This is a genomic window from uncultured Paraglaciecola sp. (genome assembly GCF_937123705.1).
Lineage (GTDB): Bacteria > Pseudomonadota > Gammaproteobacteria > Enterobacterales > Alteromonadaceae > Paraglaciecola.
In genome coordinates this window covers 57672-115342 of the sequence record NZ_CAKZKO010000038.1, presented here as the reverse complement: position 1 = coordinate 115342, position 57671 = coordinate 57672, and the positions used below count along the sequence as shown (strand labels likewise).

Genomic DNA, 57671 nt, shown 5'->3' with positions numbered 1-57671 from the left:
GATTTCTATATCTTTGTTGAGCCAGTCTGAATGGGAAGTAATGACAAATTCTTTGACAGGATCGGGGATAATGAGATCTTCTAACTTTTGTCCTGACGCTTCTTCTTGGGTGTAGCCATAGAGTATTTCGCTACCTTCATTCCAATAGATGACTCTTCGCTCTTCATCGTACCCTTGTACCGAAATAGCCTTGATGGAATCAAATAGTTGGTGTAATGGGTCATTGAGAATATATTGATGCTTTAGCGTGTTCTCAGCCTTGTTTGAAGTCATATGCAGTGAGATCCAAAAATAAATACTCAAACTTGATAATAAGCTGAATCAAAAAAATTATCACCCTAAGCATTAATAATATAGGGGTTTTTAACTAGTTAATACTAAAAACCTGCTAGTTCACAGCGCAAAGGACTGATTACAATTCTACCCCCTTTAAAAAATTGTAACCCTACCCAATATCCTTTGTATGAAACAAAATAAACGGTTATCTCTAAGTATTTTTTATTCATCACTAGCAATAAGTTTGCTGTGGTGTATTAAATCTGCCGAAGTCCTATTTTCTTGGGATCTATCATTTATGGGCCTAGTGCCATTAGAATTAGGCGGAATGCTGGGAATTCTCACGGCACCACTGATTCATGGCTCATTTGAACATATTTTTAACAACACCTTTGCCATTCTAATTTTGGCGAGCTTTTTATATTACGGTTATCCCAAGTCTTGGTGGAAAGTAATCGGTTTTATTTGGGTATTATCAGGAATAGGCGTGTGGTTGTTTGCCAGACTTGCCAATCATATCGGTGCTAGTGGCCTCACCCATGGATTGTTCTTCTTTTTGTTTGTTGCCAGTATATTTCGCCGAGACAAGAGTTCTGTGGGTATTATGATGATTGCGTTTTTACTATATGGAGGTATGACTATGACGATTTTTCCTAGGGAAGAAGGGATCTCCTTTGAATACCACTTTTTTGGCGCAGTGGCAGGTATTATCGCCGCAGTTATATGGCGAGATAGCGATCCTAAACCAGTAGAGAAAACCTACGATTGGGAACAACCAGACGAGGACTTTGATCAGGGTATTGACTCCGACATAGGTGAACAATGGAAAATTAGTGAAGAATCAAAGCTCAATAATCAATCCAGACTAGATTAAGGTAAATCATGGCTCAAACAATATCGACGAACCAGACTCCGTTCACATTGCTATTGCGCGTGCGCTATGGTGAATGTGATGCGCAGCAAGTGGTGTTTAATGCAAGGTATGCTGACTATATTGACATTGCGATGACTGAATATTTCAGAGTGGCTGTCGGTGGTTTTCAAGGGTTACTCGAAAAAGAGTTAGACAATCAGGTGGTTAGTTTACATATCGATTGGTTTGCATCTGCTGTTTTTGATGATGTGCTAGCCATTAATGTTTCGACTCAAAGGGTGGGGAACACTTCTTATAGTTTTGATGTGTTAATTAGGGACGCAAAAACCCAAAAAGTTCTGGCTAAATGCGCCATAACTTATGTGATGGTTGACACTCAAAACTATCAAAAGACGCCCGTACCACTATGGTTACGAGAGAAATTGAACGCCGACACTCAATATCCGCTCATTGATCAAGCAGGAGTATCTGCCTAGTTGGTCTGCCAAGGGCTACTTTAATTAACTTAGCGGCCAATAAAAACCTTATCTTGAAATTTGATACTGGTATAATGCCGCGCTTTATTATTCAATAACTTTACCAAGAGGGTGCATTAATGGCCGAGACTGACAGTCGCCCGTCCAATTTTATTCGTCAAATTATCGATAAAGATATTAGCCAAGGTTTACACACTAATATTCAGACGCGTTTTCCCCCCGAGCCAAATGGTTATCTACATATAGGTCATGCTAAGTCGATTTGTCTTAATTTTGGTATAGCCGAAGATTATAACGGCCAATGTAACCTTAGATTTGATGACACTAACCCTGAAAAAGAAGATATTGATTACGTAAATGCCATTCAACAAGACGTGTCTTGGTTAGGCTTTGACTGGCATGGTGAGGTGCGCTATTCGTCAAACTATTTCGATCAACTCCATGGTTTTGCTGTTGAACTGATCAACAAAGGTTTAGCTTATGTGGATTTTTCAAGCCAAGAAAAAATGCGAGAATTACGGGGCACATTAACAGAGCCGGGTAAAAACAGTCCGTATCGAGATACTTCTGTCAGCGAGAACTTAGCCTTATTTGAAAAAATGCGTAACGGCGAGTTTAAAGAGGGTGAGTGCCTGCTAAGAGCAAAAATAGACATGAGCTCGGACTTTATGTGTATGCGCGATCCCGCTTTATACAGAGTACGATTTGCCCACCATCATCAAACAGGTGATAAGTGGTGTATTTATCCCATGTACGATTTTACTCACTGTATATCGGATGCCATTGAAGGCATTACCCATTCGTTGTGCACCTTGGAGTTCCAAGACAACAGACGTTTGTATGATTGGGTGCTGAGCCATATCACTATTGATACCACGCCCCATCAGTATGAATTTTCTCGATTAAATCTTGAATACACAGTTTTAAGTAAACGTAAATTAATTCAATTGGTAGAAGAAAACCATGTCAATGGTTGGGACGACCCGCGCATGCCAACTATTGCTGGTTTGCAGCGAAGAGGGTACACCTCGGCTTCGGTACGGGAGTTTTGTAAGCGTATTGGTGTAACCAAAATGGATAACATGGTTGAAATGTCAATGCTTGAGGCCTGTTTAAGAGAAGAACTAAACAGCAGTGCCCCAAGAGCCATGGCAGTACTCGAACCTTTAAAAATAGTGATTGAAAACTATGGCGATGAAGAGGTTGAAAATTTAACCGCAGCCAATCATCCCTCAGACGAAACCATGGGCTCCCGAAGCGTGCCTTTTAGCAAAGAAATCTATATCGAAGCAGAAGATTTCAAAGAGGAAGCCAATAAAAAGTTCAAACGCTTAGTGCTAGGCAAAGAAGTGCGTTTACGCAATGCCTATGTGATTAAAGCCGAGCGCGTTGAAAAAGACCAGCAAGGCAATATTACCACTGTATTTTGTAGCTACGACAAAGATACCTTAGGTAAAGATCCCGCCGATGGCCGTAAAGTCAAAGGGGTGATCCACTGGGTGTCGGCGTCTCGTGGCGTAAACGCTGAAATTCGTTTGTATGACAGACTATTTAGTGTACCTAATCCAGCTGGCGCCGAAGACTTTTTAGGGAGCATAAACCCTGATTCATTAGTGATTAAGCAAGGTGTGGTTGAGCCAAGCCTGATAGACGCAGAGCTGCAAGCGCCGATGCAATTTGAAAGAACGGGGTATTTTTGCAAAGACAAAGATAGCCAAGATAACAAATTAGTGTTTAATCGAGCGGTGGGATTGCGGGATACCTGGGCAAAAATGGATCAGGCGTAAAGCTGGCAATAAAGGCAACAATAAACCGGACTTAGCGTCCGGTTTATTGTTTTAAAGCTTTATTTGGGCTGAGCGTCGAAAGTTTGGCCGGTTTCTGTACTGGCTTCGTTGTCCATCAGATACAAATACAAAGGCATAATTTCTGCTGGGGTTTTTAGGTGGTCGGCATTTTCAGCCGGAAAAGCCTTAGCGCGCATGGCGGTTTTGGTGCCGCCAGGGTTAATACAATTAAACCTAATGCTGCTGTTATCAAACTCATCAGCCAACACCTGCATCATACCTTGGGTAGCAAATTTAGAGATAGAGTAAGGACCCCAATAGGCTCTTCCTTGTAACCCAACACTGGACGTAGTGAATATAACCGAAGCATAAGGGGCCTTTTTTAATATGGGCAATAAGGCTTGGGTCATTAAAAATTGACTGGTGACATTCACTTGCAACACATCTTGCCAATCTTTTTCACTGATCTGTGCAAAAGGGCCTAAGTGCCCTAATACACTGGCGTTATGCAACAGTCCATCTAAGCAACCAAATTGATCGCTAATGGTATTCGCCATATCCCGGTAATGCTGCGCAGTGGCCCCTTTTAAATCCAATGGCACTATGCCAGGTTCATTACCACCATTATTGACTATTTCGTCGTAAACACTTTCTAATTTGGCAACGGTTTTGCCCAATAAAATAACGGTTGCGCCGTGTTTGCCGTAGTGTAAGGCCGCTTGTTTGCCTATGCCGTCGCCAGCACCTGTAACCAGTATGGTTTTATTATCTAAATAACGTTTAGGGGGAATATAGTTTTGCATGGTAAACATCTAATGAAATCAATCACTAAATGGTAGCATTTTAGTCCTTAAGTAAGAAAGCCATAGATGCACAATCATCCACTATTATGATAAATTTGTGTAACTTATGGAGAGTCACTGAAAACGGCTTTAATTTAGGGTTTTTATCCCCATATCACTCGAAACAGATTTTAGGAGTAAACTCGATTGGAATTTTTATACGAATATGGATTATTTATCGCTAAAGCGGTGACAATAGTTGTGGCCATTCTTTTAGTCGTTGGTGGCATTATTGCTTTGGCTAGCAAACAAAAACCAGGTAAAGGTCACCTAGAAATAAGTTCTTTGACCGACAAGTTGGAGTCGGTTACGGAATTTGCTAGAGGTGAACTGTTAGACAAAGATGAACTCAAGCAATTTCATAAAGAGCAAAAGAAAGCACTAAAGGCCAAAAAGAAAGAACAAAAGAATAATGAAACCGATGAGTCCCAAAACGGCCAGCTTTTCGTGATCGACTTTTCAGGTTCGATGGATGCCCACGAAGTCGACTACCTACGTGAAGAAATCACCGCTATTTTATGCGTAGCTAAAAAAGAAGACGAAGTTTTAATTAGACTAGAAAGTGGCGGTGGTGTGGTACATGGGTATGGATTGGCGGCATCGCAATTACAACGTATCAAGGATAAAGGTATAAAACTCACCATTTCTGTGGATAAAGTTGCGGCAAGTGGCGGTTATATGATGGCCTGTGTGGCTGATCAGGTGTTAGCGGCCAAGTTTGCCATCATTGGTTCAATTGGGGTGATTGCGCAATTGCCAAACTTCAATAAATTGTTGAAGAAAAGTAATATCGATTTTGAACAACACACAGCCGGCGAATTTAAGCGTACTTTGACTATGTTTGGTGAGAACAGCGATCAAGGACGTGAGAAATTTAAAGCCGAATTGGAAGATGTACATCATATGTTCAAAGATTTCGTGCAATCCCAAAGGCCAGAGTTAGATATTGGCCAAGTTGCCACGGGTGAGTATTGGTATGGAATTAAAGCTAAAGATCTTGGATTGGTTGACACCATTCAAACCTCGGACGATTACATACTAGCTGCCAATGAAGACAAAAAAATCTTTACGGTTAAATATAGTATGAAAAAAAGCTTACCAGAAAGGTTAGGCTTAGCCGCAAGCATCTCAGTCGAGTCACTGCTGATGAAACTTTGGGGAAAAAGCGAAATGAACTTTCGCTAAAACCTGTGCTTGGAGAGGGTAGCGATTACCTTCTCTAGTTTTTTTCTTCCTCTTCTTCTTCCTCTTCCTCTTGTTATTCAAAATCAACTTAGTTCAGTTGCGGATATTAAAGCTGAATACGTATTAAATTAGCTTTTTAAATGTTAATAAAGTCGCCCAATTGTTAATAATTTGTTTGTTTTTAAGTCCTTGCGAGTATATAAATACTCTACGTCTTCAAATTGGTGGCGTGAATTAGGACACATATAGCACTTTATGGGGAAGTAGGATGTTATTTACTTTAACCATAATGCATCACAAAAATTAAATATTAAGCTGGGAAATAACAATGAAAACCTCAATCACTAAAATTGCGAAAAATATCCGCTATATTATTGCTGCCTCAGCGGCAGCCAGTGTGGTATCCGTTTCGCCTGTTTTTGCTCAAGAAGCAGATGCAAGCGCAGATGATGAATACGAAAAAATTGCCGTAGTTGGCTCACGCGCCGCGCCGCGGTCGGTCGCCGATTCGCCTGTACCAATTGATATTATCGGTGGTGATGAGCTATCTAAATCAGGTTCGGTTGATATGCTAGACATGTTAATCAGCGCCGTGCCTTCGTTTAACTCACGTTCACAACCTATTTCTGATGCGGCTACCTTAGTTAGACCTATTAATCTACGTGGCTTGTCATCAGACAGTACCTTGATTTTATTGAATGGAAAAAGGCGACATAAAGCAGCGGTTATTGCTTTCCAAGGTGGTGGTATCAATGACGGTGCCCAAGGCCCAGATATTTCGGTTATTCCAAGCTCTGCTTTAAAGCAAGTTGAAGTATTAAGAGATGGTGCGGCAGCTCAATACGGCTCTGACGCTATCGCCGGTGTTATGAACTTTGTTTTAAAAGACGATTCTGATGGTGGTTCGTTATCCATTAAACAAGGTGAGTATTTCGAAGGTGACGGTGACGCCACTATCATTGACGGCAATATTGGTTTGCCGGTCACAGATGACGGCTTTGTTAATCTAAGCTTTCAATTGAAAAACGCCGATGCCACTAGCCGTAGTGCACAACGTCCCGATGCCGCCGCTTTAATTGCTGCTGGAAACACTGCAGTGGGTGACCCCGCACAGATTTGGGGTAACCCAGAAATCAAAGATGATATTACTATTTTTGCTAATGCTGGCTTTGATTTAGGCGACGATAAAGAAGTCTATATGTTTGGTAACTATTCTGAACGTGATGCCATAGGTGGATTTTATTATCGTAACCCCCATAATCGTGGCAATGTGTATTCAATAGATGGCGGCGAAACATTATTAGTGGGCGATGTAGCTCAGTCTCAAGGCGCAGACCGTACTTGTGGAGTGGTTCCAGCAAATGTACCCAATGTGCTTGTAACCGATGCTTATCAAGCTATGGTGGCTGATCCAAACTGTTTCTCTATGAACCAAATAATGCCTGGAGGCTATACACCTGCATTTGGTGGCACCATTAACGATACGTCCTTCACTATTGGTTCTAAAGGCGAGTTTAAAGACGGGTTCTTAGAAGATGTGATGTATGATGTAAGTGGCTCTATCGGTAAAAGTGATGCGTCTTACAATCTTACCAATACACTTAATCCATCTCTAGGTTTAAGTACACCTACGGAATTTGATACCGGCTCTTATATTCAAACTGAAAAGACCTTTAACTTAGACCTAGTAAAAGGTGTTGATGCTGGCTTGTATGAGCCTATCAATGTGGCGGGTGGTTTTGAGTGGCGTGATGAGTCTTTTGAAATTATTGCAGGTGAAGAGAATTCTTGGTTAGCAGGCCCTTATGCTGATCAAGGCTTTAATATTGGCTCTCACGGGTTTAAAGGTTTTGGGCCTGAAGCAGAAGGTAAAAACAGCAGAAGCAATATTGCATTGTATATTGATGTTGAAGCCTATGTTACCGAAGACTTATTGTTGGGCGGTGCAATACGCTATGAAGATTTCTCTTCATTTGGTGATACCACTAACTATAAATTAACTGCGCAATACGCGGTTAACGATGAAATTTCTTTACGAGGCTCAACCAGTACTGGTTTCCGCGCCCCTACAGTAGGTCAGGCGAATGTAGTTAATACCGCTACTTCTATTGTGAACGGCGATCTTATTCAAAGTTTCACCGCACCTCCTACCGATCCATTAGCAGCCTTTTATGGTGGTAAAGAGCTCACGCCAGAAAATTCTACTAGCTTTGCATTAGGTGGCGTATATGAAAACGGCGACTTCTTTTTCACTATTGATTATTACAACATTGAAGTAGAAGACCGCATTACACAGTCAAGTCAAATTGATGTACTCCCAGAAGACTATGCTGAGCTTGAAGCTCTTGGGGTGCAAAATCCAGAATTAACATCTGCGGTGACCTACTTTGCTAACGATTTTGATACCACCACTGAAGGTGTGGATATAGTTGCTAATTATTCCATGGAATTATTTGATAGTGGTGATACTGATTTTGCCTTGGCCTTTAACTGGAATGAAACCACAGTTGATAAGCATAACCCAGAGACAACTGATGCGGGTAAAGTAAAACGTTTAGAAAAAGGTATGCCTAATTACCGTTCTACCTTTACTGTTTCGCAAAATTGGGATGCTGCAAGCATGTTCATTCGAGCGAATTATTTTGGTAGTTATTATGCAACCCATGCCGATGATACCAGTTTTGGATGGTCAGGTTTGGCAAGTGATGCAGTTACAATTGATTTAGAAGTAAATTACTTTGTGACCGATAGTATTACCATCACTGCTGGTGCTAATAATCTGCTTGATCAAAAAGCAGAAAAACTTAAACCTGATGCATATGCTGCAGTGGGTGGGGTTTACTACGAAAGTGGTCCGTTTGATTACAATGGTGGTTTCTACTACCTTAAAGCAACGTACAACTTCTAAGTGACATTAAAGTTACAAGCCTTGCCTTAATCGGCAAGGCTTTTTTTTATTCCTATTTTAGGTTAAAAACCGCAGCTTCTGCCTTGGTTTTGTTCATCTAACCATACTTTTAACGGTGCAAAATAGTCCAGTATGGCGCTGGCATCCATTTCACCTTTTCCGGTTAGCGTGGTTAACGCTTCTTGCCACGTTTTACTCTTACCCATTTCTAACATGTTATTTAAGGCTTCACCGGCTTTTTCGCTGCCGTAAATTGAGCAGCGGTGAATAGGATCGGTATTGCCAGATATCTCACATAAGGTTTTGTGAAATTGAAATTGCAAAATATGGGCTATGAAATAACGGGTATAAGGTGTATTTCCTGGTACATGGTACTTGGCACCAGGGTCAAAAGCGTCGGCATCGCGCTCGATTGGGGCCATTACTCCTTGGTATTTTTCTCTTAATTCCCACCATGCTTTATTATAATCGGCAGGTTTGACTTCGCCTGAAAACACTTTCCAGCGCCATTGATCAACCATTAAACCAAAGGGTACAAAAGCGATTTTATCCAATGCTAATTTTAATAACATTCCAATATCATTCGAAGCATCCGGGATACTGTCTACTAACCCAATTTCCTTGAGATATTTGGGAGTGATTGAAAGGGCTACGGTATCACCAATTGCTTCGTGGAAGCCATCGTTAGCTGACCCTCTATATAAAAGAGGTTGATCTTTGTAAGCGCGCTGATAGTAGTTATGCCCTAATTCATGATGAATTACCGCAAATTCTTCGCCGGTTTTTTGAATACACATTTTTATGCGTAAATCGTCTTTTTCATCAATATCCCAAGCGGAAGCGTGACAAACTACCTCACGATCATTAGGTTTACTAAACTGTGAGCGTTCCCAGAATGTTTCAGGTAACGGGGCAAATCCTAATGAAGAAAAGAACGATTCAGCCTGTTTTACCATCTTCACTTCATCATAATTATGCTCTGCTAAAGCCTCAGTTACATCAATGACATCTAACTCTTGTTTTGGTTTGACTAAGTCATAGACATTTCCCCAAGTTTGGGCCCACATGTTGCCAAGTAAATGGGCAGGTATAGGTTTGTCTTGTGGCACTTTGTCGATGCCATATTCATTACCTAATTCGGCGCGTACATGGCAGTGTAGCGCATCATAGAAAGGCTTGACTTGCCCCCATAATCTGTCTAGCTCAGTGGCAAACTCGGCGGCAGGCATATCATAGCCACCACGCCACAACTCGCTGATGTCGGCAAAGCCTAATTCTCTAGCGCCTTCATTGGCTAAGGTAACTTCTTCTTCATACAAAGCCTTCATGGGAGGGGATACTGTGCGCCAGCCTTGCCACATTTCAAGTAGTAATGCCTCATCTCGACTGGTTGACATAATGTTACTCATATCAGTTAAGCTCATGCAGTCATTATCGCTGCGGCAATATTTACCACTGCCATACATGCCTTCTAAATCTGAAGTAATTTGGGACAAGCGAGCAGATTTTTCAGGGGCCGCAGGAGCTGGCAAGACTAGGCTGTTACGCATTAAATCTAATTTACGGCGAGTATCTGCATCAACTTCTACCTTATTAAAATCTGCCGCTTGTTTGGCTAACAAGGAAGATAAACTGCCGTACTTTTCAGAGAAATAGGCTGACAGAGCTGCGGTATCTTGATTGATATGAGTTTGGTATACCCATGCCGCCTGCGCAGAGGGTAAACTCAGCTTGCCTAGTTTTTGTTGTGCTGTATCCACAAATTGTTTGGCATCATCGGCTGTGACCACTGGAGTTGACGCAGTAGGCTCAACAGAGGGAGTGTTTTGGTTACATGCTGTTAGACCAACAGATAGGGCTAACATTATGGCGCTTAACGGGTATGTTTTGGACATAGATTCCTCTTATTAATAGGGATAATTACGCAACTTAATTTACCGTAAAAAGAGCAAACTACAAAATAATGTATAAAAGCCCATCAGCTTTTCTGTAATAGGATATATATCATCTTTTTTTTATCAAAATAGTGCTTCTATTCTTTTATTGTTTGCTACCAATCTGAATTGGCAAGACCCAATTTTTAATATGCATCTACTATTAACAACATCATTACAATTAATAAACAAGCACTATTGTTGTGTTTGTGACAGTCATAGGTTGGTAAATGAAAGATAGAAATCATTTAGCTAATATTGGATTGGTTCATCAGGTAAGTATTATTGAAAACGGCCTGATTGATATTCCCATGCTACAAGTACTGCAACCAGATGGTACCTTGCATCCCGATGCAATATTGTCTGAAATGACCCAAGAAAAAGCCCATAAAATCCTGCAAACTATGGAATATATCAGGCTTTTAGATGAAAGAATGGTTGCTGCCCAGCGCCAAGGCAGGATCAGCTTTTATCTTGCCTGTACCGGAGAAGAAGCCTCGACCGTTGCCAGTGCTGCTGCACTTGAGCCACAAGATATGATCATGTCTCAATATCGCGAACAAGGCGCATTAGCATATCGAGGATTTAGCACCAAAGAATTTATGGATCAAATGTTCAGCAATCAAGACGAGTTGAACAAAGGTCGCCAAATGCCTATTCATTATGGCTCTAAAGCCTTGAATTTTATGACTATATCTTCACCTTTAGGCACTCAAATTCCTCAAGCAAGTGGTTATGCTTATGGTCAGAAAATGGCGGGACTAGACGCAATTACTATCTGTTACTTTGGTGAAGGTGCCGCATCTGAAGGCGACTTTCACGCAGGCCTTAATATGGCGGCAGTACTAAATTGCCCTGCTATTTTCTTCTGCCGTAATAACGGCTACGCAATCTCCACACCATCTGAAGAACAGTTTAAAGGTGATGGTATTGCTTCAAGAGGTTTAGGTTATGGTATTAGAACTATTCGCGTAGATGGTAACGATGTATTAGCCGTATACACCGCCACGCAAAAAGCTCGTGAGATTGCCGTGGCACAACAGTGCCCGGTGTTAATAGAAGCCATGACTTATAGATTAGCCGCTCATTCTACTTCAGACGACCCAACAAGCTACCGTTCAAAAGACGAAGAACAAGGTTGGCAATTAAAAGATCCAGTAATGCGCTTTAAGACTTGGATGCAGTCTAAAGGCTGGTTTGATGAGAAACAGAATCAGAGCTTTAAAGAGCAAAGCAGACAAGATATTCTACAAGCCTTAAAAGTAGCAGAACAAGTACCTATTTGCCCTGTAGATGAGATTATACAAGACGTTTACGATACGCCGCCTTGGCACTTGAAAGCGCAACTAGAAGAATTAAAGACACATATTGGCAAGTACCCAGATGCCTATCCAAAAACATCAGGGAGGCTGTAACATGGCTAAAATGAATATGCTACAGGCTGTAAATAATGCGCTTATAACAGCTATGAATGATGATGAGAAAGTCATGGTGTTTGGTGAAGACGTAGGGCATTTTGGTGGGGTGTTTAGAGCCACCAGTAACTTGCAGCAAACCTTTGGCAAAGGCCGTTGTTTTAATACGCCTTTAACCGAGCAAGGCATTATTGGTTTTGCTACTGGTCTTGCCTCACAAGGTTCTGTACCCGTTGCTGAAATTCAATTCGCCGATTATATATTTCCTGCTTTTGATCAAATTGTGAACGAAACGGCTAAATTTCGTTATCGTTCTGGCGGGCAGTTCTCTAGTGGAACGCTGACTATTCGCACCCCTTACGGCGGCGGCATTGCAGGTGGGCATTATCACTCTCAGTCGCCAGAAGCCTTTTTTGCCCATGTTCCCGGTTTGAAAGTGGTGATCCCGCGCAATCCTTATCAGGCTAAAGGTTTATTGTTGGAATCCATTCGTGATGATAATCCGGTGCTCTTTATGGAGCCTAAACGCCTTTATCGCTCTTCAGTAGGCGAGGTGCCAGAAGAAGATTACCAATTACCACTAGGTCAAGCTGATGTGGTGAAAGAAGGCACTGATATCACCTTATTGGCCTGGGGCGCCCAAGTAGAAATCATTGAAAAAGCCGCAGCTATGGCAGAAGAGCAAGGAATATCCTGTGAAATCATTGATTTACAAAGTATATTGCCTTGGGATGTAGAAACCGTTTGTCGTTCAGTTGAAAAAACTGGGCGCTTGTTGATCAATCACGAAGCGCCGCTTACCGCTGGTTTTGCTGGCGAAATTACTGCCACTGTTCAACAGAATTGTTTTCTGCACTTAGAGTCACCTATTTGCCGAGTATGTGGATTAGATACGCCGTATCCCTTGGCCCATGAGAAAGAATATATGCCAGATCATTTAAAAACCTTCGAAGCGATAAAACGCACAGTCAATTTTTAGGAGAAAAGTATGCAAGATTTTATTCTGCCTGATATTGGCGAAGGCATAGTGGAATGTGAAGTGGTTAAGTGGTTAGTCACCGAAGGCCAGAACATTCAAGAAGATCAACCTGTTGTAGAAGTCATGACCGATAAAGCCTTAGTCGAAATTCCGGCTAAGTATAGTGGTGTAGTGTCTAAGCTGTATTACGCAGAAGGGGATATCGCCAAGGTGCATTCTCCGTTATTTGCCATGGAGATCGCAGGAGAAACGCCAGCGGCGGCGGTAGCCACTCAAGAAGATACACCTGCACCTGAAACCAAGGCCCCTGAACCGGCAACAATGGCCTCTGACAATAGCGCCTCAGGCAAAGCGCTCGCCAGTCCTGCGGTTAGACGTTTAGCAAGAGAGCTAGACATAGACCTATCTCAGGTAGCCGGAAGTGGTGAAAAAGGCAGAGTACTAAAAGAAGATCTAACGGACAGTACCAGTGCAAGCAATCAAAGCGCTGCAGTGATTGCAACTAGATCAACGGCCCCTAAAGCAGGTGGAAAGCGCGTTGAACCTATTCGCGGCATTCAGGCAGCCATGGCGAAACACATGATGCATTCAGTTTTTACTGTGCCACATTTTAGTGTCAGTGAAGAAATTGAAATGGATAACCTGATTGCCGCTCGTGCGCAGCTTAAAGCCTCATTTGAAAAAGACGGCGTGAAACTCAGCTTTATGCCATTCTTTATCAAAGCCATGTCTTTGGCTTTGGAACAATTTCCAATCATCAATAGCCAAGTGAACGATGACTGCAGCGAAGTCACTTATTTCGATGACCACAATATTGGGGTCGCCGTAGATTCAAAAATTGGATTAGTGGTGCCTAATATTAAAGGGGTGCAGAACCTTTCGTTATTTGAAGTGGCCAAAAAGTCCAACGAGTTAGTAGACTTAGCCCGTCAAGGCAGATTAAGCAGTAATGACCTAAAAGGCGGGACCATTAGTATCTCTAATATTGGAGTATTAGGGGGAACCGTTGCCACACCTGTAATCAATGCCCCCGAGTCCGCTATTGTAGCATTAGGTAAGATGCAGCGTTTGCCAAGGTTTGATGAAAATGACCAAATTAAAGCCGTTAATATTATGCATGTGAGTTGGTCGGGCGATCATCGCATTATTGATGGGGCGACTATGGTAAGGTTTAACAACTTATGGAAATCCTATTTGGAAAATCCCATTACTATGTTGGCCGTAACCCGATAGTTTTTATAAAACCCGCTTACTGCGGGTTTATTTTTGCTTTAAGATCAGTGCTTATATCAATCCGTTTTATAAAGGAATGTACTCTTGTTAAGTTATCGACATAGCTTTCACGCTGGTAATCATGGTGATGTTTTAAAACATCTTTGTCAGATGTTGCTGATTGACAAACTCAAAAGCAAAGATAAAGGCTTTTGCTATTTTGATAGCCACAGTGGCGCCGGGCTGTATCAACTCGACTCGGCAGAATCCCTTAAAACCAATGAATTTATGCAAGGTATTAACCGTTTGTCAGGTCGTGCTGTGCAAAACACTGCACTAAACCAATATTTGGCCTTAGTGGCTGAATATCAAAAGTTTAAACAATATCCTGGCTCCCCAGAAATTGCCAAGTCTATGCTAAGGCCACAAGACAAAATGGTGTTAATGGAGTGGCATAATCAAGAAATTTTAAACCTCAAGAGCAATATAGGAGGTAAAAATATCGCTATTCATCACCGCGATGGATACGAAGGGCTGTTAGCTTTAACGCCACCTGCTATGCAACGTGGCATGGTTTTGATTGATCCCTCCTACGAAATGGCCAGTGAGTACCAGCAAGTGGTTGATACGGTATCGGCCACCTACAAAAAGTGGAGTTCGGCTATTTTTGCCATCTGGTATCCCCTTATTAGTGCGAGAAAAGATCCCAATAAGGATTTTGATAGCAGCGCCAGTAAAAAAGGTAAAAGTGAGGCCATGTTACAAAGCCTATCTCAGAGCGCATTCAAGAATATGCTTAATATAGAGTTATGCGTAACCGCTGCTGATGAAGCAGAGGGCATGTATGGCTCGGGGATGCTAGTGATCAACGCCCCTTGGCAGTTTGATATACGAGTCACTGAAAGTTTACAAGAGCTTAGCCCAATAATGGCGCAAAGTGCGAAGGCTTCTTACTCAGTTGATTGGTTAATCAAGGAATAAGTTAGTTTAATTATTATGTTGCAACCGGCCAATATTAAACATTTTTATATACCCGACGAACAGTCTATCTATTTGTTGTCTCATAAAGATGCCAAAAAACTTAAAGATTGGTTTAGTTTATGTACTGCGCAACTGCAAAAATTGGGGTATCAAGACATAGAGCTAATAGGCAAGGGCGCCTTTGGCTTTGCTTTTGCTGGTACTGTGTCAAAAACATCTACTGAGCAAGGGCCCAACAAAACCCAGAATCATCAGCAAGTTTTTAAATTTTCGCGAATAAATTTGCCTCAACATATTCAAGACCGCTTAGAAGAAGAAGCCTATATGTTGAGCTTGGTTGATCACCCTTATGTGCCTCCTTTAATTGAATATCAACGTATCAAAAAGCAATCTATTTTGGTGATGGACAGAGCCAAAGGCGAAGACTTAGAAAAAATCTCCCTTAAATATGGGCCTTTATCAGTACGTTTAATTATAAAAATTGCGGTGCAGTTAGCTGATATTCTGCTGAACCTTCGCTCACATAAGCAAGACGATGAATGTAAACCTATAGTCCATGGCGATATCAAACCTTCAAACATTGTATTTGACGAAGAAAACGAAGAAGTAGGACTCATTGATTGGGGATCATCGGTATTCGCGCAAATCGATCACCAGGGCCAGTTTGTGGGCAGTAATATTATGGATTTAATGTCTGGTGATATGCAGCAAACCAATGCCAGATTAGGGGATGTGTATTTTATTGGCGAAGACCAATTAAACGGTGGTTTGTCATCAGTACGTTTCGATGAACAGGGCTTGGCCAGTACTCTGTATGCTTTAGCGTCGGGCCAATCCAGTCGTTTTGGGCATAAGGTGATTACCCCCAACGCTTTAGGTTTACCCCAAGAGCTAGCGAAAACCTTATCTGCCATGATGAGTGATTCCCCAGCATTACGCCAGCAGGGCGGTGACTACTTTATTAATAACATGCAATATATTAAAAATGTGGTGTTAAATAACAGCCTACAACCAGCGCATATTGCCTTGATCCCCACTAGTGTAAGCCCCCACAGTAAAGAAATAGACTCTGTGGTGTATAGCTCACGAAAGTCGTTTTTACGCATTGAAACCGACCAAACTGAACAACAACTTAAATATATCGATGATGCACAATTCGACCGTTACTATAAAAATTATATGCAAGGCATGGGAGATACCGAAAAAGCCTTTGTCGCAGCAATAAGTCGTTTAGGCAAATACCCAGTAGTAGGCGGTCTAGCGGTAAGATGGGAAGAAACAGGGGTGTTTATAGACTCGAGTTTGAATTTGTATGATGCGGCGCTTAAAAAGTCATTTGAAGCATCAGTCAATAACGTGGTGCATTTTGCCAGAGCAATCAATCGAGTCGGGGTGTTTAAATGTTGCATGTTTAATGCGCGGGATACTCTGCATATCGAGAGAACTGATGAAGCTAAGCCGTTTATTCCTGAAATCTCCATGCAAATACCCTATGAGCTAAGTGCTGTGTCTCTTACAGAACATGATAGCCGTATGCATTCTTATTTTGAGGATGGTGACGATCCCGACGAATTATTAACCCTACCTAAACCGTTAATGAGCGTGATCAGTCAACTCAACAGTATTCATCACACCGGCTGTATTATTTTTGAAGCATTACCCACCCACCTTAAAATACATAGCGATTATAAGCTTTTGAACCATGGATTAGAGCTTGAATTTAAGAGTTTACTCAAGGATGTCATCGATCTTATTCCCACTATTGAAGGCCTTGGGATCTCGGGCTTTATGAAATTACCCTTCAAAGATACGCGATTTTTTACCCATCAAGGGCAATTACCTGATAAATTTTACCCTAAGAACCCACAACAAAGCACCTAGGGTAGATGTCCTCAGTGCCATAAATAGATAGAGAAATTATGTCAGACGTCAAATTAGTAGAGTTGTTAACCTTAGAAACACTAGAAGAAGGTTTGTTTCGTGGGCAAAGCTGGGATCTAGGGTTCCGCGCGTTATTTGGAGGTCAAGTATTGGGTCAAGCGCTTGCGGCAGCCCAGTTAACCTTGCCAGAAGGTCGTATCTGCCACTCTTTTCATAGTTATTTTTTGTTGCCAGGGGACGCCAATAAACCCGTGGTATTTGATGTAGAAAATGTGCGGGATGGCCGTAGCTTTTCAAGTCGCAGAGTGAAAGCGATTCAAAACGGCAAAAATATATTCTATATGACAGCATCTTTTCAAACACCCGAAAAGGGCCTCAGCCACCAATCTGCTGAGATGCCAGATGTGCCACCACCAGAAGAGATTGAATCCGACATCAAAGTGTTTGCTAGCAAAAGTGCCCCTAAACGTATGTGTGAAAGCGACGGTTATCACAAACCTATTGATATGCGCACAGTCGATTATGTGGATCCTACTAAAGCCGTTGTCCAAGAGCCAAAGCGTTATATTTGGATGAAGGCACAAGAGCTATTATCCGGCAATATCAACCTAAACCAAGTGATGCTGGCTTACGCTTCTGACTACCATTTTTTATCTACTGCATTACATCCTCACGGGGTGGCGAATAAAGATAAAAATCTAATTATGGCCACTATTGACCACTCAATGTGGTTTCATCATCCGTTCGAATTCGATGATTGGTTATTATACTGCGCCGAAAGCCCGTTTTCAGGAGGTGCCAGAGGTTTAGTTAGAGGACAGTTTTTCAATCGTGATGGCAAATTAGTGGCTTCAACCATGCAAGAGGGCTTAATGCGAAAAATAGGAGGTGAGCAATGATTTATTCTTTAGGGGCGGATAATGTGCAGTGCGATCCAGGTTCATTTGTAGCACCTGGTGCCCATGTCATCGGAAAAGTGGTGATGCATCAAAACAGCAGTGTGTGGTTTAATGCTGTGGTGCGTGGTGACTGTGATGTCATTACCATAGGCGCTGACAGCAATGTACAAGATGGCTCAATATTACATACTGATCATGGGATCCCTCTTACCTTAGGCAAAGGCGTGACTGTTGGTCATAAAGTGATGTTACACGGCTGTGAGATAGGCGATTATAGCCTAATAGGCATCAATAGCGTGGTGTTAAACGGTGCGAAAATTGGTAAATATTGCTTGATAGGCGCTAACAGCTTAATCACCGAAAATATGCAAATTCCAGATGGCTCACTTGTGGTGGGCTCCCCCGCAAAAATAATTAAAACTATTCCCGAGCATCAGCAAAAAATGCTCGAGCAATCTGCGCTTCATTATGTGGAGAATGCAAAACGGTTTTCCACTCAACTAAAGGCGGTATAGATAGCTGCCCCACAATTAACAAAAAGTACACAGACAAAAAAAGGCCCGAAACTATCACTAGCTCGGGCTTAGGGGAATGGCTCTATGATAGAGCCGTGCGCTAACTTTAACATTTACTCAATAAATAAAACCACAAAACAGGACTACTAATACTAGAACAACTTTGGCTAAATAATAGATTATTTTAAAAGAATATTTTAACTTTCAATAAATCAGTAGTTTATACCATTTAGCATTAAGGAGTGACCTATCAGAAAGCTGAGTAGAGTTAATTTAATTTTTTGTGAATTATTCAGAATGTATAGGTTTTTTTGTATTTATCTTAATTATCCTCAGTATCTTGTGTTGTAGCTATGGGCTTTTGCTGTAAGAATTAAGCCCATTATTTGCTAAAACTTGGAGCGCCCATGTCGTCATCATTTTCTTCTTTTGTCCCACCTTCTCGCGTACTAATGGGGCCTGGTCCTTCAGACGTGTATCCTCAAGTACTTGAAGCCTTAGCTCGGCCCACAATTGGGCATCTCGATCCTAAGTTTGTAACACTAATGGATGAAGTCAAGCAGCTATTACAATATGCCTTTCAAACCAGTCATGCCTTAACTATGCCTATTTCGGCACCGGGTTCGGCAGGTATGGAAGCAGTATTTGTGAATTTAATTGAACCAGGCGACAAAGTCATAGTGTGTCAAAACGGGGTGTTTGGTGGCCGCATGCAGCAAAACGTGCAGCGCTGTGGTGGACAAGCCATCATGGTGCTGGATACTTGGGGTAAACAAACTGATGTGCAAAAAGTTAGAGAGGCGCTGCAAGCCAATCCCGATGCCAAAGCCTTAGCTTTTGTCCATGCTGAAACCTCAACCGGGGTCTTAAACGATGCAAAAACACTGTGCCAATTGGCCCAAGAATTTGATTGTTTGAGCATAGTCGATGCAGTGACCTCTTTAGGCGGTAGCGAGTTAAAAGTGGATGATTGGCAGATTGACGCCATTTATTCAGGGACTCAAAAATGTCTATCTTGTGTGCCTGGCTTATCTCCTGTGTCTTTTAGCGACAAAGCCATTGCAGCCATTAAGCAACGGCAACACCCGGTGCAAAGTTGGTTTTTAGATATGGATTTAGTGATGGGATATTGGGGTAAAGGCGCAAAACGCGCTTATCACCACACTGCGCCTGTAAACAGTATCTATGCGTTACACCAATCACTGCTCATTCTGCAGCAAGAAGGCCTTGAAAAATCTTGGGCTCGCCATCAACAACATCATCAAAGTTTAAAAATTGGGTTAGAAAATTTAGGCTTAGAATTTGTAGTAGATAAGGCTTATCGACTACCTCAGCTAAATATGGTGAGTATTCCTGACGGGGTTGATGATGCTCAAGTACGCAGTCGTTTGCTCACTGAGTTTGAACTAGAGATTGGCGCTGGCTTAGGTGAACTAGCTGGCAAAGTCTGGCGCATAGGCTTGATGGGCTGTGCCTCAAGTCAAAAGAATGTTGATTATTGTGTATCTAGCCTAGCTAAGGTTCTATCGTAATTCGATTATTTACAATAGGGGAATTGTCGACAGTTCCCCTTGTTATTTTTATTGTAAGGTTTAATATAGTCATATCGTTTCTTATTGTCGACAATTAAGCTTTGCAACTCACAGCAACCACATCTACTAATGTTACCCGTGCCGATGCGGTATTTAGCGACCTTCGCCAGCGCATTGTGGAAGGTGATATTCTAACCGGCGCAAAGTTAAGTGAGCCAGAACTAGCCAAGTATTATGAAATTAGCCGTAGTACTTTGCGTGATGCCTTATCTCGCCTCGAAGGTTGCGGTTTATTAGAGCGAAAAGCCAATATAGGTTATCGGGTGGTGACCTTATCAATAGCGCAATTGCTTGATATTTTTAGAGTCCGAGAATCCTTAGAAGGCATGGCTTGTCGATTAGCTGCACAGAATATGACGGCGCTGGATATTGCCGAGCTAAAACACTTGTTAGAAGAGCACAATCAAAACGAATCACTGCAACAAGGCCAAGCTTATATTCAAAAAGAAGGTGATCTAGACTTTCATTTTCGTATTGTAATGGGCAGTGGCAATAAACTACTTATTCGTTTGCTGTGTGAAGAATTATACTATTTATTACGCATGTACCGATTTCAATTCGGTATGGCCAGCCCTCGTGCCAAAAGAGCATTGGGGGAACACCACCACATTATTCAAGCCATCGAAGATCAAGATGGTGAACTAGCTGAAATACTTATGCGCAGGCATATATCAGCATCACGCAAAAACGTCGAAAAACGGATGAATACTCTATGACCAGTCCCGGACAACGCTTTCGTCAAGCGCTAAAAGACAATCAACCGCTACAAATTGTGGGCACCATTAACGCCTATTCTGCCATGATGGCTAAACAAATAGGTCACCAGGCCATTTATTTATCCGGTGGTGGTGTAGCCAACGCCTCTTATGGTTTACCTGACTTAGGCATGACCTCACTCAATGATGTACTGGTAGATGTACAACGTATTACTGCGGCCTGTGACTTGCCTTTGTTGATTGATATTGACACAGGTTGGGGTGGGGCATTTAATATTGCAAAAACCATTCGTGATATGGAAAAAGCTGGTGCTGCCGCAGTGCATATGGAAGATCAAGTGGCGCAAAAGCGCTGTGGGCATCGTCCTAATAAAGAGATTGTGTCGACACAAGAAATGGTCGATAGAATAAAAGCCGCAGTGGATGCCCGCACCGATCCCGACTTTTTCATTATGGCCCGTACTGATTCTTTTGCTCAAGAAGGACTAGACGCCGCTATCGAACGGGCTAAAGCCTATGTCGCAGCAGGCGCCGATGGAATTTTTGCCGAAGCGGTGAAAACCGAAGAGCATTATCGTGCCTTTGCTGAAGCCTTAGATGTGCCAATCTTGGCTAATATCACAGAGTTCGGCCAAACTGAGTTGTGGAATAAAAAACAGCTAGGGGAGTGGGGAGCCGATATGGTGCTATATCCATTAAGTGCCTTTAGAGCCATGAATAAAGCCGCTGAAAATGTGTATCAGTCTATCCTTACAAATGGTGATCAAAAAGCGGTAGTCGATAGCATGCAGACTCGCATGGAACTGTATGACTATTTGGGTTATCACGATTACGAACAGAAATTAGATACCTTGTTTTCTGAAGGCAAAAATAAATAATTATCGCCACTCAAGGCGTAAATACAATCCTATAGCCATGGCTCAAGTAAACCATGGCCTGACAAAAAAATAAGTTGGAATCAATTATGGCGACAAAAAAATTAACAGGTGCTGGTCTTAGAGGACAAAGCGCTGGCGAAACTAAACTTTGTACTGTGGGTAAATCTGGTTCGGGTCTAACCTATTGTGGGTATGATGTGTCGGATCTAGCCGATAACGCTACATTTGAAGAAGTGGCTTATTTACTTTTTAACGGCGAATTACCCAACCAAGAGCAATTAGACAGCTATAAAGCCGAATTACTAAGTCAACGTGACTTACCACAAGCCTTGAAAGAAGTGCTAAAAATGATCCCTGCCGACGCGCATCCAATGGATGTAATGCGAACCGGATGTTCATTTTTGGGTAACCTTGAGCCAGAAACTGATTTTAGCCAACAAAATACCGCATCAAACCGATTATTAGCTGCGTTTCCTGCCATCATGTGTTTTTGGTACAGATTTAGCCACGAAGGTGTAGAAATAGATTGCATGACGGATGAAGATTCTCTTGGTGGGCATTTCTTAAAACTCCTTACAGGTGAAACCCCTTCTGAATTGCACAGTAAAGTCATGGATGTGTCGCTTATTTTGTATGCCGAACATGAATTTAATGCCTCGACATTTACCGCCCGTGTGTGCGCCTCTACTCTGTCTGATATGTATTCTTGTGTGACAGGCGCTATTGGTTCGTTGCGCGGACCACTGCATGGCGGAGCCAATGAAGCGGCTATGGATATGATACAGAAGTTTAGTTCACCAAGTGATGCCAAAGAAAAAATGGCGGGTATGTTGGCGCGCAAAGAAAAGATCATGGGCTTTGGCCATGCCATATATAGTGAATCAGATCCTCGCAATGTCATCATCAAAGCTTGGTCTGCTAAACTTGCACAAGAATTTGGAGATAGCGCGCTATATGATATTTCTGTGGCTTGTGAAGAGTTTATGTGGGATAGCAAGAAATTGTTCTGCAATGCCGATTTCTTTCACGCCTCGGCCTATTATTTTATGGGCATTCCAACTAAGTTATTTACGCCTATATTTGTGTGCTCACGTCTTACTGGTTGGGCGGCTCATATAATGGAACAACGTTCGAATAACCGCATTATCCGCCCAAGTGCCGATTATATTGGTGCCGAGCCAAGAAAAGTGCCGGCTATTAGTCAACGATAGAGGCATTTTTATTACAGGTCGGCAGCAGCCGGCCTGATTTTTCTTTTCTACTTGCTGGATCTACACATGAACTACGAATTTCGCAAACCACTGCCTGGTTACACTATAGGTGGAGCCCCAATTGATTTTTTTGACACCAAAAGTGCTATAGAAGCCATTAGTCCTGGGGCTTACGCCAAGCTGCCTTATACATCTCGAGTTTTGGCCGAACAACTGGTACGAAAATGTGATCCAGCAACCCTAACTGATGGTCTCAAACAGATTGTTTTTAGCAAGCAAGAGCTAGACTTTCCATGGTATCCAGCACGGGTAGTGTGCCACGATATATTAGGACAAACCGCCTTGGTTGACTTAGCAGGCTTGCGAGACGCCATAGCCGAGCAGGGCGGCGATCCAGCCAAAGTTAATCCTGTGGTTCCCACTCAGTTGATAGTTGACCACTCCTTGGCCGTTGAACATGATGGGGCCGACCCAGAAGCATTTGATAAAAACCGTGCCATTGAAGATAGACGTAATGAAGACAGGTTTCATTTTATCGAGTGGACCAAAACCGCCTTTAAAAACGTCGACGTGATCCCCGCCGGAAACGGCATTATGCACCAAATTAACCTAGAAAAAATGTCCCCTGTTATTCAATTAAGAGACGGCGTGGCTTTTCCCGATACTTGTGTGGGCACCGACAGCCATACACCTCATGTGGATGCATTAGGGGTGATTGCAATTGGTGTAGGTGGCTTAGAGGCAGAAACCGTGATGCTTGGTCGCCCTTCGATGATGCGCTTGCCTAATATTGTTGGAGTCAAACTAAGTGGTAAACGCCAACCAGGGATTACCGCAACAGATATTGTTTTGGCTATTACTGAGTTTCTACGTAATGCTAAAGTGGTATCGGCTTATCTTGAGTTTTTTGGCGAAGGAGCGGCCGACCTTACTATTGGCGATCGGGCCACTATTTCGAATATGACCCCAGAATATGGTGCTTCGGCGGGCATGTTTTATATCGATCAGCAAACCATCGATTATCTAAGAATTACCGGCCGCGAGCCTGAGCAAGTAGCCTTGGTTGAAACTTATGCCAAACACACTGGTTTGTGGGCGGATGACTTAAAAGATGCCGAGTACCAGCGGGTTCTAGAGTTTGATTTATCCTCAGTTGGCCGCAATATGGCGGGACCTTCTAACCCCCATCGCCGCGTTGCCACCACAGATCTCGCCGCAAAAGGTATTGCTAGTAGCACTGAGTCTAAAGAAGGCGAAATGCCAGATGGCGCTGTAATTATTGCCGCTATTACCAGTTGTACCAATACCAGTAATCCTCGCAACGTAGTGGCGGCGGGCTTAGTCGCCAAGAAAGCCAATGAACTAGGGTTAGTTAGAAAGCCTTGGGTTAAGTCGTCTTTTGCCCCTGGCTCAAAAGTAGCCAAATATTATTTACAAGAATCGGGTTTATTACCTGAAATGGAAAAACTCGGTTTCGGTATTGTGGCCTACGCCTGCACCACTTGTAATGGTATGAGTGGCGCATTGGATCCCATTATTCAAAAAGAAGTGGTGGACCGAGATTTATACAGTACGGCCGTGTTGTCGGGCAATCGTAATTTTGATGGACGTATTCATCCTTATGCTAAACAAGCTTTTTTAGCCTCACCACCCTTAGTAGTGGCTTATGCCATAGCGGGAACTATCCGCTTTGATATTGAACAAGATACCCTTGGCCATGATAAAAACGGTAACGCCATAACTCTTAAAGATATCTGGCCCAGTGACGAGCAAATTGATGCCATAGTGAATGAGTTTGTTAAGCCAGAACAGTTTAAAAAAGTGTACGGACCTATGTTTGATTTAGGTGCTTTTGAACCTGCAGAAAGTCCCCTATATGATTGGCGACCACAAAGTACCTATATACGCCGGCCGCCATATTGGGAAGGTGCCCTGGCTGGTGAGCGCACTATGCAAGGCATGCGACCATTGGCGGTGTTAGGTGACAACATCACTACAGATCACTTATCTCCCTCCAATGCCATTATGCTCAGTAGCGCCGCGGGTGAATACTTGGATAAGATGGGGGTGCCTGAAGTGGACTTTAATTCTTACGCTACCCATAGAGGCGATCACCTCACTGCGCAACGGGCGACTTTTGCAAATCCAAAATTATTAAACGAAATGGTTATGGAAGATGGCAAAGTCAAACAAGGTTCATTAGCTAGACTCGAGCCAGAAGGCACAGTACAGCGCATGTGGGAAACCATCGAAACTTATATGCAGCGTAAACAACCCTTGATAATAGTGGCAGGGGCAGATTACGGCCAAGGCTCATCACGAGATTGGGCTGCCAAAGGAGTGCGCTTAGCTGGGGTAGAAGTCATAGCCGCCGAAGGATTTGAGCGTATTCACCGTACTAACTTAGTGGGTATGGGCGTATTACCATTAGAATTCAAAGCCGGTACCACCCGCCAAACTCTTGATATAGACGGCACAGAAACCTACGACGTTGTGGGCGACTATGCGGCTGGTGCGACCTTAACCTTAAATATTACCCGTAAAAACGGCGAACAAGTTCAAGTGCCTATGACCTGCCGCTTAGATACAGCCGAAGAAGTCCGCGTATATGAAGCGGGTGGGGTGTTGCAGCGTTTTGCTCAGGATTTTCTTGAATCAACTGCCGTTTAGTAGGGGACTAAAAAATGAGTTTTAAGCCACAAATAGGTATAAACGCAACCTACATGCGCGGCGGTACTAGTAAAGGTGTGTTTTTTAAACTAGATGATTTACCTTCCTCGGCTCAAGTCGCTGGATCTTCCCGAGATAACTTACTGTTAAGGGTTATTGGTAGCCCGGATCCCTATGGTAAGCAAACTGATGGTATGGGCGGTGCCACATCCAGCACCAGCAAAACCGTTATTTTGTCCAAAAGTACCCAGGCCGATCACGATGTGGATTATTTATTTGGTCAAGTATCAATAGATAAACCTGTAGTGGATTGGAGCGGGAATTGCGGTAATTTGACTGCCGCCGTTGGCTCTTTTGCTATTAGCAATGGCTTGATTGATGCCAAGCGTATTCCTGAAAATGGTGTTTGTGTGGTACGTATTTGGCAAGCCAATATTCACAAAACCATTATTGCTCATGTGCCTATTACCGATGGACAAGTGCAAGAAACCGGTGATTTTGAGTTAGATGGGGTCACTTTTGCTGCGGCTGAAGTCAAAGTGGAGTTTGTCGCCCCAGTTGATGGCGAGGAAGCCATGTTTCCAACGGGGAATGTTGTTGATGACCTACATGTACCCAATATTGGCGATTTCAAAGCTACGATGATCAATGCGGGTATTCCCACTATATTCTTAGACGCACAAGCACTGGGATATGTGGGCACCGAACTTCAGGATGCCATCAATAATGATGTAGATGCTCTTGCTCGCTTTGAAACGATTCGCGCCTATGGTGCGCTTAAAATGGGGTTGATTCAAAATATTAACGATGCTGTAAGTCGTCAACATACCCCTAAAATTGCGTTTGTAGCCAAGCCCATTGGGTATCTTACCTCAAGTGGTAAAACCGTTGACGGTCAAAGCATTGACGTTTTGGTTAGAGCCCTGTCAATGGGTAAGTTACATCATGCTATGATGGGTACCGCTGCTGTGGCCATCGGCACAGCAGCGGCTATTCCTGGTACTTTGGTCAATGAGGCGGCAGGCGGAGGTTCAATTGAATCTGTCACCTTCGGTCACCCTTCGGGAATATTAACTGTTGGGGCGAAAACACAAAGTGACAATGGTATATGGTCGGTAAATAAAGTAGCTATGAGCCGCAGTGCGAGAGTATTAATGAAAGGTACCGTGTTTGTGCCATCTGATTGTTTTTCATAGGCTATTCATTTTTAGTTCATGGAAGTAAACTTATGATGATGGCAATTTATTCTCAAAAATTTACTTAAGGTTATTTTATGCGTATTGGTTTGTTAGTTTTATTCACCATGATGATGACTCATGCTGTTGCAAGTTCTTCTAAGGATGATATTCAGCAAGATAGAGTGATTGAAGTATCAGGTATTGGAAATGTACAAAGTGTGCCTGACCGCTTTAGTTTTAGTATGACAATTGAACAGAAGGGCGAGTTTGCCGCCGAGCTTAATAAAACAATTAACACCAAAACCAGTGCAGTGGTTCAAGCACTACTTAAAATTGGGGTCGATAAAAAAGCCATTCAATCTTTGCAAGTCAGGTTTAACCCTTGGATAGAATATGACAGTAAAACTAGAAAACAAAAAGGCTTTATTTTAAGCCGGCAAATTAACGTAACGTTGAAAAGCTTAGCTCTTTACGAACTTGCAATAGATAAGGTTTTAAATTTGGGCGTCAGTCATATTAATCAATTTACGTTTACAAACAGCCGCAATGATGAAAATTATCAACAGGCTTTAGAACACGCTCTTAAAAATGCCAGGCAGCGAGCTATTGATATGGCAAAAGTATTAGGCTTGAAATTGGCAGGGGTTGTATCCATATTAGAGCAATCATCTGGTACAGTCGCTCCGGTCATGATGCGAGCTAGGCAAGATCAAGCGTCATCTCAAGGTTATCAAGCCGGCGAAATGTCTACTCAGGCCAGAGTGAAAGTGGTCTTTGCGCTACAAGACGGTTTATAAAAATATAGATAATTAGGTTTAGATAAATGCTAGAAAACAAACAACAACAGTACGCTGAATTGACACAACAAGTTCAAGCTATTGTGGCCGGAGAGCATGATATGGTAGCGAATATGGCGAACATTAGCGCCATATTGTATTGGGCATTAGAAAAGGTTAATTGGGCTGGATTTTATGTGGTTAAGGATGGCCAATTGGTACTCGGACCTTTTCACGGGCAGCCGGCCTGTATTCGTATCCCAATTGGAAAGGGAGTGTGTGGCACAGCTGTTTCAGAAGATGCCGTTCAATTAATTGCAGATGTGCATCAATTTTCAGGGCATATTGCATGTGACGCGGCATCTAATTCAGAGATTGTGTTACCTATACGTCAAAATAATCAAGTCATCGCTGTTTTGGACATAGACAGTCCTGAGATCGCACGTTTCGATCTTGAAGATAAAGCTGGGCTAAGCGGCATTGTTAAGATATTGGAAGCCAGTCTAGCTCAAACAGATGAAGCGAAGAGTAAAGCAATATGAAACATATGGTGGATATTCAAGTCGTACTTGCCACTGTAGAGGATATGGATTTTTGGGAAGATAGAGCAAGTGAGGCGACAGATAGAATAAATACAATTCTACATATGCTCTTTGATCACGCCGATGAAGATATTAATTCCAACTCTTTAGAGAATATGATCCAGTATATTTGGGAAAATTGGCGAGAAGATGCACATTTACTCGATATAGATGAAGATGATTTGTATGACTGGGTTGACCAACTTCTGGCAACTTGGGATGATGAGCATCAAGAACCCCGTTAACTAATAAACTAGAAGACTGAATGGACAATCCACAAAAATTTTCAAACAGCAAAGAAGTGATAACTTTTTTAGTTGAACAATTCCCCACTTGTTTTAGTACTAAAGGTGATGCTAAACCTTTAAAAATAGGTATTTTTCAAGATTTAGCAGAGCGTTTAGAAAATGAAGAGCGAGTAAGTAAAACCTTACTGCGTTCGTCACTGCGTCATTACACCAATAGTTGGCGTTATTTACATAGCATCAAGAAAGGTGCTCATCGCATTGATTTGGATGGTAATAATGTTGCTGCTATTGAGGATGAACATGTAGAACATGCCAAAAAGCAACTTGATGAAAGTAAAGCCAAAGTGGCAGAAAAGCGTAAAGAACAGCAAAAGGAACAAAAAGCTGCTGGTGTTGATGTTAAAGCTGCTTTCAAGAAAAAAGAAGCGCCTAAGTTTAAACCAACCTCTAAAGTTGCCAAAAAAGAGCAGATCAAGGTTAAACAACCACCCGCAGCTAGATTAGAGCAGCAGCACATAGTCACAGGTACTGCTGTGACTGTGAAAATTGGTAAAAGCCCCATGCCAGCTACTATTACCGACGTAACTAAAGATGGCATTCAAGTGCAACTTGATACTGGAATGGTGGTCAAAGTTCAGTTGGACAACCTAAGGTTGGCACGTACTAAGAGGTAAATTCATGATTAAATCAATTCGACTATCAGTGGTATCCGCTTTATTGGTAATGAGCGGTGGCTCTATGGCAATAGAGAGCAAGCTGGGAGTTAAAGACCTACCCAAACTCACTCAGGAATCCCAGCATGTTGCTTCTGCGAAAAGGGTCTCTTCGCAGTTTCTGCGAGCTCACTATAAACAAATTGATTTAGACGATCAGTTATCTACTAAGATATTTGATCGATTTTTACGTTCTTTAGACTTTAATCGTAATGTGTTCAGTTCTGAAGACATTAAGCGTTTTTCAGCCTACAAAACTAAATTTGATGATGCCATTGAACAAGGCAATTTAAGTATTGCTTATGAAATTTATCAACTCAATATGCAACGTCGTGCGCAAAGGTACGAGTATGCACTGACGCTGTTGGATAAGGAATTTAACTTTGAATTGCCTAACGATAAATTTGTCTACGATCGTGAAGATGCGCCTTGGGCCAAAAACACCCAAGAACTAGACGAGTTATGGCGTCAACGGGTGAAATATGACGCCCTTAATTTAAAATTAGCCGGTAAAGATTGGCCAAAAACCCAAGAGTTACTGACGAAACGCTATGAAAGGGCCATAAAGCGCTTGACTCAAACATCTAGCGAAGATGTCTTTCAAACTTTGATGAACTCTTTTGCTCGGAGTATTGAGGCCCACACTAGCTATTTGTCTCCACGAAACGCTGAACGATTCCAAATGGCCATGAACCTATCTTTTGAAGGGATAGGAGCAGTATTGCTCAGTGAAGACGACTTTACGGTTATTCGCAGTGTAGTACCAGGTGGCCCAGCTGACTTATCTAACAATATTAAACCTGAAGATAAAATTGTAGGCGTGGCACAAGACAAAGATGAATTTGTAGATGTAATAGGTTGGCGTTTAGACGAAGTAGTTGAATTAATAAAAGGGCCTAAGGGCAGTGTTGTTAAGCTACAAGTGGTAAAAGGTTCTTCAGAGTCGTCAGTACCTGTGGTTGTCACTCTCACGCGCGACAAAATTAAGCTAGAAGACAGAGCGGCTAAATCCGAGGTGTATGTGCCTAAGGATGGCCCTAACAAAGATCAAAAACTTGGGGTGATTTCCATTCCTTCTTTTTATAACAATCTGCATAAAGATGTTATCAAAGAAATTAACAGTCTTAATGAACAAGGCGTACAGGGCGTCATTGTTGACTTACGTGGAAATGGTGGCGGTTCACTCACCGAGGCCACTTTACTTTCAGGGTTGTTTATCGACAAAGGCCCTGTTGTACAAATCCGCGACGGTGCAGGTCGGATTCGGATTGAAAAAGACGTGGACGGAAAAGTGGTTTATGACGGGCCGCTAACGGTGCTGGTTGATCGTTACAGTGCTTCGGCGTCTGAAATATTTGCCGCAGCTATGCAAGATTACAACCGTGCACTTATTTTGGGTGAGCAAACCTTTGGTAAAGGCACAGTACAACAGCATAGACCCTTAGGAAGAATTTATGATTTGTATGAGAATCCTTTAGGCAGTGTGCAATTTACCATAGCGAAGTTTTATCGAATAAACGGCGGCAGTACCCAACATAAAGGTGTCATTCCAGATATTTTGTTTCCTTCTGTAATTGATCATGCTGACTGGGGAGAAAGCCAAGAAGATAATGCATTACCTTGGGATAGTATTGCGAGGGCTAATTACACTACTTTTGGTGAAAATAAAAATACCGTAAAAGGATTAACCGCATTACATAATCAACGTATTAAAGAGGAATTTAACTACATTTATGATGATGTAGAGCGATATAAAATAAAGAAAGAAGACAAAACTATTTCATTAGTCGAGACACAACGACTAAAAGAAAAGTCTGAGAATGAAAAGCGTAACTTAAAGCGAACCAACGAACGTTTGGTGCGACTTGGGTTGGAAAAGGTAGACAATTTGGATGATTTACCTGATGCACTTGAAGACGTTGATCCTTTTTTAGATGAGGCAGCGAACATCACTTACGATGTGCTAGCGGTTGGAAAATACGCTATCAACAACAAAAAGAATTAGTAGAAATTAAAGAGGGCTGCCATTTGCAGCCCTTTCCAGTCCAAACATAATAAAAATAATAAGGGTAAAATATGGCTGCACGTGGAGAGTTTTCGTCTCGAATGGGATTTGTGCTGGCTGCTGCTGGTTCAGCAGTGGGGTTAGGAAACATTTGGGGGTTTCCAACACAAGTTGCAAGTAATGGCGGTGCAGCTTTTGTGCTGGTTTATATTATTTTGGCCTTTCTTTTAGCTTATCCAGTGTTGATGGCAGAATTGATTATTGGCCGCGCGACCCGCTCAAATATGGTTGATGCTTTAGGAAAGATTTCCGGCAGTAATATAGGTCGAGCAACGGGTGTATGGGGTTTTATCACCGTTTCTTTAATCCTCTCGTTTTATGCCATAGTGGCCGGGTGGATGTTGTCACATTTTCTACAAACCATCAGCGACATCTTAGGTCAAGATACCTTATCAACATGGTTAGTTACTTCGTCATACACTAGAGATATTCTTTTCAGTGGCATTTTTCTGTGTCTGACCGCCAGTATAGTTACGGGCGGAGTTAGAGGCGGTATTGAACGCTGGTCGGTGCGCTTGATGCCAGCATTATTCATTATTATTGCTTTGTTAATTATCTATGTATCAACCTTAGAGGGGGCTGTTGAAGGTTGGAAGGCATATTTACTACCTAATTTTAGTGTCATTATGGAGCCAAAACTACTGATCAGCGCAATGGGGCAGGCGTTTTTCTCCATGTCTTTAGGCGTGGGTACTATGTTGGTCTATGGCTCCTATGTTAGTAACAAAGAAAACCTGCCTACTCTGGGTGCTTCAGTGGCTTTGGTGGATATAGGGGTCGCCATCTTGGCTGGCATGTTAATCATTCCAGCGATGTACGTAGCCTTACATAATGGTGTCGTTATTTTTTCTGAAAGTGGGGCCTTAATTGAAGGGCCCAATCTTATTTTTGCCGTTCTGCCATCGTTATTTGAAAGTATGGGTACAGTAGGGACTTATGTCGCCTTTGTATTTTTCGCTTTAATGATAATTGCAGCGCTCACATCTTCTATATCTATGCTTGAAGTGCCTGTGGCTTATGTGGTGGAAAGCAAGGGCTTAGGCAGAAAACGGGCTGTATGGATTTTGGCATGCTTCGTCTTTGTAACCAGTTCAACTATTGCATTTAATATGGGCAGTCTATTTGGATTTGTTATTGATTTAACTACTAAATATAGCCAACCTTTACTGGGTTTAGTGCTATGTATTTTTGCCGGTTGGGTATGGAAGCGAGATCAAATTCTAGCCGAATTAAAGCAAGGAAATGAACAAGCAGAAAATAGTCTGTTTTGGAAGATATGGCCTTGGTATGTACGTTTTGTATGTCCAGTGGTGATAGCCGTGATGTTTTACCGTTCGATAGTGGGTTAAAAACCACCATTTAGATTTATACCCAATTTAAACTTTCAGGATGGTAAAACATTATGACAATTGAAAAACCTAAGGTAGAAGCATCTCTATCTGATGCACTCATTCCCATCGTAATACTGGTCACTCTTTTGGGTAGTTCAGTCTATTTATTTGAGGACAATTCTTCTTTTGGCCCTAACCAAATTGCCTTGTTAGTTGCTATGGGGATAGCAGCGATTATTGGCCTAAAAAACGGTTATAGCTGGGACGATATTGAACAAGGGATCATCAAGGGAATATCCCGTTCGTTAGGTGCAATCCTTATCTTACTTGCCGTTGGCTCGCTAATTGGTACCTGGATGTTAGCCGGCACAGTACCCACCCTTATATATTACGGTTTAGACTTATTAAATCCGTCGATGTTTTACGCCGCCAGTTGTTTAATTTGTGCCATTGTTGCCATGAGCATAGGTAGTTCCTGGACCACAGCGGCCACTGTTGGTGTGGCCCTGATGGGGGTATCTATTGGTATGGGTATGTCTGAAGCCATTACTGCAGGGGCAATTATTTCGGGCGCATATTTTGGGGATAAAATATCGCCTCTGTCAGAAACCACTAACTTGGCACCGGCTATAGCTGGAACTAACTTATTTGAACATATTCAATATATGCTTTGGACAACTGTGCCTAGTATAGTTATCACTTTAATCTTGTTTGTTGTTATAGGCTTTGGTGCGGATTTACCTGAATCAGCAAAAGGCATTGAAGAAATGCAAGGGTTGTTGCAGCAAGAGTTTAATTTAGGGCTGCATATGCTGATTCCCTTAGTTGTGTTACTAACCATGGCCATTAAAAAAGTTCCTGCATTTCCTGCGGTTGCTATTGGTGCATTGCTAGGCGGTATTTGGGCAGCTATTTTTCAGCCAGAAGTCATAGCAAGTTTATCTGAAGAAGGTGTCGGGGCGCTTCAAAGTTCAATTATAGTGGTTTGGACCGCGTTGTTTGACGGCGTAAGTTTCTCAACCTCCAGTGATACACTCAATAGCTTGTTAAGTCGTGGTGGTATGTCGAGTATGCTAAATACAATTTGGCTTATTATGTGTGCCATGACATTTGGAGCGGTACTAGAACGAGTAGGGCTACTAAAAAGAGTCGTGAGCGCCTTTTTAAAAGGAGCCACTACAGCCGGTGACATGATCACTCGTACAATTTTGACCTGTATAGGCACTAACGTAATTACTGCCGACCAATATATGGCGATTGTTATGCCCGGCAGAATGTACAAAAATGAATTTGAAAAACGTGGCTTACATCAACTTAACTTGTCTCGTAGTTTAGAAGATGGCGGCACATTAACGTCACCGCTGATACCTTGGAATACCTGTGGTGTATACATGCATGGCGTTTTGGCGGTGAATCCTTTAGATTATATTTTCTACACGTTTTTTAATTTGATCAATCCTGTTTTAGCTATTGTTTATGCCTACATTGGGATTAAAATTTTACGTATTCCCGTACCAGAGATCGCTTCTGAGCCTAATTTTAGCGAAACCAAAGCCTAGCGTTGACTTGTTGTCTGCTCAACAAGTCTCGCTGGTCGAGATAACCTGATCCCATTCTTGAGAATTTAATGTCCACAATTATTCCCGCAGTAAAAAAACGTAGCGATTATAAAGCACCTGATTTTTTAATTGAGCATGTTGAACTTAGCCTTAGCTTGCATGAAACCGAAACAAAAGTGGTATGCATTTCTACCGTCACGAGAAACGGTCATCACAATAGGCCATTGATTTTGGATGGTGAAGGTATAACCCTGTCGTCAGTGCATATTGATGACAGCGAGATCACCAACTTCCAACAAACAGATTCTACTTTGACAGTTACGACGAGTCGTCACCAATTTAGCTTACGCATTGAGAATACAGTCAATCCTAAGGATAACTCTACTCTTGAAGGTCTGTATCTTTCGGCCGGTGCTTATTGCACTCAATGCGAAGCAGAAGGTTTTAGAAAAATCACCTACTTCTTAGACAGACCCGATGTGCTGGCTACCTACGACGTCACTATAAATGCTGACAAACAACAGTTCCCATTTTTGTTATCTAACGGCAATAAAGTCGATTCAGGGGACTTAGAAAACGGCCAACATTGGGTAAAATGGTCTGATCCCTTTAAGAAACCCTGTTATTTATTTGCTCTGGTGGCAGGGGACTTCGATGTTTTGAAAGATAGTTTCACCACTCAATCTGGTAGAGACATTGCCTTAGAATTGTTTGTGGATAAGGGCATGCTTGGCCGAGGTCAGCACGCCTTGGATTCTCTAAAAAAGGCCATGAGTTGGGACGAGAAAGAGTTTGGGCTTGAATATGATCTAGATATCTACATGATAGTCGCCGTAGACTTTTTTAATATGGGAGCGATGGAAAACAAAGGGTTGAATGTATTCAATAGTAAATTTGTGTTGGCCAATGCAGAAACGGCTACAGATGAAGATTACTTTAATATCGAGGCCGTTATCGCCCATGAATACTTTCATAACTGGACAGGCAACAGAGTGACCTGCCGCGATTGGTTTCAGTTAAGTCTCAAAGAAGGACTGACAGTTTTTCGCGATCAACAATTTAGCGCCGATATGTCATCGCCAATTGTTAACCGCATTAAAAATGTAAAGATCATCCGAGAGCATCAATTCGCCGAAGATGCTAGCGCCATGTCTCACCCCATCAGGCCTGATGAAGTAATTGAAATGAATAATTTCTATACCGTCACTGTGTATGACAAAGGTGCAGAAGTGATCAGAATGTTATTTACTTTATTAGGTAAAACAGGGTTTTTGGCCGGTATCAAGCTGTATTTTAAGCGCTTTGATGGACAAGCCGTTACCTGCGATGATTTTGTACAAGCGATGCAAGACGCCAATGATAAAGACTTAACCCAATTTAGGCTATGGTATAGTCAATCCGGTACACCTAAGGTAATAGTGACAGACGCTTATGATGCCGAGGCAAAGACTTATCGTATCGATTTTGAACAAAAGCATGAGGCTACATTTGACCAAACGGATAAACAAAACTTGCTTATTCCTTTGCAATTTAGTTTGTTAAACGAGGTTCAACAGCCATTAAAACTAACGTCTACTGGTGAACAACAAACAACATTAGAGCTAACAGACACTCACCACAGCTTTGAACTAACCGGCATAGAAGCGCGGCCGATCCCTTCATTACTCCATGGCTTTAGTGCGCCAGTTAAACTCGATTATCAATACAGTCAGCAACAGTTAGCTAGAGTAATGACAGGTTCGCCCGATGAGTTTAGTCGCTGGGATGCAGGACAAAAATTATTTAGTGACTGTATTCACGGGTTAGCAGGCAAGAATCAACAGCAGCAAAATGCCTCACTCAATCAAACCTTGGCTATGTTTGAACCCATTATTGAAGCAACGGATATTTCATTGGCATTAAAAGCCGAGATATTAACCTTGCCCAGTTTCGAGACCTTATTCCAACAAAAAAGCGTAGTAGACGTAGACATATTGCATAAATCTCGCAAGCAGCTATTTACAGCGTTAGCCACCACATACCAAAGCAACTGGTTGACCCATTACTCTCGCTTTGAAAAACAACCTTATGCCTATGAAGCACAACAGGTTGAACAAAGAAAAATGCGTAATCTGGCACTAAAATATATCACTCTGTCAAAAGACGCAGGGGCTGAGCAATTATTAGCTGAGCAATTTAATCATGCCGATAATATGACCGATACTTTGGGTGTATTAAGTGCGGCACAATTGGGCGACCTAGACTTTTTTGAAAAGCTGATGTTAGATTTTGAACAAAAATGGCATAGCGATCCATTAGTATTAGATAAGTGGTTTGCGCTACATGGGAATACTGAGCGTAAAGATATTCTGGCGCGTTTAAGTATGTTGATGCAGCACAATCAATTTACCATAAACAATCCCAATAGAGTGAGAGCTTTAATAGGTACCTTTAGTTTTTACAATGTGGCTGGATTTCACAATATTGACGGTTCAGGCTATAAGTTTGTTGCTGATTATTTAATTAAATTAAATGAAGTGAATCCACAAGTTGCAGCACGGATCATCACGCCTCTAATTCAATGGCAAAAAGTCGATAAAGTTAGGCAGGAGTTAATGCAACATCAACTGATGCGTATCGGTGATACAAAAGGATTAAGTAAAGATCTGTTTGAAAAAATCACCAAGAGTTTGCCGTAAAGCTTATGGGCTCAGTAAGTTAAAGATAAGATGCAAACCTTCTACTTCACTTTGGCGCACAAATATGAATTCTGCGAACAATTATATTATCCAGGTATCAATACAGTAGTAATGCGGGCTGAAAACGGTAAACGGATCCAATTGCCAGTTAAAAACTTGCGTCCACACGTCAGTCCTATTGGTATCAATGGAAGATTTAGATTAATAATCGATGATGATAATAAAATTGTGAGTTTTGAAAAAATTGCGTAGCAGGGCGCTATTTTTTTGAAAATATATTTGCATAAGTATCTATCAACAATCCAAGTTATAGGCCCTTTAGGGCCTTTTTTATGCTTTGAATTTGCATAGCTATTAATTTTGTTAAAAACACGTAAATATAAGGCTTTAATTAAGGCAATATTTTAGCGAGAATAGCCCTATAAAATACGAAAAACTGTATATATCTCAGTATTTTGTCTAGTCTAGTAAGGTAAACCTTAGAAACCTTTGGTTGCTTGATAGCGACAAATTTCCAATCACTAACATGTTATATAGGAATGGATAAGCATATGACGGTTGCAGATAACCAACATTCAGTTCTACTTGAAAATGTCTATAAATTAATCAGCAAAAAAGTGGCACCTAATCAGGTTGAGCAGGTGACCAATTTTTCAAAAATACTCTTTAAAAATGTTGCCAGAGACGATTTGGATAATCGCAGTGATGATGATCTTTATGGTGCAACCTTAAGTTTGTGGAATCAGTTTGTAGATTACAAAGGTGATGCCCCCTTCATTCGCGCCTTTAACCCTGATATTGCTAAACATGGCTGGCAATCAACCCATACAATTGTAGAAATTATTGTGACAGACATGCCATTTTTAGTTGATTCTGTGCGTATGGCGTTAAACAAAATTGGTATAACCGCACATTTATTATTACATTGCCCTATTGCCCTTAAGCGCGACACACAAAACCGATTCTGTTCTTTCGAGGATGCCAGCAAAAAATCAAAGCAAGTCGTTAGACAAACCGTATTCTTGATCGAGGTCGACAGGCAAACAACAAAACTCGCATTAGATAAACTTACCAAAGAGTTAATGTCTGTGGTGAATGATGTGTCATTGGCCGTTGAAGACTGGCAACCAATGCGAGCTCGGCTAACAGATATTATTGCCGATTTTAAAGCAAGTAAATATCCTATATCTGCTGAGCAAAAAGCTCAAACCGAAAAGTTTCTGGCATGGCTAAATGACCATAATTTCACCCTTATGGGTTACCGCTCCTATACAGCTAAAGGGATAAAAGGAGATTATCGTTGGGTTGCCGATAACGATAGTAGTTTAGGGTTAATGAAAAACTCTAAGACCATGCGCGATCGAGTGCTATCAAATATTCCAGCATCCGCTAGAGAAGAAGCATTAAGTTCAAATCCCTTAATGCTAACTAAAACAAACTCACGCTCTAGGGTCCATCGCCCAGCGTACTTAGATTATGTAGGAATTAAACGCTTTGACGATGCCGGCAATGTTATAGGTGAAGATAGATTTATTGGGCTATATTCTGCGTCATTTTATAATAGTGGTGCCACACAATTGCCCGTATTACGAGAAAAAATTAATGCCATATCAGAGTTATCAGGATTTGATCCTGGCTCTCATGGACATAAAGCGTTTCTCAATATTATCGAAACCTATCCTCGCGATGAGCTGCTTCAAGGCAGCATAAAAGAGCTTGCACAAATTGTTTTGGGTATCTTCCAAATGCAAGAGCGGGGCATATCGAGACTATTTGTACGCAAGGATGTATTTGGACGCTTTGTTTCTTGTATGGTGTATGTACCAAGGGAGCGATACAACACCAAGTTACGTAAAGATACCCAAGAACTATTGAAAAACTCTTTTTCTAGTGAACAAGATGTTGAATTTACTACTTATTTTTCAGAGTCTGTGTATGCAAGAACCCATTACATCGCCAGAGTGAAAAACAACAATGCGGAATATAATGTGAAGGAAATTGAAAAGAACATCATAGAACTTAATAAAAGCTGGGATGACAGACTTGCTAACACTATTCGCTCCAATCACGGGGAAGCCAAAGGAATAGAACTAGAGCAAAAATATGCTAATGGGTTTCCTAGTAGTTATAAAGAATACAATATGCCCAGTGCTGCATTAATTGATATAGATAAACTTGAGTTGCTCAATAGCTCCCACACATTAGATATGCTGTTTTATCGGCCACAAGAAGAAGGACCAGAAAGTAAAGCCGTTAGATTAAAGTTATTTCATAAAAATGAACCAATCCATTTATCTGCCGTGTTACCCATGCTTGAAAATTTTGGTCTGCGGGTAATCGATGAAAGTCCCTTTAAAATTACCCAGACACAAGGCGATGTAAATTGGATTATGGATTTTTCAATGTTACATAACACCAGTAATGATATGGACATGGAACAGGCTCAAACGTTATTTCAGACGGCATTTTCAGACGTTTGGTATAATGCTTTAGAAGATGACCCCTTTAACCGCTTAGTCTTGGGTGCGGGTTTAACCGGACGAAACGTCACGATTTTACGTTCATATGCAAAATATATGCGTCAAATTGGCAGTTCTTTTAGTCGCGACTACATTGCCAATACTCTGGCGAATTACCCTAAGATAGCCACACTTTTAGTGCAATTATTTCAACAAAAATTTGATCCTAAAGCTAAACGCAATAGCAAGGTTGAAGAAACTACACTCAATAGCATTAAAGAACAGCTTGATAGTGTGTCTAATCTTGATGACGACCGAATTATCCGTCGTTATCTGGATTTGATCTTGGCGACATTACGTACCAATTTTTATCAAAAAGACGAACAGGGGCTTCAAAAACCCTATGTTTCATACAAAATGTTACCCGAATTGATCCCCGAGATGCCGTTACCTCGGCCTAAATTTGAAATTTTTGTATACTCACCACGCATTGAAGGTGTACACCTTAGAGGTGGAAAAGTTGCACGAGGCGGTTTACGTTGGTCAGATAGACAAGAAGATTTTAGAACTGAAATTTTAGGTTTGGTCAAAGCCCAACAAGTTAAAAATACTGTCATAGTACCAGTGGGGGCTAAAGGTGGTTTTGTTTGTAAAAGTCTCCCCATGGATCAGGGGCGCGAAGCCTTTCAAAAAGAAGGTCAAGAGTGTTACAAAATATTCATTCGTAGCTTATTGGATATCACAGACAATATTATTGAAGGCAAAGTAGTCCATCCAAAAGATGTCGTTAGACTTGATGAAGATGACGCGTACTTAGTCGTCGCCGCTGACAAAGGAACAGCAACTTTTTCTGATATTGCTAATGGTATATCAGATGAATTTAACTTTTGGCTAGGTGATGCATTTGCCTCTGGCGGTAGCATTGGTTATGACCATAAAAAAATGGGAATAACCGCAAAAGGCGCTTGGGAATCAGTAAAACGTCACTTTAGAGAAATGGGTAAAGATTGCCAAACCACTGACTTTACATGTGTAGCCGTCGGCGACATGGCAGGTGATGTGTTTGGCAACGGCATGCTGTTATCTACTCATACCAAACTGGTATGTGCATTTAACCACTTACATATCTTTTTTGATCCAAACCCTAATATTGAAACTAGCTACAAAGAGCGTCAAAGATTATTCGAAAATCCATCCTTAAGCTGGGATGACTATGATAGAGATCTCATTTCAAAAGGGGGAGGGATTTTCAGTCGCTCTGCTAAGTCTATTAAGCTAACCGCAGAAATGAAAAAGTGGCTCGGCACTAAACAACAAAACATGACACCTAATGAACTTATTCATAATGTTTTGAAGATGCCGGTTGATCTAATATGGAACGGCGGTATTGGTACTTACGTTAAGAGTACCAAAGAAACCCATGCTCAAGTTGGGGACAGAGCCAACGATGATGTACGAGTAAACGGTAACGAACTACGAGCCAAGATTATTGGTGAAGGGGGGAACTTAGGAACTACTCAACTTGGGCGCATCGAGTTTGCGGCCAATGGTGGTAGGGTAAATACAGATTTTATTGACAATGTGGGTGGTGTAGATTGCTCTGACAATGAAGTGAATATCAAAATTTTACTTAATTCTTTGGTCAATGCCGGTGATCTTACCGTTAAGCAGCGTAACAAAATCTTGTATGACATGACCGATGAAGTAGGTGACTTGGTTATTCAAGATTGTTACCGTCAAACAGAGTCAATTTCTATATCGGCGTTAGGTGGCGTAGGGCAACTTAGAGAGCAATTACGTTTTATCCATGGATTAGAGCGAGAAGGCTATTTAAACAGAGAGCTAGAATTTATTCCTGGCGATGATGAGATATCTGATCGCCTCTCAAAATCTACGGGATTAACACGACCAGAATTATCGGTATTGATTGCCTATGGTAAAATGGTTATGAAAGAGCAATTTAACATTGCTTCAATCACCGATAATCCATACCACGGTAAGTTGCTAATCGAAGCGTTTCCTAAAAAATTACAAGAAAATTTCTCTGAGCAGATGCAACAACACCCTCTTAGAAGTGAAATTATTGCCACTAAGCTCACCAATAACATTATTAATGATATGGGGATGAATTATGTGTTTAGAATTCAGGAAGAAACCGGAGCGGCTGTTGATGAAATAGCCTCAGCATATTCGGTTGTTAAAGCGATATTCGGTATGGACACTTTATGGAGAGAAGTCGAAGCCCTCGACAATAAAGTCTCATCAGAAGTACAGTTACGGATGCTTGATAGTATGCGACGAAACTTACGCCGCGCATCCCGCTGGTATTTGCGCCATGGTATTAAAACCCTCTCTATCCAAGAGGCAATCAATAGTTATCGTTCTACTTTTGACGATTTATTTACAAATATTCAGGAATACTTAGTTAAGAGCGAATACCAACAACTTGAAAGCGCTAGCCTTGAGTTAACCAAAGCGGGTGTACCTGAGTCTATCGCCTATAAAGTGGCATCACTTAGTAATATGTTCCCATGTATGGACTTGGCCCAAATTGCGGAAACCGAACAACGCAATATAGACCTTGTATCCAATCTGTACTTTAAATTAGGCTCTAAACTTGAATTACATTGGTTCTTGGCGCAAATAGATAATCAAACTGTAAGTAACCATTGGCAAGCATTGGCTCGTGCTTCGTATCGTGAAGAACTTGACTGGCAGCAAAGGTCAATAACCACAGTATTATTAGCTTCAGCGCCAGATAGTAACGATGCAGAGTTAATACTAAAAAATTGGATGGATAACAACCAAGTGCTATTGGATCGTTGGTATCACATGATGTCAGAGTTTAGAACCAGCAGCACCCACGAATTTGCTAAATTTTCAGTTGCCTTACGAGAATTAATGCTATTGAGTATCAACGCTAACAATTAACAGTAAGCCTGTTATTTTTACAAAGCCCTGTTTTTCGTGTAAACGTAGCAGGGCTTTTTTATGTATAAAGAGAAATTATGTACCCACTTATCCAAAAATTATTATTTACCCAAGACGCCGAATGGAGTCACGACTTCACCATCAACTGGCTTAAACGCACGCAACATAACCTGCTTAATTGTATGTATAAGCAAAAGATCGCCGATAAACCTGTGCAAGCATTTGGGTTAACTTTCAAAAACCCTGTAGGTTTGGCTGCAGGTCTGGATAAAAATGGAGAATGTATTGATGCCTTTGCCGCCATGGGATTTGGTTTTATCGAAATCGGTACGGTTACACCTAAGCCTCAATTGGGTAATGATAAGCCAAGAATGTTTAGATTGCCTCAAGGGCAGGCCATTATTAATAGGATGGGGTTTAACAATAAGGGCGTCGATAACCTAGTAGAAAATGTTAAGCGGTCAAAATATACAGGTATTTTAGGTATTAATATTGGTAAGAATAAGGATACCGCGGAAGAGCAGGCGTTAGATGATTACCTAATTTGTTTACGTAAAGTGTATCAATTTGCCAGTTATGTCACGGTTAATATCTCGTCACCCAATACTCCTGGACTGAGAAATTTACAGCATGGTCAAGCCTTAGATACCTTGTTAACAGGTCTAAAGAATGAACAACAATTGTTAGAAACCAAACATGGTAAATATGTGCCGATCTTAGTGAAGATCGCGCCCGATCTTAACGACCAAGAAATTGTCGACATGTCCAATTCTTTGATCAACGCCAAGATCGATGGAGTGATTGCAACCAACACTACTTTAGATAGAGAGCAAGTAACAGGCCAGCAATTTTCACAAGAAATGGGAGGCTTAAGCGGAGCAGTGTTAACCGCTAAAAGCCAGGCTGTAACTGAGAAACTCAGCGAAGTGATCGCAGGTAGAATACCGGTTGTAGGGGTAGGGGGTATTCACTCCGCAATGACTGCAAAAGCAAGGATCAAGGGCGGATCAACGCTGATCCAACTGTATTCTAGTTTGATCTACAGCGGACCAATAGTGATCAAAGAGATCGTTGATTCTATATAATGATCCTGCATTGATCTGGTGTTTTTAGACTAAATAAATACTCCAATAATTAGCAACATATGGTAGTTTTTAAGGCTATGTTGTCTTTAGAGTTTATATAGATTTATGCTTCGACCCAGATCAGATTGGTATTGGTTTTCTGAAAATAGTCAGCTTAAGTTGTCTATGGGCAAGGATTGGCAATGTACAACTGCCTATGGACAACAGCAGATAGTAGACTTACCCAAGTCCCATCAGCTTTTTAGTTTGTCGGATACTGAATGTTATCTAGGCTTCGCTGATCAGTTACTTAATAGTAGTGGCAAGTTTTCAGACGCGCAGCTTACCCACATAGTCATCAATGCTACCGCTGCCACCATGTTTCATAAGCCGGTTACGCCTAAAAGTTGGTTGTTTTACGAAATTGACTCCTATGGCGTACATCACAGTTTAGCCAAAGTCAGCAATGGTTTTAATTCTGGTGTAGTTTTATTGTTAACTGATGAACACGCACTAGCGACCTGTATGTTGATGTCGTCACAATTCCAACTGAGTGAAAAAAAATCGTTAAATCAGTTTGACTTAATTAAACTCGCCAAAACTCGTCTCGAACCGCTATTTCCAGAAGCTAGCTCACAATTGACTGCCTAGAACGGGTATGTAATACCAAACCACATAAATAACTCCTTGATTAAACATGCGCTTAGTGAACAATTCCCGTATAATCGCGGCCGTTTTAAACTAAGAGTTTCTTGAGCCAACTATGAGCCACAACACCTTCGAATTTTTAATCACTACCTCTAAGGGCCTAGACGGTATGCTATTAGAAGAAATAGCAGAAATATGCCCTGACGTAGCACTGAAATCTAAACCTGGACAGGTGTTGTTTAGTGGTGAGTTGGCCGACGCTTACAAGGTTTGTATATGGTCACGTTTGGCTAATCGGGTGTTAGTGAAACTTGCAGAGGGTGAAGTTAACTCAGCAGACGATGTCTATAAGATTACGGATCAAGCCAACTGGCCAACCCAGTTTGGGGTCAGCGATACCTTTATGGTGGATTTTACCGGTACCAACCAAAGTATCAACAATACCCAGTTTGGTGGGCTAAAAGTTAAAGATGCCATAGTCGATCAATTCACGACTTTTTTTGATGAACGCCCCTCTGTCAGTAAAATATCCCCTAACATCAGAATTCAAGCCCGCATGTGGCGTAGTATTCTAGGTATTTATATTGATTTGACCGGCCAAAGTTTGCACCAAAGACATTACCGCACAAAAACCGGACTTGCGCCGGTAAAAGAACATTTAGCCAGCGCCATGCTAATTAGAAGTGGCTGGACCAAGCACACCCACACACCTCTAATCGATCCTATGTGCGGCGCCGGGACCATAGCCATAGAAGCGGCGATGATTGCCTCTAATATGGCACCTGGTTTGAAAAGAGCGGCTTGGGGATTTGATGCCTGGAAAGGACATAACAAAAGTTGTTGGGAAAGTCTTATAATTGAAGCCGAACAAGCTCGACAGTCTCACAATAGCGTGATTTGGGCCAATGATATCGATGGTTCTATGGTCTCAGTTGCTAAAGAAAATGCCCATGCAGCGGGTGTATTCGACCAAATCAAGTTCTCCCAACAAGATGCCTGTGGTTTGCCCGCTACGGACTTACCCAGTGGCTATATGGTCAGCAATCCTCCGTATGGCGAAAGGTTAAGCGAAACCACTCAACTTATGCCAGTTTTTCAAAAGTGGGGCAGTTGGCTAAAAACAGAATTTAAGACTTGGCATCTTTCACTGCTTACTTCAGATCGTAATTTGTTGCGTCAAATGAAGCTAGCGGCCAAGAAAGAATACAAACTCATGAACGGTAAATTAGAATGTTTACTGGTAAATTTTGAGTTGGATGAGAAAAACTGCCAAGTTCGAGAAAACAAAACTATTAATAATGACTTTGCTAACCGCTTAAGCAAGAACTTGGTCAAAACCAACAAATGGTTAAAGAAGCAAAATACCAATTGTTATCGCATTTATGATGCAGACTTGCCTGAATATAATGTGGCTGTGGATAGATATGCCGACTATTTAGTGGTGCAAGAATATTCTGCTCCTAAAGATGTACCTGAGCATAAAGCTAAAAGGCGTGTACAAGAGGTGATGATGTCCTTGCCTCAGGTGACAGGTATTAGTGCCAATAATATTATTCTGAAAGTAAGAGAGCAGCAAAAAGGCAAAAACCAGTACCAAAAAGTATCTCAGCGTAAAGAAATCCTAGAAGTGTTTGAGAACGGCGCCAAATTTCAGGTTAATTTGTATGATTATCTCGATACTGGTTTGTTCTTAGATCACCGTATAACTCGGCAACTAATCCAGCAAAAATCTAAGTCCAAAGATGTCCTTAACCTATTTGCTTATACTGGCAGCGTATCGGTTCATGCCGCTTTAGGCGGCGCTAAATCTGTGACCACAGTAGATATGTCGAATACCTATATTGACTGGGCAAAAGAAAATTTCAAAATTAACCGATTAACCGGTGCCTATGAATTTATTCAAGCTGACTGTTTAACCTGGTTAAACAGACATAACGGCAAATACGATCTTATCTTTATCGATCCGCCGTCTTTTTCCAATTCAAAACGTATGGACGGCACCTGGGATGTACAAAGAGATCATGTCGCCTTGCTAACAGATGCCTTAACTTGCCTTAATCCAGGAGGGGAAATAGTGTTTTCTAATAACCTTAGGCAATTTAAGTTAGATGAGGCTGCAGTGAGAGAGTTGGGATTGAATATCAACAATATCTCAAAGCAAACCATACCCGAAGATTTTCAGCGTAATCCAAAAATCCACCATTGCTGGTCTTTAAGCAATGCAGCAGGGTGATATGGGCTTAATTTTATATACAGGACAGGGCTGTTGTTTATGTGAGCAAGCTGAAACCTTGTTAATGGAAGTAGACAAAAATGCGGCGGCCACAGTTCACAAAGTGGATGTACGCAGCAATACAGATTTGTACCATTTATATGGTGCGCGCATTCCGGTGTTATACCGCCAAGACACACAAAGTGAACTGCCTTGGCCATTCGATTCTTTTCAATTAGGTGAGTTTTTACGTTGAGTTTATTGCAGTTAAAAAATGCCAGTATCATTCTTGGCCATCCCCCTTTATTAAACGGTATTGAACTGGTTATACACCCAGGAGAGCGTTTGTGTTTGGTAGGACGTAATGGCTGTGGTAAGTCTACTTTACTAAAAGTAATAGAAGCAGACATTAAGCTAGACGATGGTCAGCGTTTGGTGAATAAAGACGTAAAAATCTCTCGATTACCACAAGATCCCCCCGCTAGTGTACAGTGCAGCCTGTTTGATTATGTAGCCGAAGGCTTGGCTGAAGTCGGGGAATATTTAAAAGGATATTTTCATCAAGCCGATTTAGTGGCCGAAGATCCTTCAGATGCCAATATGGCAAAGTTGGAATTTTATCAGCACAAACTCGATCATCATAACGGTTGGCAGTTTGAACAACGTATTCAACAAGTTCTCACTAAGTTGCAGCTTGACCCTAATCAGCAATTAAGTAACTTGTCTGGAGGGTGGCGCCGAAAAGCCGCATTAGCCAAAGCCATGGCGAGCGACCCGGATATTCTACTGCTTGATGAGCCGACTAACCATCTCGACATTGATATGATTAAATGGCTCGAAGACGCCATCAATAGTTACGCAGGGGCAGTGGTCTTTGTCAGTCACGATAGGGCATTTATCCGTAAAGTCGCCAGTCGTATCATTGATTTGGACAGAGGAAATTTAGTTAGTTATCCGGGCAATTATCAGGCCTACCTTGATCAAAAAGCCCATGATTTAGAAGTAGAAGAAACTCAAAATGCGTTATTTGATAAAAAATTAAGCATTGAAGAAACTTGGATCAGGCAAGGGGTAAAAGCCCGACGAACCAGAAACGAAGGCCGAGTACGGGCGCTTAAAGCGCTTAGAGTGGAACGTTCGCAACGTGCTAACAAGTTAGGCAAAGCTAAAGTCAGTGTTAGCGAGTCTAAGAGCTCGGGTAAAATTGTCTTTGAAACCGATAAATTGCATTACACCATAGCCGACAAGCTTATTGTTGAATCACTAACGACTACCATTTTAAGAGGCGAAAAGTTAGCTTTAGTGGGGCCCAATGGTTGTGGTAAAAGTACATTAATAAAGTTGTTGTTAGGACAACTATCGCCGACTACTGGCACAGTAAAGTCGGGCTCAAATATTGAAGTAGCCTACTTTGATCAACACAGAGACCAATTAAACGGCGAGCTCAAGGTGATTGATACTATTGCCGATGGACGTCGTGAAGTCACCATCAATAACAAAACGAAACATGTCATAAGTTATTTACAGGACTATTTATTTACTCCTGACCGAGTTAATTCGCCGGTGAAATCTTTGTCTGGTGGCGAGAAGAATCGTTTGTTATTAGCCAAATTGATGCTCAAGCCTAGCAATATTCTTATTCTCGATGAGCCTACCAATGACTTAGACGTTGAAACTTTAGAACTGTTAGAAGACACCATAAGTTCTTATCCAGGTACAGTAGTATTAGTTAGCCATGATAGAGAATTTGTTGATAATGTCGTGACTTCAAGTTATTTCTTTGAGGGTAATGGCATAGTTAGAGAGTTTGTTGGAGGTTATACCGATATCCACAATTGGTATTCACAACAAGCAGCAAAAAAAAACACACAGAAAACTAAACTCCCTGAAACTAAATCGCAGGCACAGAGTCCTAAAAGCACTTCGAAAGAAGTAAAAGCTAAAAAACTATCATATAAGTTACAACTTGAATTAGAATCGTTACCTTTGGAAATCGAAAGCCTTGAAACGCTCATTGAAAGTTTGCAAAAGCAGGTGAATTCACCAGACTTTTTTACCCAAGATGAATCAAAATCTAGTCCTGTGCTTACAGATTTAGCTGAAACAGAACAACGTCTTCAGCAAGCATACGAAAGATGGGATGAAATTGAAGCTATGCTCGACTAGTCGATTCGACATCATAAATATTAAAAATCAATAATTTAGTAGTAAGTAGGATTAATTATACATGACTAAAACAAGGCTAGCCGCCGCATTATCTATAGCCCTTTTGGTGGCTCCCATTAGCCAAGCAGCTAAGTATAGGGTCGTTGAACTTCCCGTTGGTAATGTTGGAGAAAATAGTTTCCCAAGTGCCATTAACAATAATGGCACTAGCATTGTTAACGTGTCCAACCCATACAATGTTCCCATTGATCTGACTTTATTAGACTTTGAATCAGACACCTTAATTGATGGGCTAACCGATGTAGAGTCTGCTAGTAATGGTGACTTTAATATTGCTGACTACGAAATATTATTAGGTTTAATACGTGCGGCAGATGGTTCTCAAAGTGCACAACAAATAGCAAGTAATATTAGCTTTTTGGTATCGGAAGGGGCTTCTAACTATATTGCTGGATTTGATCAACGCTTTGAGGGTGAAAACACTTTTTCACTTAGCACCAATAATATTACTAAAGATATTAATGACTTAGGTTTTGCAGTTGGCAGTGCAGAAGGATTCTACAAAAAAGTTAATTACACCTTTCAAACCGGCACTAGTGAAGGCGAGGAAAATACTTTTATCGTTCGTGATTTTGCTACCCGCGGGTTTGTAAATCTGCCTGATAATTCTGTGGTTGATTTACCTGCACCTGAAACCTTAGCCGGCGGGTTTAGCGAAGCTTATAGCATAAATGCAAATAATCAGGTGGTCGGTTATGGTACCACCTTGTTCACATCAGAATCATTGCAAGAGTCGGTAAACGAGTGCAATGATGATGAACAACGTTCAGATGTGCCTAAAGAGTCTTGTATCAGTAGTGTTATTAATTCGTTTTCTAGTTCAGTGAGTTCTTTTGCCCAATTAAGGGGATTGATTTGGCAGTTGGATTCTCAAGGAAACCTTGTGGACACTAAAGAGTTAGGCATACTCTTTGAGCCAGAAGAAGATGACACCCGAAATTACACTAGCCAAGCACTGGCGATTAACGATAACGGTATTGCGGTAGGTGTTTCAAATAATCTATATGTTGAAAAAGATGTGACTGTTACTCGTAATTACGCAGTGATATTTAACCAAGATGAAATTATCAACCTTACACCTGAAACAGATCGTAATGTTGCTCGTTCATCAAATGTGATCAGTTCAGCCGCTGATATAAATAACGATAATCTAGTGGTTGGTTATCAGGTGAAGTCTATTAATGGCGCTAATCGAACCAAGTTTTTTGTTTACGATATGAATTTGGCCGAAATGACTTTTCCAGAGGATTTCTTTTTAGGTTCATCGAGCGTGGCATTAGATATCAATAATAATGGCCTAGTTGTGGGCTATGGTGACATTGATGCTTCACTAACTGGACGTCGTACTGAAGGATTTTTGTATGATAATAACACCGGCCAATTTAATGGTTTGAGCGACTTAATCAGCTGTGATTCCCCCTATACACTAGTGCAAAGTAATAGTATTAATGATAATAATGAGATCTTGGCAACGGCATTATACAAAGGCCCCTCAAGGGATTTAACCGGTGAAGTGATACTCGACGATGACGGTAACCAAGTATTAGTCGATTTAGTGAAAGCTGTAAAATTAGTGCCTATTTCCGGCGGTGAATTAGAGAGTTGCGAAGAGCCTGTTGACGAAATTAACCGAGATAGACAAGGCGCCACTGCAACTTGGTTAATCGGGTTAGGTTTATTGCTTTTAACTTATAGACGAAAAACGTTTCGCATTAAATAGCCGAACTTAGTTTCATTTAAAAAACCGCCAAATGGCGGTTTTTTTACTTTTCTTCTAATACCATCATCTCTAACAATTCGAACCTAAATAATTATTAGGATGGATTGATATAAAACGACGTATTTATATACAAAATTAGTTTATAGCTAAAAAATTCAATTATTCAATAAGTTAAATAATGTCAATTTATATAAGTGCTATTTACTATTGAACCAAGCTTTCAGATCCACTATCTCTATTACGTGGTCATTGTTCACCACAGCTAATTCATCCAGCAAAAGAGGAAACTCAATGAAGCGACAAAAGAGAGATAAACTGTCAAGAGCACATTCTAAAGGTTACCAAGCAGGCATTGCAGGCCGTTCGAAGGAAAATTGCCCATTTCAGACAACCAATTCTCGATCTGAGTGGTTAGGAGGCTGGCGAGAGGCCATGGGAGATAAAAGCGTAGGACTAGTCAGTCGATAATACTTAAGCCCCAATTTGGGGCTTTAATTTTTAACTAATAACCTTAAAAACTACTAGTATCTTGAAATAACCCTACTTTTAAGTCACTGGCTTCATAAATCACCCTGCCGTCGACTTCAACCGTACCATCACCTAAACCCATAAACAGTTTACGTTTAATGACACGTTTTAAGTCAATACGATAGGTTACTTTTTTTGCGCTAGGTAACACTTGGCCTTTAAATTTCACTTCACCTACGCCCAGTGCTCGACCTTTACCCGGTCCACCAGACCATCCTAAGAAAAAGCCTACTAATTGCCACATTGCATCTAAACCTAAACACCCTGGCATTACAGGATCACCTGGAAAGTGGCAATCAAAAAACCAAAGGTCGGGTGTGATATCAAGCTCGGCAATTATATAACCTTTATCATGAGCACCACCTGTGTCATAAATTTCTACAATACGATCCATCATCAACATATTAGGTGCGGGAAGTTGGCTATTTCCTGGTCCAAATAATTCCCCTGTACTACAAGATAAAAGTTCTTCTTTTGTGAAGCTATTTTGTTGTTGTGTCATTCTATATACTGCCTAAATAATCTGAGGAGGGTAATTTAGCGAACACTTGTACGCTAAACAACTCTGAGCAGTAAGAAATGTTAGTTTTTTACACTTTTAATCTTAATCAAGTGACTTTTATAAGAATATGAGCATAAATAAAGCGAGTGCCAACGCCGAAAAACAAAAACGTTTTAGAGATAAACAAAAGCAGAAGGGTAATAAACAAGTGCGGGGATATGTCACCCCTCAAGCTATGGATTGTTATAAAGAATTATCCGACAAAACAAACTGGACCGACAGTGAAATGTTATCCAATGCGTTACGCATAACCTATGCAGCCTACAAGTGTGGGCAAATTAAGCTTTTAAATGAATGGCTTAAGGATCACCAAAAGTAATATGAGTAACACTACAAATCCCAGTTCTACTAGAAACTATGAAGTAGACTTACTACGGGGTTTCGCCATAGTGTTAATGGTAATATTTCATTTTGGATATGATTTAACCGTATTTGCATGGGCGAGCTTTAACACTAGCGTAGATATTGAGTGGCGAATATTCAGATCTGTTATTGTTAGTAGCTTTTTGTTAGCTGTAGGAATGAGCAGTTATTTAGCCTATAAGACGTCCATTAATCGCACTAAGCTTGCAAAGGCCGTGGCTAAATTATTTGCAGTATCCATGCTTATCACTATCGGTAGCCTTTTTATGCATCCTAGTACTTGGGTGTACTTTGGTATTATTCATTTTATTACTGTTGCCTTGCCATTTTCAGTATTATTTGTGCGTTTCCCATATGTAGCTTTGGTGCTCGGCACAATATGCATTGTTGGGTATTGGTGGGGGATAGTAGATATGTCCTCATTATGGCGGTGGAGCGTAGAACATCTTGGTATACCGTTAGAAACGGTCGATTTAGTGAGTTTTTTCCCATGGATTGGCGTAGTTTTGATAGGTGTATTTTTAATGCACAAAAATATTTTTAACCTTAGGTTTGAGAAAAATAATCTTAGAAACAAATTAGTATTTTTAGGTCAGCATTCTTTGCTGATTTATTTGTTACATCAACCAATTTTGTTTGGGCTATTTGGTTTGACCGATCTTGTCCTTGGGCGTTAAACAAAGTAAACCCGAGTACTTTGTGATGTGTAAATCAGCTGCCACCTGTTCATGTTTTGTTATCCTCTGGTATTAGCTAGACCTGATCTTTGATGTAGATCAACAAGCCCTCCTCAAAGAAACGTAAGCTTGGTTAATTCGATCGAAGCATCACAGTAGCTAATGACTCGGTTGTTGTACTCGTTCAATAACAGAATATTCTCACCAAGGAACTGAGTTATGAAAACCTACCAAGAAACCTTTAGCATCAAACGGTTATGGATCATTCTGAGCTTAGGTATGATTGCCATGTTCAGTATATTGCTGTTTCTAGGCGCTGAGATTTATCAAAAAGCCCCCCCTATACCCGAGCAAGTTGTGTCTTCTTCTGGGGAAGTACTTTATACCCGTAATGATATAGAAACGGGGCAAAACGTCTGGCAGTCAATCGGTGGCATGGAGCAAGGGTCAATTTGGGGACATGGAAGCTACTTGGCACCCGATTGGAGTGCTGAATGGCTACATCGTGAAGCTGAAAACCTGTTAAACCTGCAGCTCCAATCTCCCATGCTAGGGCTTTCTGAAACGCAAAATATGGCAATGCAAAAAGCCGCATTAATAGAAGAGATGCGTACTAATCGTTATGATAAGGCAAGTGGCACAATAACGGTAAGCGATCTCCGCGCTAAGGCTATCAAACAAGTACAAGCTCATTTTTCTAGATTATATCAGGGCAGCGATCCAGCGTCGCTTGCGCTGCGCCGTGATTATGCGTTTCCGGTACATGGTTTACTTTCAGCAGAGGAAGCCAAACACATATCTGCATTCTATTTTTGGACCGCATGGGGTGCCACAACCAATCGCCCTAACAAGGATATTACATATACCAGTAACTGGCCCCACGAACCGTTAGTAGGCAATAAGCCTACTACCGACAACCTAATGTGGAGTATCGCTTCAGTTATCTTATTGCTAGCAGGAGCGGGGGCTTTGGTGGCTTATTACGCCAAGCAATTTGATGTGTGGCGAGAAAACGCCTTGCCTGAATCAGGTATCGCAAAATCAGACATGCTCGATAGCGCCACTATTACTCCTTCAATGCGCGCTACGGCTAAGTATTTCTGGGTGGTGAGTGCCTTATTTTTGACCCAAGTATTGCTTGGCATTATCACAGCTCATTACGCTGTAGAAGGCCAAGGACTCTATGGTCTGCCGTTTGCTGAGTATTTACCTTACACAGTTACCCGTACCTGGCATACTCAGTTGTCAGTGCTGTGGATTGCTACTGCATGGTTGGCCACGGGGCTTTATGTTGCGCCTATGATGGGAGGCCGCGAGCCTAAGTTACAACGATTTGGGGTAAACTTTCTGTTTTTTAGTTTGCTGATCATTGTAATAGGTTCATTTGCCGGACAGTGGGCGGCAGTGCATAGATTCTTTAGCGATCTAACGATGAATTTCTGGTTTGGTCATCAAGGCTATGAGTATGTCGATCTTGGTCGTTTTTGGCAGATTTACCTTACCATCGGGTTATTCCTTTGGGTAGCGTTAGTGCTAAGAGGATTATGGCCTGTGATGCAGCAAAAAGGCGGAAAGTCACTGATTTACTTAGTTTTGGTGTCGGCTATTGCCATAGGATTATTGTATGCAGCGGGGTTAATGTGGGGGCAACATACCCATATTGCCATTATGGAGTATTGGCGTTGGTGGGTAGTCCACCTTTGGGTAGAAGGCATTTTTGAAGTATTTGCCACGGCTATTATTTCTTTACTCTTTGTGCGCATGGGCATTTTACGTAAATCCACCGCCACAGTGATGGTGCTATTTGCCACAATTATCTTTTTATTCGGTGGCGTTCTTGGCACCTTCCACCATTTGTATTTTAGTGGCACACCCACATCTGTTATTGCAGTAGGTGCGATGTTTTCAGCCCTAGAAGTAGTGCCTTTGCTGGTGGTTGGTTTTGAAGCCTATACCCGCTACAAAGTTGAGCATGTAGCGCAATGGGAGCAAAACTACCATTGGCCTTTTATGTTCTTCGCCGCAGTGCTGTTTTGGAACCTTGTTGGGGCAGGGCTGTTTGGCTTTATGATTAATCCACCTATTGCGCTTTATTATATGCAAGGTCTGAATACCACAGCCAATCATGGCCATGCAGCGCTGTTTGGTGTGTACGGTATGCTCGGGTTGGGACTCACTCTGTATTGTTTACGGGGCCTAACCAATACCGCTTTTTGGAATGAAAAACTGCTAAAAGTCTCGTTTTGGTCTCTTAATATTGGCCTTGCTATGATGACATTTTTATCACTGCTACCCCAAGGAGTTATTCAAACCTATGTAAGTATCGATCAAGGGTATTTCTATGCTCGTTCGGCGGAGTTAATGCATAGCCCCATTATGGAAGCGTTAGTATGGGCACGTGTGCCTGGTGATATAGTGTTTAGTGTGGGGGTGTGTGCTTTTGTGTGGTTTGTGTTTCGGGCATTTAAGCCAGCAGAAAAGATTAATTAAAGATAAGTTTGAAATATTTCATTGGGAATTGATTCAATATATCTAGCCTCCAACAGGAGGCTAATTTCAATTAAAATACTCAAGGCCATTAAGACTGCTTTGGTAGTACATTCATCACTTCAGATATCAAAGTCTTTTCTATAAAAGGTTTTTCAATGAAATCTATCGCTTGGGCTTGCATGGCACGAACGGCTTTTGATAGATCACAATCAGAAGATAGAACAAAAGTAGGTAGTCTAAACCCTAAACTATTGATATGTTCGAGTAATGCGATGCCGTTCATGCAGGGTAAGTTTTCTTCAACAATTAGGCAGGCGGCTCTATTTTTCAATTTACTCGTTAAAAAAGTTTCTGCTGAGTCAAATACTTCCACTAACACATTATGTACACTTAACTGCTCTGACAGTGAACGTCGTAACTTTGGATCACTGTCGACTATATACACTATAGGTTTATCAACTACTTTGATTTGGCACACCATCTATAACCTAGTTTACACTGTTGCAGTGCTTTGATATTTTCAGAAATTAAATTTTCAATAAGATTATTATGGGTGTACGCCTATGAACTCAGCAATAAGCATTTATACGTAAATACAAGTATTTATCTAAAGCGGTATTCGCTATACATCAATTGGGCCAGCATCAATCACCACTTTAACCAATTCAGCCAAAGACTTAACTTGCATTTTCTCCATCACATTGGCTCGATGAATTTCTATGGTTCTTTGACTTAAATGCAAGTCAATGGCAATCACTTTATTAGCTTTACCTAATACTACGGCTTTGAGTATTTGGGTCTCGCGTGCGGTAAGTAAGGCAATTTTTGCACGGGTCTGCTTAATTTTTTCGAGCTTTTGTTGCTCAGAGGCGTTCACTTGTAAAGCCTTTTGGATAGCGTCTATCAAAACCTGATCTCTGAAAGGTTTTTGAATAAACTCCACTGCGCCGTGTTTCATCGCTTCAACAGCTGTGGGAACATCACCATGACCAGAGACAAAAATAATAGGCAAACTACAGCCCATTTGCACTAATCTATGTTGACATTCGATGCCGCTGATAATGGGCATTCTAATATCCAATAAAATACATCCATTCTGCTTATTAAATTCAGATTTCTCGTAGGCCTCTAAAAATACTTGGGCATCTTTGTAACAGCTGTTATTTATGCCAATGCTGTCTAACAACATACCAACAGAGTCTAAAACAGCGTTATCGTCGTCAACCACATGCACCATAGGTGAGGCCATCCCTGCTGTAACTTGATTATTTTGCATATTCTTGTTTATTCCTTATTAACTAATGATGGTGGCAGGCAAACTAAATGAAAAGATACAACCTGAAGGCTGATTAGGACCAAAGTATATTCTTCCCCCATGAGCGTGGATTATGCTTTGACTCACGGGCAAGCCCATTCCCATCCCTGACTCCTTCGTTGTTTTGAACGGTGTGAAAACGCTTTGACTCACTTCTTCATCCATACCGTGACCACAATCGATCACAGATACTTCAATTGTTTCATTTGATAACCATTTACATTGGATCCGTAAGGGCGCGCCTTTAATATGCTCCATGGCGTCTATACCGTTGCGGATTAAATTCAGTAATACTTGTTGAATTTGCACAGGGTCTGCCAACAACTGTGGTTGAGAAGGCTGGCTCAATTCGACATTTACCTGATGATCAAGAAGCCGAGTGTCGACTTTTGCCAAGTTTACGGTTTCGATGATAAGTGCATTGAGATCAACAACGTCTCGTTGCGCCACTCTTTCCTTAACAAAGGTCCTGAGTCGTTTAATTACTTCACTGGCTCGAATGGCTTGATCACAAATTTTATCTAAAGCGTCAATCACTCTTGCTTCGTTGTTTCCAGCCAACAGTAACCGTTTCGATGCTTGGGCATAACTTGAAATTGCTGATAAAGGTTGATTCATTTCATGGGCGATACCGGCGGCCAATTCACCCATAGAACTTAATCGAGACGCATGAGATAAACGCTCCCTACTTTCTTGCGCCTCGATTCTATCTCGCTCTTGCTCCGATATATCGCGAATGATGCCAACAAACTGTTTATGACTAGCGCCTTTTACTTCTCCGACACTGAGAAAAATAGGAAATTCCTCACCATCGGATTTCTTACCTCTTACTTTTCTTCCTCTGCCAATTATTTTTGCTTGGCCAGAAGACAAATAGGCCGCTAGATATCCATCATGTTCACGACTAAAAGACGCAGGCATTAGCATCTTAATATTATTACCTAGCACTTCTTTACTGCTATACATAAACATTTTCTGGGCAGCGCTGTTAAATAGCTCAACACGGCCTTTTTCATCTATTACAACAAGTCCATCTACGGCAGCATCAAGTAGTGCATTTAATGTTTCATTGGCATCTTGGATCGTTCTTTTTGAATTTGATCGCATCTCGGGTTGATTGGTTTCTTTGGTTACAGGGTTATATTTTTCAGCTGGCAACATTCACAACATCCCTTTTTAAATATCCTAAGCAGGTCATATTTAGCTAGTTACATATAGGTAGTTTCCGAAGTATTTTACGCGACTATTCGGATTGAGAAACATCTTATTTAGGGTATATGATTTATTTAAGCAGTGATAATACCACCTATACTAATAACTTAAGTTATTTTTGAAGGCTTAGGTAAACAAATATTGGAGACAACAGATGAAAGAATATAAACGAATAATAGTGGCTATTGATGTTTATTCTGAATACGACCAAGTACTAAAAAGGGCATTATCTGTCGCCGAAAATACCAGTCAATTGAGTTTGGTTTTTGTCACTCTACCCACCACATATTTTCAACCATATATCAGCGGTGCAGGAAGTGATTATGTGGCTGATATTCATCAACAAGCCAAAAAATTACTTGATGACATTGGGCAAACCCATGGGATCCCCTCAACTCAACGGTACCTACCAATAGGCAATGCGGCAGATGAAATTCATACATTAGCAGATGAAATTGAGGCAGACTTAATTGTTATTGGTACCCATGGGCGCAGTGGACTTAAGCTATTGTTGGGATCAACGGCCAACTCGGTGTTGCATGGTGCCAAGCAAGATGTCTTAGCTGTACGGATTAATTAGTCGCTTTATTGTTGTCACTGAATGCCGTAAATGGCTGCATATGCAGCCTATATACAAAAATGATATTGCTCTACTGCGCAGCTACCATGATTGGTTCTGCTCTTCCTTAAAGTAAATTAGTCCCAACCTGAAAAGAATTCTCATCTTTACGTCAAAGCATTGTTATGAGGGCTTTTCAATATTAGAATCATCTAATATTAGACGCAGCTAATATAAAGAGGTAACATATTTAACTGTTAATTAAAGTGAGGCTATATAGCTTGGATCTAAATCAAATAAAAACCAATGCCACAGAAGCAGAGGCATTCTTGAAGATGTTAGCCA

47 protein-coding genes (2 of these 47 cut by a window edge) are annotated in these 57671 nt (G+C 41.4%); 40 read left to right on the top strand and 7 right to left on the bottom strand.

Annotated features, from left to right (window positions below; all coding sequences use genetic code 11):
* A protein-coding gene (locus Q0688_RS06745; protein ID WP_299074435.1) for a bifunctional diguanylate cyclase/phosphodiesterase crosses the window boundary here: on the bottom strand, positions 1-273 show its beginning. The gene continues 1809 nt to the left of window position 1, outside the view; only the first 273 of its 2082 coding nucleotides appear in the window; its start codon is at positions 271-273; the stop codon falls past the left edge of the window.
* A gap of 301 nt (positions 274-574) precedes the next feature.
* On the opposite strand from Q0688_RS06745, the gene Q0688_RS06740 reads away from it, so the two are divergent.
* The 3 genes from Q0688_RS06740 (at position 575) to glnS (ending at position 3413) form a co-directional block, all read left to right on the top strand.
* Positions 575-1150 carry a rhomboid family intramembrane serine protease gene (locus tag Q0688_RS06740; protein WP_367179782.1) on the top strand — a complete coding sequence of 192 codons (576 nt, stop codon included), beginning with the start codon at positions 575-577 and terminating at the stop codon, positions 1148-1150.
* Positions 1151-1158: 8 nt separating this feature from the next.
* Positions 1159-1626, top strand: a complete 468-nt coding sequence (locus tag Q0688_RS06735) for a thioesterase family protein (RefSeq protein ID WP_299074431.1) — start codon at positions 1159-1161, stop codon at positions 1624-1626.
* 119 nt (positions 1627-1745) lie between these two features.
* Positions 1746-3413 (top strand): glutamine--tRNA ligase, encoded by a 1668-nt coding sequence (gene glnS, locus Q0688_RS06730; RefSeq protein WP_299074429.1) that lies wholly within the window; start codon positions 1746-1748, stop codon positions 3411-3413.
* 59 nt (positions 3414-3472) lie between these two features.
* On the opposite strand, the gene Q0688_RS06725 is transcribed toward glnS, so the two are convergent.
* A complete protein-coding gene (locus Q0688_RS06725; protein ID WP_299074427.1) occupies positions 3473-4216 on the bottom strand; it encodes a YciK family oxidoreductase in 744 nt (247 codons plus the stop codon).
* 186 nt (positions 4217-4402) lie between these two features.
* On the opposite strand from Q0688_RS06725, the gene sohB reads away from it, so the two are divergent.
* Positions 4403-5440, top strand: a complete 1038-nt coding sequence (gene sohB, locus Q0688_RS06720; protein ID WP_299074425.1) for a protease SohB — start codon at positions 4403-4405, stop codon at positions 5438-5440.
* A gap of 328 nt (positions 5441-5768) precedes the next feature.
* Positions 5769-8348 carry a TonB-dependent siderophore receptor gene (locus Q0688_RS06715; protein WP_299074423.1) on the top strand — a complete coding sequence of 860 codons (2580 nt, stop codon included), beginning with the start codon at positions 5769-5771 and terminating at the stop codon, positions 8346-8348.
* A gap of 62 nt (positions 8349-8410) precedes the next feature.
* Here Q0688_RS06715 and Q0688_RS06710 read toward each other — a convergent pair whose 3' ends face one another.
* Entirely contained in the window at positions 8411-10243 is a 1833-nt protein-coding gene (locus tag Q0688_RS06710; protein ID WP_299074421.1) for a M2 family metallopeptidase, read from the bottom strand.
* A 269-nt stretch (positions 10244-10512) separates the two neighbouring features.
* On the opposite strand from Q0688_RS06710, the gene Q0688_RS06705 reads away from it, so the two are divergent.
* The 30 genes from Q0688_RS06705 (at position 10513) to rmf (ending at position 50088) form a co-directional block, all read left to right on the top strand.
* Positions 10513-11697, top strand: coding sequence for a thiamine pyrophosphate-dependent dehydrogenase E1 component subunit alpha (locus tag Q0688_RS06705; RefSeq protein WP_299074419.1), 1185 nt, complete (start codon positions 10513-10515; stop codon positions 11695-11697).
* Position 11698: 1 nt separating this feature from the next.
* Positions 11699-12676, top strand: a complete 978-nt coding sequence (locus tag Q0688_RS06700; protein ID WP_299074417.1) for a transketolase C-terminal domain-containing protein — start codon at positions 11699-11701, stop codon at positions 12674-12676.
* Between the two features lie 9 nt (positions 12677-12685).
* The gene (locus Q0688_RS06695) at positions 12686-13909 is read left to right on the top strand and encodes a 2-oxo acid dehydrogenase subunit E2 (protein ID WP_299074415.1); all 1224 of its coding nucleotides are present in this window, start codon (positions 12686-12688) and stop codon (positions 13907-13909) included.
* 84 nt (positions 13910-13993) lie between these two features.
* Positions 13994-14869 (top strand): 23S rRNA (adenine(2030)-N(6))-methyltransferase RlmJ, encoded by an 876-nt coding sequence (locus Q0688_RS06690; RefSeq protein WP_299074413.1) that lies wholly within the window; start codon positions 13994-13996, stop codon positions 14867-14869.
* A gap of 15 nt (positions 14870-14884) precedes the next feature.
* Positions 14885-16750, top strand: a complete 1866-nt coding sequence (locus Q0688_RS06685; RefSeq protein ID WP_299074411.1) for a protein kinase — start codon at positions 14885-14887, stop codon at positions 16748-16750.
* Between the two features lie 38 nt (positions 16751-16788).
* Complete coding sequence (locus Q0688_RS06680; RefSeq protein WP_299074409.1) at positions 16789-17649, top strand: acyl-CoA thioesterase domain-containing protein; 861 nt, start codon at positions 16789-16791, stop codon at positions 17647-17649.
* Positions 17646-18164 carry a gamma carbonic anhydrase family protein gene (locus tag Q0688_RS06675; RefSeq protein WP_299074407.1) on the top strand — a complete coding sequence of 173 codons (519 nt, stop codon included), beginning with the start codon at positions 17646-17648 and terminating at the stop codon, positions 18162-18164. Before Q0688_RS06680 ends, Q0688_RS06675 begins: the two co-directional genes overlap by 4 nt.
* A 407-nt stretch (positions 18165-18571) precedes the next feature.
* Complete coding sequence (locus Q0688_RS06670) at positions 18572-19696, top strand: alanine--glyoxylate aminotransferase family protein (RefSeq protein ID WP_299074404.1); 1125 nt, start codon at positions 18572-18574, stop codon at positions 19694-19696.
* A 101-nt stretch (positions 19697-19797) separates the two neighbouring features.
* A complete protein-coding gene (locus Q0688_RS06665) occupies positions 19798-20472 on the top strand; it encodes a GntR family transcriptional regulator (RefSeq protein WP_299074402.1) in 675 nt (224 codons plus the stop codon).
* Positions 20469-21350 carry a methylisocitrate lyase gene (gene prpB / locus Q0688_RS06660; RefSeq protein WP_299074400.1) on the top strand — a complete coding sequence of 294 codons (882 nt, stop codon included), beginning with the start codon at positions 20469-20471 and terminating at the stop codon, positions 21348-21350. The genes Q0688_RS06665 and prpB overlap by 4 nt, the downstream gene beginning before the upstream one ends.
* A gap of 86 nt (positions 21351-21436) precedes the next feature.
* Entirely contained in the window at positions 21437-22561 is a 1125-nt protein-coding gene (prpC, locus tag Q0688_RS06655; protein ID WP_299074399.1) for a 2-methylcitrate synthase, read from the top strand.
* A gap of 66 nt (positions 22562-22627) precedes the next feature.
* The gene (acnD, locus tag Q0688_RS06650) at positions 22628-25231 is read left to right on the top strand and encodes a Fe/S-dependent 2-methylisocitrate dehydratase AcnD (protein ID WP_299074397.1); all 2604 of its coding nucleotides are present in this window, start codon (positions 22628-22630) and stop codon (positions 25229-25231) included.
* A gap of 14 nt (positions 25232-25245) precedes the next feature.
* Entirely contained in the window at positions 25246-26427 is a 1182-nt protein-coding gene (gene prpF / locus Q0688_RS06645) for a 2-methylaconitate cis-trans isomerase PrpF (RefSeq protein WP_299074395.1), read from the top strand.
* Positions 26428-26504: 77 nt separating this feature from the next.
* A complete protein-coding gene (locus Q0688_RS06640; protein WP_299074393.1) occupies positions 26505-27206 on the top strand; it encodes an SIMPL domain-containing protein in 702 nt (233 codons plus the stop codon).
* Positions 27207-27232: 26 nt separating this feature from the next.
* Positions 27233-27727: a GAF domain-containing protein gene (locus Q0688_RS06635; RefSeq protein ID WP_299074391.1), complete on the top strand. Its 495-nt coding sequence runs from the start codon at positions 27233-27235 to the stop codon at positions 27725-27727.
* Positions 27724-28011, top strand: coding sequence for a hypothetical protein (locus Q0688_RS06630; RefSeq protein WP_299074388.1), 288 nt, complete (start codon positions 27724-27726; stop codon positions 28009-28011). Before Q0688_RS06635 ends, Q0688_RS06630 begins: the two co-directional genes overlap by 4 nt.
* A gap of 20 nt (positions 28012-28031) precedes the next feature.
* Positions 28032-28688 (top strand): RNA chaperone ProQ, encoded by a 657-nt coding sequence (gene proQ / locus Q0688_RS06625; protein WP_299074387.1) that lies wholly within the window; start codon positions 28032-28034, stop codon positions 28686-28688.
* A gap of 4 nt (positions 28689-28692) precedes the next feature.
* A complete protein-coding gene (gene prc, locus Q0688_RS06620; protein ID WP_299074385.1) occupies positions 28693-30732 on the top strand; it encodes a carboxy terminal-processing peptidase in 2040 nt (679 codons plus the stop codon).
* A 71-nt stretch (positions 30733-30803) separates the two neighbouring features.
* Entirely contained in the window at positions 30804-32141 is a 1338-nt protein-coding gene (locus tag Q0688_RS06615) for a sodium-dependent transporter (RefSeq protein WP_299074383.1), read from the top strand.
* Between the two features lie 53 nt (positions 32142-32194).
* Positions 32195-33682: a Na+/H+ antiporter NhaC gene (gene nhaC, locus Q0688_RS06610; RefSeq protein ID WP_299074381.1), complete on the top strand. Its 1488-nt coding sequence runs from the start codon at positions 32195-32197 to the stop codon at positions 33680-33682.
* Between the two features lie 68 nt (positions 33683-33750).
* Positions 33751-36360: an aminopeptidase N gene (gene pepN / locus Q0688_RS06605; protein ID WP_299074368.1), complete on the top strand. Its 2610-nt coding sequence runs from the start codon at positions 33751-33753 to the stop codon at positions 36358-36360.
* Positions 36361-36390: 30 nt separating this feature from the next.
* Positions 36391-36612, top strand: a complete 222-nt coding sequence (locus Q0688_RS06600) for a DUF2835 family protein (RefSeq protein ID WP_299074366.1) — start codon at positions 36391-36393, stop codon at positions 36610-36612.
* A 299-nt stretch (positions 36613-36911) separates the two neighbouring features.
* Positions 36912-41750: an NAD-glutamate dehydrogenase gene (locus Q0688_RS06595; protein ID WP_299074364.1), complete on the top strand. Its 4839-nt coding sequence runs from the start codon at positions 36912-36914 to the stop codon at positions 41748-41750.
* A gap of 77 nt (positions 41751-41827) precedes the next feature.
* Complete coding sequence (gene pyrD / locus Q0688_RS06590) at positions 41828-42835, top strand: quinone-dependent dihydroorotate dehydrogenase (protein ID WP_299074362.1); 1008 nt, start codon at positions 41828-41830, stop codon at positions 42833-42835.
* 105 nt (positions 42836-42940) lie between these two features.
* A complete protein-coding gene (locus Q0688_RS06585; protein WP_299074359.1) occupies positions 42941-43465 on the top strand; it encodes a cell division protein ZapC domain-containing protein in 525 nt (174 codons plus the stop codon).
* 166 nt (positions 43466-43631) lie between these two features.
* Positions 43632-45695 (top strand): bifunctional 23S rRNA (guanine(2069)-N(7))-methyltransferase RlmK/23S rRNA (guanine(2445)-N(2))-methyltransferase RlmL, encoded by a 2064-nt coding sequence (rlmKL, locus tag Q0688_RS06580; protein WP_299074653.1) that lies wholly within the window; start codon positions 43632-43634, stop codon positions 45693-45695.
* Between the two features lies 1 nt (position 45696).
* Complete coding sequence (locus Q0688_RS06575; RefSeq protein ID WP_299074357.1) at positions 45697-45930, top strand: glutaredoxin family protein; 234 nt, start codon at positions 45697-45699, stop codon at positions 45928-45930.
* Entirely contained in the window at positions 45927-47840 is a 1914-nt protein-coding gene (locus Q0688_RS06570; RefSeq protein ID WP_299074355.1) for an ABC transporter ATP-binding protein, read from the top strand. The genes Q0688_RS06575 and Q0688_RS06570 overlap by 4 nt, the downstream gene beginning before the upstream one ends.
* Positions 47841-47901: 61 nt before the next feature.
* Positions 47902-49620 carry a DUF3466 family protein gene (locus Q0688_RS06565; RefSeq protein WP_299074353.1) on the top strand — a complete coding sequence of 573 codons (1719 nt, stop codon included), beginning with the start codon at positions 47902-47904 and terminating at the stop codon, positions 49618-49620.
* Positions 49621-49911: 291 nt separating this feature from the next.
* Positions 49912-50088 (top strand): ribosome modulation factor, encoded by a 177-nt coding sequence (rmf, locus tag Q0688_RS06560; RefSeq protein ID WP_299074351.1) that lies wholly within the window; start codon positions 49912-49914, stop codon positions 50086-50088.
* A 43-nt stretch (positions 50089-50131) separates the two neighbouring features.
* On the opposite strand, the gene fabA is transcribed toward rmf, so the two are convergent.
* Complete coding sequence (fabA, locus tag Q0688_RS06555) at positions 50132-50650, bottom strand: 3-hydroxyacyl-[acyl-carrier-protein] dehydratase FabA (RefSeq protein WP_299074349.1); 519 nt, start codon at positions 50648-50650, stop codon at positions 50132-50134.
* Between the two features lie 127 nt (positions 50651-50777).
* Between fabA and Q0688_RS06550 the strand changes: the two genes are divergently transcribed.
* The 3 genes from Q0688_RS06550 (at position 50778) to Q0688_RS06540 (ending at position 54240) form a co-directional block, all read left to right on the top strand.
* Positions 50778-51029: a hypothetical protein gene (locus tag Q0688_RS06550; protein WP_299074348.1), complete on the top strand. Its 252-nt coding sequence runs from the start codon at positions 50778-50780 to the stop codon at positions 51027-51029.
* 1 nt (position 51030) lies between these two features.
* On the top strand, positions 51031-51750 hold the full coding sequence (locus tag Q0688_RS06545; RefSeq protein ID WP_299074346.1) for a DUF1624 domain-containing protein: 720 nt from the start codon (positions 51031-51033) through the stop codon (positions 51748-51750).
* A gap of 219 nt (positions 51751-51969) precedes the next feature.
* A complete protein-coding gene (locus Q0688_RS06540; RefSeq protein ID WP_299074344.1) occupies positions 51970-54240 on the top strand; it encodes a nitric-oxide reductase large subunit in 2271 nt (756 codons plus the stop codon).
* A gap of 88 nt (positions 54241-54328) precedes the next feature.
* On the opposite strand, the gene Q0688_RS06535 is transcribed toward Q0688_RS06540, so the two are convergent.
* From Q0688_RS06535 to Q0688_RS06525, 3 genes are all read right to left on the bottom strand, one after another.
* The gene (locus tag Q0688_RS06535; protein WP_299074342.1) at positions 54329-54721 is read right to left on the bottom strand and encodes a response regulator; all 393 of its coding nucleotides are present in this window, start codon (positions 54719-54721) and stop codon (positions 54329-54331) included.
* 141 nt (positions 54722-54862) lie between these two features.
* Complete coding sequence (locus tag Q0688_RS06530; RefSeq protein ID WP_299074339.1) at positions 54863-55516, bottom strand: response regulator; 654 nt, start codon at positions 55514-55516, stop codon at positions 54863-54865.
* An 18-nt stretch (positions 55517-55534) separates the two neighbouring features.
* Positions 55535-56716, bottom strand: coding sequence for a nitrogen regulation protein NR(II) (locus Q0688_RS06525; protein WP_367179781.1), 1182 nt, complete (start codon positions 56714-56716; stop codon positions 55535-55537).
* A 205-nt stretch (positions 56717-56921) separates the two neighbouring features.
* Between Q0688_RS06525 and Q0688_RS06520 the strand changes: the two genes are divergently transcribed.
* On the top strand, positions 56922-57347 hold the full coding sequence (locus Q0688_RS06520) for a universal stress protein (protein ID WP_299074337.1): 426 nt from the start codon (positions 56922-56924) through the stop codon (positions 57345-57347).
* A 260-nt stretch (positions 57348-57607) separates the two neighbouring features.
* Positions 57608-57671, top strand: the start of a protein-coding gene (locus Q0688_RS06515; protein ID WP_299074335.1) for a metalloregulator ArsR/SmtB family transcription factor. The gene runs 233 nt beyond the window's last position; only the first 64 of its 297 coding nucleotides appear in the window; the start codon lies at positions 57608-57610; its stop codon lies beyond the right edge, outside the window.

Coding starts and splice junctions, on each gene's coding strand:
- Q0688_RS06740 (WP_367179782.1), top strand. CDS start 575: ATGGGCCTAGTGCCATTAGAATTAGGCGGAATGCTGGGAATTCTCACG.
- Q0688_RS06735 (WP_299074431.1), top strand. CDS start 1,159: ATGGCTCAAACAATATCGACGAACCAGACTCCGTTCACATTGCTATTG.
- glnS (WP_299074429.1), top strand. CDS start 1,746: ATGGCCGAGACTGACAGTCGCCCGTCCAATTTTATTCGTCAAATTATC.
- Q0688_RS06725 (WP_299074427.1), bottom strand. CDS start 4,216: ATGCAAAACTATATTCCCCCTAAACGTTATTTAGATAATAAAACCATA.
- Q0688_RS06715 (WP_299074423.1), top strand. CDS start 5,769: ATGAAAACCTCAATCACTAAAATTGCGAAAAATATCCGCTATATTATT.
- Q0688_RS06710 (WP_299074421.1), bottom strand. CDS start 10,243: ATGTCCAAAACATACCCGTTAAGCGCCATAATGTTAGCCCTATCTGTT.
- Q0688_RS06705 (WP_299074419.1), top strand. CDS start 10,513: ATGAAAGATAGAAATCATTTAGCTAATATTGGATTGGTTCATCAGGTA.
- Q0688_RS06700 (WP_299074417.1), top strand. CDS start 11,699: ATGGCTAAAATGAATATGCTACAGGCTGTAAATAATGCGCTTATAACA.
- Q0688_RS06695 (WP_299074415.1), top strand. CDS start 12,686: ATGCAAGATTTTATTCTGCCTGATATTGGCGAAGGCATAGTGGAATGT.
- Q0688_RS06685 (WP_299074411.1), top strand. CDS start 14,885: ATGTTGCAACCGGCCAATATTAAACATTTTTATATACCCGACGAACAG.
- Q0688_RS06680 (WP_299074409.1), top strand. CDS start 16,789: ATGTCAGACGTCAAATTAGTAGAGTTGTTAACCTTAGAAACACTAGAA.
- Q0688_RS06675 (WP_299074407.1), top strand. CDS start 17,646: ATGATTTATTCTTTAGGGGCGGATAATGTGCAGTGCGATCCAGGTTCA.
- Q0688_RS06670 (WP_299074404.1), top strand. CDS start 18,572: ATGTCGTCATCATTTTCTTCTTTTGTCCCACCTTCTCGCGTACTAATG.
- prpB (WP_299074400.1), top strand. CDS start 20,469: ATGACCAGTCCCGGACAACGCTTTCGTCAAGCGCTAAAAGACAATCAA.
- prpC (WP_299074399.1), top strand. CDS start 21,437: ATGGCGACAAAAAAATTAACAGGTGCTGGTCTTAGAGGACAAAGCGCT.
- acnD (WP_299074397.1), top strand. CDS start 22,628: ATGAACTACGAATTTCGCAAACCACTGCCTGGTTACACTATAGGTGGA.
- prpF (WP_299074395.1), top strand. CDS start 25,246: ATGAGTTTTAAGCCACAAATAGGTATAAACGCAACCTACATGCGCGGC.
- Q0688_RS06640 (WP_299074393.1), top strand. CDS start 26,505: ATGCGTATTGGTTTGTTAGTTTTATTCACCATGATGATGACTCATGCT.
- Q0688_RS06635 (WP_299074391.1), top strand. CDS start 27,233: ATGCTAGAAAACAAACAACAACAGTACGCTGAATTGACACAACAAGTT.
- Q0688_RS06630 (WP_299074388.1), top strand. CDS start 27,724: ATGAAACATATGGTGGATATTCAAGTCGTACTTGCCACTGTAGAGGAT.
- proQ (WP_299074387.1), top strand. CDS start 28,032: ATGGACAATCCACAAAAATTTTCAAACAGCAAAGAAGTGATAACTTTT.
- prc (WP_299074385.1), top strand. CDS start 28,693: ATGATTAAATCAATTCGACTATCAGTGGTATCCGCTTTATTGGTAATG.
- Q0688_RS06615 (WP_299074383.1), top strand. CDS start 30,804: ATGGCTGCACGTGGAGAGTTTTCGTCTCGAATGGGATTTGTGCTGGCT.
- nhaC (WP_299074381.1), top strand. CDS start 32,195: ATGACAATTGAAAAACCTAAGGTAGAAGCATCTCTATCTGATGCACTC.
- pepN (WP_299074368.1), top strand. CDS start 33,751: ATGTCCACAATTATTCCCGCAGTAAAAAAACGTAGCGATTATAAAGCA.
- Q0688_RS06600 (WP_299074366.1), top strand. CDS start 36,391: ATGCAAACCTTCTACTTCACTTTGGCGCACAAATATGAATTCTGCGAA.
- Q0688_RS06595 (WP_299074364.1), top strand. CDS start 36,912: ATGACGGTTGCAGATAACCAACATTCAGTTCTACTTGAAAATGTCTAT.
- pyrD (WP_299074362.1), top strand. CDS start 41,828: ATGTACCCACTTATCCAAAAATTATTATTTACCCAAGACGCCGAATGG.
- Q0688_RS06585 (WP_299074359.1), top strand. CDS start 42,941: ATGCTTCGACCCAGATCAGATTGGTATTGGTTTTCTGAAAATAGTCAG.
- rlmKL (WP_299074653.1), top strand. CDS start 43,632: ATGCTATTAGAAGAAATAGCAGAAATATGCCCTGACGTAGCACTGAAA.
- Q0688_RS06575 (WP_299074357.1), top strand. CDS start 45,697: ATGGGCTTAATTTTATATACAGGACAGGGCTGTTGTTTATGTGAGCAA.
- Q0688_RS06565 (WP_299074353.1), top strand. CDS start 47,902: ATGACTAAAACAAGGCTAGCCGCCGCATTATCTATAGCCCTTTTGGTG.
- rmf (WP_299074351.1), top strand. CDS start 49,912: ATGAAGCGACAAAAGAGAGATAAACTGTCAAGAGCACATTCTAAAGGT.
- fabA (WP_299074349.1), bottom strand. CDS start 50,650: ATGACACAACAACAAAATAGCTTCACAAAAGAAGAACTTTTATCTTGT.
- Q0688_RS06550 (WP_299074348.1), top strand. CDS start 50,778: ATGAGCATAAATAAAGCGAGTGCCAACGCCGAAAAACAAAAACGTTTT.
- Q0688_RS06545 (WP_299074346.1), top strand. CDS start 51,031: ATGAGTAACACTACAAATCCCAGTTCTACTAGAAACTATGAAGTAGAC.
- Q0688_RS06540 (WP_299074344.1), top strand. CDS start 51,970: ATGAAAACCTACCAAGAAACCTTTAGCATCAAACGGTTATGGATCATT.
- Q0688_RS06535 (WP_299074342.1), bottom strand. CDS start 54,721: ATGGTGTGCCAAATCAAAGTAGTTGATAAACCTATAGTGTATATAGTC.
- Q0688_RS06530 (WP_299074339.1), bottom strand. CDS start 55,516: ATGCAAAATAATCAAGTTACAGCAGGGATGGCCTCACCTATGGTGCAT.
- Q0688_RS06525 (WP_367179781.1), bottom strand. CDS start 56,716: ATGTTGCCAGCTGAAAAATATAACCCTGTAACCAAAGAAACCAATCAA.
- Q0688_RS06520 (WP_299074337.1), top strand. CDS start 56,922: ATGAAAGAATATAAACGAATAATAGTGGCTATTGATGTTTATTCTGAA.